The 57671-nt window shown below is 46.8% G+C and carries 61 protein-coding genes and 1 pseudogene (2 of these 62 cut by a window edge); 20 read left to right on the plus strand and 42 right to left on the minus strand.

Features of this window, described 5'->3' with window-relative positions:
* A protein-coding gene (gene uvrB, locus Y71_RS29435) for an excinuclease ABC subunit UvrB (protein WP_000103071.1) crosses the window boundary here: on the plus strand, window positions 1-1629 show its 3' portion. It extends 348 nt beyond the left edge of the window; the window shows 1629 of its 1977 coding nt (coding positions 349-1977); the start codon falls outside the window, past its left edge; the stop codon is at window positions 1627-1629.
* Window positions 1630-1930: 301 nt separating this feature from the next.
* Here uvrB and Y71_RS29440 read toward each other — a convergent pair whose 3' ends face one another.
* From Y71_RS29440 to vapB, 4 genes and pseudogenes are all read right to left on the minus strand, one after another.
* Complete coding sequence (locus Y71_RS29440) at window positions 1931-2197, minus strand: flagellar transcriptional regulator FlhD (protein WP_000699996.1); 267 nt, start codon at window positions 2195-2197, stop codon at window positions 1931-1933.
* Window positions 2198-2245: 48 nt separating this feature from the next.
* Window positions 2246-2959: a GNAT family N-acetyltransferase gene (locus Y71_RS29445; RefSeq protein WP_000139428.1), complete on the minus strand. Its 714-nt coding sequence runs from the start codon at window positions 2957-2959 to the stop codon at window positions 2246-2248.
* 686 nt (window positions 2960-3645) lie between these two features.
* Window positions 3646-4043: pseudogene (locus Y71_RS29450) on the minus strand (type II toxin-antitoxin system VapC family toxin).
* Window positions 4040-4273 (minus strand): type II toxin-antitoxin system VapB family antitoxin, encoded by a 234-nt coding sequence (gene vapB, locus Y71_RS29455; RefSeq protein WP_032140383.1) that lies wholly within the window; start codon window positions 4271-4273, stop codon window positions 4040-4042. Before vapB ends, Y71_RS29450 begins: the two are co-directional and overlap by 4 nt.
* Before the next feature lie 70 nt (window positions 4274-4343).
* On the opposite strand from vapB, the gene Y71_RS29460 reads away from it, so the two are divergent.
* Together Y71_RS29460 and ppl are read left to right on the plus strand one after the other, a co-directional pair.
* Complete coding sequence (locus tag Y71_RS29460) at window positions 4344-5174, plus strand: hypothetical protein (protein WP_001270901.1); 831 nt, start codon at window positions 4344-4346, stop codon at window positions 5172-5174.
* Window positions 5175-5325: 151 nt separating this feature from the next.
* Window positions 5326-8013 carry an anti-phage protein Ppl gene (gene ppl / locus Y71_RS29465; RefSeq protein ID WP_000215804.1) on the plus strand — a complete coding sequence of 896 codons (2688 nt, stop codon included), beginning with the start codon at window positions 5326-5328 and terminating at the stop codon, window positions 8011-8013.
* Between the two features lie 169 nt (window positions 8014-8182).
* On the opposite strand, the gene Y71_RS29470 is transcribed toward ppl, so the two are convergent.
* Window positions 8183-10012, minus strand: coding sequence for a hypothetical protein (locus Y71_RS29470; protein WP_001217270.1), 1830 nt, complete (start codon window positions 10010-10012; stop codon window positions 8183-8185).
* 521 nt (window positions 10013-10533) lie between these two features.
* Window positions 10534-11013, minus strand: a complete 480-nt coding sequence (locus Y71_RS29475) for a hypothetical protein (RefSeq protein WP_126498302.1) — start codon at window positions 11011-11013, stop codon at window positions 10534-10536.
* Between the two features lie 381 nt (window positions 11014-11394).
* On the opposite strand from Y71_RS29475, the gene Y71_RS30935 reads away from it, so the two are divergent.
* On the plus strand, window positions 11395-11526 hold the full coding sequence (locus Y71_RS30935) for a hypothetical protein (RefSeq protein ID WP_001116618.1): 132 nt from the start codon (window positions 11395-11397) through the stop codon (window positions 11524-11526).
* A 231-nt stretch (window positions 11527-11757) separates the two neighbouring features.
* Here Y71_RS30935 and Y71_RS29480 read toward each other — a convergent pair whose 3' ends face one another.
* Window positions 11758-12693, minus strand: coding sequence for a hypothetical protein (locus tag Y71_RS29480; protein ID WP_000151478.1), 936 nt, complete (start codon window positions 12691-12693; stop codon window positions 11758-11760).
* 178 nt (window positions 12694-12871) lie between these two features.
* On the opposite strand from Y71_RS29480, the gene Y71_RS29485 reads away from it, so the two are divergent.
* Together Y71_RS29485 and Y71_RS29490 are read left to right on the plus strand one after the other, a co-directional pair.
* On the plus strand, window positions 12872-13699 hold the full coding sequence (locus tag Y71_RS29485) for a ParA family protein (RefSeq protein ID WP_000981293.1): 828 nt from the start codon (window positions 12872-12874) through the stop codon (window positions 13697-13699).
* Entirely contained in the window at window positions 13699-13983 is a 285-nt protein-coding gene (locus Y71_RS29490; RefSeq protein ID WP_000032260.1) for a hypothetical protein, read from the plus strand. The genes Y71_RS29485 and Y71_RS29490 overlap by 1 nt, the downstream gene beginning before the upstream one ends.
* 175 nt (window positions 13984-14158) lie before the next feature.
* Here the strand turns inward: Y71_RS29490 and Y71_RS29495 are convergent, their stop codons facing one another.
* Entirely contained in the window at window positions 14159-14854 is a 696-nt protein-coding gene (locus Y71_RS29495) for a hypothetical protein (protein ID WP_000778342.1), read from the minus strand.
* 530 nt (window positions 14855-15384) lie between these two features.
* Between Y71_RS29495 and Y71_RS29500 the strand changes: the two genes are divergently transcribed.
* Entirely contained in the window at window positions 15385-16008 is a 624-nt protein-coding gene (locus Y71_RS29500) for an RES family NAD+ phosphorylase (protein WP_001071437.1), read from the plus strand.
* Window positions 16009-16038: 30 nt separating this feature from the next.
* Here Y71_RS29500 and Y71_RS29505 read toward each other — a convergent pair whose 3' ends face one another.
* Window positions 16039-16716, minus strand: coding sequence for a hypothetical protein (locus Y71_RS29505; RefSeq protein WP_000182008.1), 678 nt, complete (start codon window positions 16714-16716; stop codon window positions 16039-16041).
* A 464-nt stretch (window positions 16717-17180) separates the two neighbouring features.
* Here Y71_RS29505 and Y71_RS29515 point away from each other — a divergent pair, with 464 nt between their 5' ends.
* The 3 genes from Y71_RS29515 to Y71_RS30505 all read left to right on the plus strand — a co-directional run bounded on the left by Y71_RS29515 (window position 17181) and on the right by Y71_RS30505 (window position 20092).
* Window positions 17181-17945, plus strand: a complete 765-nt coding sequence (locus Y71_RS29515; protein ID WP_000174662.1) for a tyrosine-type recombinase/integrase — start codon at window positions 17181-17183, stop codon at window positions 17943-17945.
* A 19-nt stretch (window positions 17946-17964) separates the two neighbouring features.
* Complete coding sequence (locus Y71_RS29520) at window positions 17965-19059, plus strand: hypothetical protein (protein WP_007372351.1); 1095 nt, start codon at window positions 17965-17967, stop codon at window positions 19057-19059.
* Between the two features lie 133 nt (window positions 19060-19192).
* The gene (locus Y71_RS30505) at window positions 19193-20092 is read left to right on the plus strand and encodes a HEPN/Toprim-associated domain-containing protein (RefSeq protein ID WP_071532009.1); all 900 of its coding nucleotides are present in this window, start codon (window positions 19193-19195) and stop codon (window positions 20090-20092) included.
* Here Y71_RS30505 and Y71_RS29530 read toward each other — a convergent pair.
* The gene (locus tag Y71_RS29530) at window positions 19983-20687 is read right to left on the minus strand and encodes an IS6-like element IS26 family transposase (RefSeq protein ID WP_001067855.1); all 705 of its coding nucleotides are present in this window, start codon (window positions 20685-20687) and stop codon (window positions 19983-19985) included. The two genes, Y71_RS30505 and Y71_RS29530, sit on opposite strands and share 110 nt — an antisense overlap.
* 24 nt (window positions 20688-20711) lie before the next feature.
* Here Y71_RS29530 and Y71_RS29535 point away from each other — a divergent pair, with 24 nt between their 5' ends.
* From Y71_RS29535 to Y71_RS29550, 4 genes are all read left to right on the plus strand, one after another.
* Window positions 20712-21308 carry a recombinase family protein gene (locus Y71_RS29535; RefSeq protein ID WP_050998928.1) on the plus strand — a complete coding sequence of 199 codons (597 nt, stop codon included), beginning with the start codon at window positions 20712-20714 and terminating at the stop codon, window positions 21306-21308.
* 7 nt (window positions 21309-21315) lie between these two features.
* Window positions 21316-22707: an SIR2 family protein gene (locus Y71_RS29540; RefSeq protein ID WP_004098990.1), complete on the plus strand. Its 1392-nt coding sequence runs from the start codon at window positions 21316-21318 to the stop codon at window positions 22705-22707.
* A complete protein-coding gene (locus Y71_RS29545; RefSeq protein ID WP_004098991.1) occupies window positions 22704-24770 on the plus strand; it encodes an ATP-binding protein in 2067 nt (688 codons plus the stop codon). Before Y71_RS29540 ends, Y71_RS29545 begins: the two co-directional genes overlap by 4 nt.
* A 504-nt stretch (window positions 24771-25274) precedes the next feature.
* The gene (locus Y71_RS29550) at window positions 25275-25772 is read left to right on the plus strand and encodes a hypothetical protein (protein WP_016241538.1); all 498 of its coding nucleotides are present in this window, start codon (window positions 25275-25277) and stop codon (window positions 25770-25772) included.
* A 36-nt stretch (window positions 25773-25808) separates the two neighbouring features.
* Here Y71_RS29550 and Y71_RS29555 read toward each other — a convergent pair whose 3' ends face one another.
* Both Y71_RS29555 and Y71_RS29560 read right to left on the minus strand, forming a co-directional pair.
* Window positions 25809-26060, minus strand: a complete 252-nt coding sequence (locus tag Y71_RS29555) for a hypothetical protein (RefSeq protein ID WP_007372348.1) — start codon at window positions 26058-26060, stop codon at window positions 25809-25811.
* A gap of 100 nt (window positions 26061-26160) precedes the next feature.
* Complete coding sequence (locus Y71_RS29560; protein ID WP_032951190.1) at window positions 26161-26367, minus strand: hypothetical protein; 207 nt, start codon at window positions 26365-26367, stop codon at window positions 26161-26163.
* Between the two features lie 414 nt (window positions 26368-26781).
* On the opposite strand from Y71_RS29560, the gene Y71_RS29565 reads away from it, so the two are divergent.
* Window positions 26782-27081, plus strand: coding sequence for a hypothetical protein (locus Y71_RS29565; RefSeq protein ID WP_024196077.1), 300 nt, complete (start codon window positions 26782-26784; stop codon window positions 27079-27081).
* 115 nt (window positions 27082-27196) lie between these two features.
* On the opposite strand, the gene Y71_RS29570 is transcribed toward Y71_RS29565, so the two are convergent.
* Window positions 27197-28810, minus strand: a complete 1614-nt coding sequence (locus Y71_RS29570) for an HNH endonuclease signature motif containing protein (RefSeq protein ID WP_007372347.1) — start codon at window positions 28808-28810, stop codon at window positions 27197-27199.
* 579 nt (window positions 28811-29389) lie between these two features.
* On the opposite strand from Y71_RS29570, the gene Y71_RS30890 reads away from it, so the two are divergent.
* Complete coding sequence (locus Y71_RS30890) at window positions 29390-29656, plus strand: hypothetical protein (RefSeq protein WP_016241542.1); 267 nt, start codon at window positions 29390-29392, stop codon at window positions 29654-29656.
* A 211-nt stretch (window positions 29657-29867) separates the two neighbouring features.
* Here the strand turns inward: Y71_RS30890 and Y71_RS29580 are convergent, their stop codons facing one another.
* Entirely contained in the window at window positions 29868-30086 is a 219-nt protein-coding gene (locus tag Y71_RS29580; RefSeq protein ID WP_007372345.1) for a hypothetical protein, read from the minus strand.
* Window positions 30087-30368: 282 nt separating this feature from the next.
* Between Y71_RS29580 and Y71_RS29585 the strand changes: the two genes are divergently transcribed.
* Window positions 30369-30692: a hypothetical protein gene (locus Y71_RS29585; RefSeq protein ID WP_007372343.1), complete on the plus strand. Its 324-nt coding sequence runs from the start codon at window positions 30369-30371 to the stop codon at window positions 30690-30692.
* Window positions 30693-30727: 35 nt separating this feature from the next.
* Here the strand turns inward: Y71_RS29585 and Y71_RS29590 are convergent, their stop codons facing one another.
* The 7 genes from Y71_RS29590 to Y71_RS29620 all read right to left on the minus strand — a co-directional run bounded on the left by Y71_RS29590 (window position 30728) and on the right by Y71_RS29620 (window position 35786).
* On the minus strand, window positions 30728-31591 hold the full coding sequence (locus Y71_RS29590) for a hypothetical protein (protein ID WP_016241543.1): 864 nt from the start codon (window positions 31589-31591) through the stop codon (window positions 30728-30730).
* A 240-nt stretch (window positions 31592-31831) separates the two neighbouring features.
* A complete protein-coding gene (locus tag Y71_RS30895) occupies window positions 31832-32206 on the minus strand; it encodes a hypothetical protein (RefSeq protein ID WP_223226822.1) in 375 nt (124 codons plus the stop codon).
* A gap of 171 nt (window positions 32207-32377) precedes the next feature.
* Complete coding sequence (locus Y71_RS29600) at window positions 32378-32776, minus strand: hypothetical protein (protein ID WP_016241545.1); 399 nt, start codon at window positions 32774-32776, stop codon at window positions 32378-32380.
* Window positions 32777-32797: 21 nt separating this feature from the next.
* Window positions 32798-33115: a hypothetical protein gene (locus Y71_RS29605; RefSeq protein WP_009651680.1), complete on the minus strand. Its 318-nt coding sequence runs from the start codon at window positions 33113-33115 to the stop codon at window positions 32798-32800.
* An 87-nt stretch (window positions 33116-33202) separates the two neighbouring features.
* Window positions 33203-33688, minus strand: a complete 486-nt coding sequence (locus Y71_RS29610) for a hypothetical protein (protein ID WP_007372340.1) — start codon at window positions 33686-33688, stop codon at window positions 33203-33205.
* 410 nt (window positions 33689-34098) lie between these two features.
* Entirely contained in the window at window positions 34099-34965 is an 867-nt protein-coding gene (locus Y71_RS29615; protein WP_008786567.1) for a RepB family plasmid replication initiator protein, read from the minus strand.
* Between the two features lie 572 nt (window positions 34966-35537).
* Window positions 35538-35786 carry a hypothetical protein gene (locus Y71_RS29620; RefSeq protein WP_016241546.1) on the minus strand — a complete coding sequence of 83 codons (249 nt, stop codon included), beginning with the start codon at window positions 35784-35786 and terminating at the stop codon, window positions 35538-35540.
* 925 nt (window positions 35787-36711) lie between these two features.
* Here Y71_RS29620 and Y71_RS29625 point away from each other — a divergent pair.
* The gene (locus tag Y71_RS29625; RefSeq protein ID WP_016241547.1) at window positions 36712-37830 is read left to right on the plus strand and encodes a replication initiation protein; all 1119 of its coding nucleotides are present in this window, start codon (window positions 36712-36714) and stop codon (window positions 37828-37830) included.
* A gap of 1528 nt (window positions 37831-39358) precedes the next feature.
* On the opposite strand, the gene Y71_RS29635 is transcribed toward Y71_RS29625, so the two are convergent.
* The 5 genes from Y71_RS29635 to Y71_RS29655 form a co-directional block, all read right to left on the minus strand.
* On the minus strand, window positions 39359-40078 hold the full coding sequence (locus Y71_RS29635) for an HNH endonuclease signature motif containing protein (protein ID WP_007372337.1): 720 nt from the start codon (window positions 40076-40078) through the stop codon (window positions 39359-39361).
* Window positions 40079-40231: 153 nt separating this feature from the next.
* On the minus strand, window positions 40232-40657 hold the full coding sequence (locus Y71_RS29640; protein ID WP_016241550.1) for a hypothetical protein: 426 nt from the start codon (window positions 40655-40657) through the stop codon (window positions 40232-40234).
* Window positions 40658-40768: 111 nt separating this feature from the next.
* Entirely contained in the window at window positions 40769-41071 is a 303-nt protein-coding gene (locus Y71_RS29645) for a hypothetical protein (RefSeq protein ID WP_007372336.1), read from the minus strand.
* Window positions 41072-41207: 136 nt separating this feature from the next.
* Window positions 41208-41753, minus strand: a complete 546-nt coding sequence (locus Y71_RS29650; protein WP_007372335.1) for a hypothetical protein — start codon at window positions 41751-41753, stop codon at window positions 41208-41210.
* Between the two features lie 71 nt (window positions 41754-41824).
* Entirely contained in the window at window positions 41825-42349 is a 525-nt protein-coding gene (locus tag Y71_RS29655) for a hypothetical protein (protein ID WP_016241551.1), read from the minus strand.
* Between the two features lie 143 nt (window positions 42350-42492).
* On the opposite strand from Y71_RS29655, the gene Y71_RS29660 reads away from it, so the two are divergent.
* Entirely contained in the window at window positions 42493-42684 is a 192-nt protein-coding gene (locus Y71_RS29660) for a hypothetical protein (protein WP_007372333.1), read from the plus strand.
* A 91-nt stretch (window positions 42685-42775) separates the two neighbouring features.
* Complete coding sequence (locus Y71_RS29665; protein ID WP_007372332.1) at window positions 42776-43099, plus strand: hypothetical protein; 324 nt, start codon at window positions 42776-42778, stop codon at window positions 43097-43099.
* 221 nt (window positions 43100-43320) lie between these two features.
* Here Y71_RS29665 and Y71_RS29675 read toward each other — a convergent pair whose 3' ends face one another.
* The 16 genes from Y71_RS29675 to Y71_RS29750 form a co-directional block, all read right to left on the minus strand.
* Window positions 43321-46698 (minus strand): hypothetical protein, encoded by a 3378-nt coding sequence (locus tag Y71_RS29675; protein WP_007372331.1) that lies wholly within the window; start codon window positions 46696-46698, stop codon window positions 43321-43323.
* 203 nt (window positions 46699-46901) lie between these two features.
* Entirely contained in the window at window positions 46902-47147 is a 246-nt protein-coding gene (locus tag Y71_RS29680) for a hypothetical protein (protein WP_007372330.1), read from the minus strand.
* 48 nt (window positions 47148-47195) lie between these two features.
* On the minus strand, window positions 47196-47855 hold the full coding sequence (locus Y71_RS29685) for a hypothetical protein (protein ID WP_008786574.1): 660 nt from the start codon (window positions 47853-47855) through the stop codon (window positions 47196-47198).
* Between the two features lie 61 nt (window positions 47856-47916).
* Window positions 47917-48741, minus strand: coding sequence for a hypothetical protein (locus Y71_RS29690; RefSeq protein ID WP_007372328.1), 825 nt, complete (start codon window positions 48739-48741; stop codon window positions 47917-47919).
* Window positions 48741-49040: a hypothetical protein gene (locus tag Y71_RS29695; protein WP_016241553.1), complete on the minus strand. Its 300-nt coding sequence runs from the start codon at window positions 49038-49040 to the stop codon at window positions 48741-48743. The genes Y71_RS29690 and Y71_RS29695 overlap by 1 nt, the downstream gene beginning before the upstream one ends.
* A 32-nt stretch (window positions 49041-49072) precedes the next feature.
* A complete protein-coding gene (locus Y71_RS29700) occupies window positions 49073-49423 on the minus strand; it encodes a hypothetical protein (RefSeq protein WP_007372327.1) in 351 nt (116 codons plus the stop codon).
* Between the two features lie 250 nt (window positions 49424-49673).
* Window positions 49674-50021: a hypothetical protein gene (locus tag Y71_RS29705; RefSeq protein ID WP_008786575.1), complete on the minus strand. Its 348-nt coding sequence runs from the start codon at window positions 50019-50021 to the stop codon at window positions 49674-49676.
* A 10-nt stretch (window positions 50022-50031) separates the two neighbouring features.
* Window positions 50032-50406 carry a hypothetical protein gene (locus tag Y71_RS29710; protein WP_008786576.1) on the minus strand — a complete coding sequence of 125 codons (375 nt, stop codon included), beginning with the start codon at window positions 50404-50406 and terminating at the stop codon, window positions 50032-50034.
* A 23-nt stretch (window positions 50407-50429) separates the two neighbouring features.
* A complete protein-coding gene (locus Y71_RS29715; RefSeq protein WP_007372324.1) occupies window positions 50430-52865 on the minus strand; it encodes a phosphoadenosine phosphosulfate reductase domain-containing protein in 2436 nt (811 codons plus the stop codon).
* Between the two features lie 89 nt (window positions 52866-52954).
* The gene (locus tag Y71_RS29720; RefSeq protein WP_008786579.1) at window positions 52955-53320 is read right to left on the minus strand and encodes a hypothetical protein; all 366 of its coding nucleotides are present in this window, start codon (window positions 53318-53320) and stop codon (window positions 52955-52957) included.
* 126 nt (window positions 53321-53446) lie between these two features.
* The gene (locus Y71_RS29725) at window positions 53447-53647 is read right to left on the minus strand and encodes a hypothetical protein (protein WP_007372322.1); all 201 of its coding nucleotides are present in this window, start codon (window positions 53645-53647) and stop codon (window positions 53447-53449) included.
* 122 nt (window positions 53648-53769) lie between these two features.
* Window positions 53770-55182: a replicative DNA helicase gene (dnaB, locus tag Y71_RS29730; RefSeq protein WP_007372321.1), complete on the minus strand. Its 1413-nt coding sequence runs from the start codon at window positions 55180-55182 to the stop codon at window positions 53770-53772.
* A gap of 14 nt (window positions 55183-55196) precedes the next feature.
* Window positions 55197-55565, minus strand: coding sequence for a hypothetical protein (locus Y71_RS29735; RefSeq protein ID WP_007372320.1), 369 nt, complete (start codon window positions 55563-55565; stop codon window positions 55197-55199).
* On the minus strand, window positions 55562-56071 hold the full coding sequence (locus tag Y71_RS29740; RefSeq protein ID WP_223307977.1) for a hypothetical protein: 510 nt from the start codon (window positions 56069-56071) through the stop codon (window positions 55562-55564). Before Y71_RS29740 ends, Y71_RS29735 begins: the two co-directional genes overlap by 4 nt.
* Window positions 56072-56256: 185 nt before the next feature.
* Window positions 56257-57432: a ParB/RepB/Spo0J family partition protein gene (locus tag Y71_RS29745; RefSeq protein ID WP_007372318.1), complete on the minus strand. Its 1176-nt coding sequence runs from the start codon at window positions 57430-57432 to the stop codon at window positions 56257-56259.
* A 158-nt stretch (window positions 57433-57590) separates the two neighbouring features.
* A protein-coding gene (locus Y71_RS29750) for a hypothetical protein (protein ID WP_016241554.1) crosses the window boundary here: on the minus strand, window positions 57591-57671 show its final stretch. The gene runs 606 nt beyond the window's last position; 81 of the gene's 687 nt are visible here — the last part of the coding sequence; the start codon falls outside the window, past its right edge — the gene reads right to left on this strand; its stop codon occupies window positions 57591-57593.

The following is a 57671-nucleotide window of genomic DNA, read 5'->3' on the forward strand; positions in this document are numbered from 1 at the left end:
AACGATCATCTTGAAAGGTTACGGTTATCTACGACCAAGGCATTGATTGAACGTCAGGATGTGATAGTCGTCGCTTCCGTCTCTTCGATATACGGATTAGGTGATCCGGACGCATACAGAGAGATCCAGATCCCGGTATACCCGGGACGACAACTCGCCCAGCGGGAGTTAATTCATCAACTGGCACGTCTGCAGTATGCCCGTACAGACAAAACTCTGGGACGGGCGATGTTCCGGGTTCGCGGTGACGTTATTGATATATTCCCTGCCGATTCCGAACATCAGGCCATCAGGGTCGAACTTTTTGATGATGTTATAGAATCCGCAAAATGGATTGATCCTGTCAGTGGGAAAATTGCGGGCGACATTGAACATTATTTAATATCACCCAAAACACTCTTTGTTACACCGACCGCAAAAATACCCTCAGCCACCAAAAGCATTCTTACTGACATGGAGAAACGGGTTGCTGAACTTAACAAAGCAAATCGTCTGATAGAGGCTGAGCGCTTATACGAACGCGTCAACAATGATGTTGAAATGATCCGTGAACTGGGTTACTGCTCAGGTATGGAAAACTATTCCTGCTATTTCAGCGACAGAAATCCGGAACTCCCACCGACAACGCTGCTGGATTACCTGCCAAAAAATGGCCTGCTCTTTGTTGATGAATCGCACGTAATGGTCCCGCAAATCTCAGCCATGTACAGTGGCGATCAGAGTCGCAAGGATACTCTTATCGATTTCGGCTTCCGTCTGCCCTCCTCAAAAAACAATCGACCCCTGAGTTTTGCTGAGTTTGAGAAGATTAAGCCCCAGACTGTCTTTGTTTCCGCAACCCCAGGTAAATATGAATTGCAGAAATCAAAGAAAAATGTTGTTCAGCAAATTATCCGCCCCACCGGTTTACTGGATCCCGAAATTGAGGTCCGAAGCAAAGACCAGTGTGTGGAGAACTTACTTGAAGAAATCCGTCATTGCGTCAACAGAAACAATCGTGTCCTGGTGACAGTGCTGACCAAAAAGACCGCAGAAGAACTGAATGATTTTCTGACAGAAAATGGGATCCTGTCCCGATATCTGCATTCTGATATCAAAACAGATGAAAGACAGGAAATTATCAATGGATTACGGGCCGGGGAATTTGATGTCTTAATCGGCATCAGTCTGCTGCGTGAAGGACTCGACATCCCTGAAGCCTCACTGGTCGCGATACTTGATGCTGACCATGCAGGTTTTTTACGTTCATCACACGCACTTATTCAGATGATTGGACGTGTGGCACGTAATGTGGAGGGTAAAGCCGTACTCTATGCAAACAGGATCACTCCGGCCATGAAACAGGCGATGGATGAAACGCACAATCGCAGGGAACGTCAGATAGCCTATAACCTGGAACATCATATTAAACCAGTGACTTCAGTTCGTAAGCGGAGTACTGAACAGGATGAAAGCGTCTATCCTGCCACTCATACAGAGGCATTCTGTTCAACGCTATCAGAGTTGTGTGAAAGAATTACTGTTAAAGAAAAGCAATTACTGGCGATCGAGAATTCAGGTGAGGAGAAGGATATAGAAAAATTAAGAACAGAACTGAGTGATTTGTATCGTCAATTTATATTCATGTAACAGCATCATAAAAATCATCCTGTATTAATCAGGATGATTTTTATACACACAATACTTTCCCTCTTGAAATCCGTATTCACAGGAATTACTTTCCGTGCTTCCAGTAAGGAGTAGTTCCGATTTCATCGATAATAAAATCAATAAAATCAATAAAATCAATAAAACCCCTTACTTTATATGACATGTTTTTTTGCGGATAAATAATCCAGATCGCTGATTCATTGGGGTACATACTGAATTCCCAGTCCGGAATAAAAAAGAAGAAAATGGTCCGTAAGATGTTAAGTAAATCCTGCTGAGCTCATCCCATTCCAGTGGACTGACTGAGTAATACATCTATCTGGTGGTGATCCCTGAGTCTGAGTACGGTAATCAGCTCCGGACGTTCAGCAAGACGAACCAGTTCGGGCAACGACAACTGCAGGAGTTTATCTCCGGTACACTTGTCGATACCTAGCCGAAACAGGGCTGTGTCTTCGTAATGATTCAGAACCCGCTGGGCAAGCAATAAATAGGAAAGATTGTGATGCCAGATTTGCCTCTCAATCTCTGCATTCATTATTTTCATTCAGATTCTCCCTTTTTCCAGTAACGTCTGGGGGCAATAACAAAAGAGTCAGGGCTCTGTTGTCGCCAGGTAATGCCGTAAAGGATGTATTTGATGTCCCCGGTCATCGAAGTTGACAGTTCTAAGCCAGATAGTTATCGCACTGGATATTCTTTCCCATTCATCCTGAATGATTGAATACATTACAACGTCCACGCTCCTTGATTTAAGTATTTGTTTATTACGCAGTACACCCTCTTTCTGGAACCCTAATCTCTCGGCAGATCTCATACCCTGAGAGTTGAGCCTGTCGGTTTGCCATTCACAGCGACGATATTTAAGCACATCAAAAACATATGATAGTATCAGGAAAATTGCTTCTGTACTGACTGAAGTTCGTTTGATAACTGGAGTAAGATGTACGCCTCCTATTTCTGCTACGTCATTTTTATTGTCGAGGTTATACAGAGAAAGAGTTCCCACAGCATTTTCTGAATTATTTTCTATAATGGCGTAATGATATACTCCCTTCTGTTGAATGAGTTGCTGAATATAACTGTGGGTTGCCTGTTTTGTCGGCGGTCTTTCATCCGGAAGATAGGTCCAGTCACGTGAATCCTCTATACTGTGCCATCCCTGGAAGAGGTCATTCCCGTGACGGGTGGACAGCAACTGCAGAGTGCAATAACGCCCTGGTAATTGGCGCAAATCAGGTAATGAAAGAGTGACGTCATCGTCAAGGTGACTGCCTATATATTGACCGAAATTATTTTGCTCTGTCATATTCTTCTCCTTAAGAAACGTAAGGATAACAATGAGAAGTTTCGGCGTTTATTTTAGATATAAGCAACTGAAATCTTAACGGTATGTACCATATCAGATGTATCCTGAGAAACATCATATATTAACAATAGCATATATTGCGTTTGTATCAACGCTTATATTCATTTTGAGAACATGTTCGCAATTAGTTAATTATCTCGAAGTAACGGAAATATGTCAGATATTATATTGTGATTATTATTGTGTGGGTATTAATGATGTTGTTCATTATTTAAACAAAAAAAGACTGAGGGACCGTTATCCGGAAAATGTTGTATCGCCAGGAGGATAAAACAGGACAAGTTTAGCAACATACGAGAAAACCGCAAACCAAATGAAAAACCGTTTTGGCAATTTCTGAATGAATCAAGAATTGCTCCCTGACTCACCGATCGTCAGCGTTTCCCGAAGGAATCTGATTCCGTCTGATATTTCTTAAGGATAAGACCAAAATATGAAAAAAGGGAAGTCAGGATGACCTCCCACTAATTGCCTGAAAACCTGTATTTTATACATTACTGGATGTTGAAAACACTGAGCGAACGCAAGGCATGATGTACGCGTGCTGTTCTGTTTCCAGTGCTGGATTCATTGATGGCGCAACCACCTCTGCCAGTCAGTCTCACATAACTACATACCAGGAACCGCTAGTTAACCCAGTCCTCAGGTACCAAGGTCGATATCCTCTCAAACTCCAGCGCATTATTCGTCACCAGCACGGCACCGGCGACAATTGCGTGCCCGGCGATAGCTATGTCGATCGGGGTGCCAGCGAGGCGCAGCACCAGTTTAATCTCCGTGGTCGCATCTACCGCTGCGCAGTCCCAGGTCAGAACGGCACACAGAACGCGTCAACCAACTGCTCGCGGGGTGGGGAGGCCTTCGGACCTGTGGCGCCAAAGCGCATCTCGGAGTAAGTGATAACCGAGACCACGATACGCTGGTCACGCAGCACCGCCGGCTCCAGGCGCTTCAGCACCACTTCCGACTGCTCGCGCATGATGAACGAGCAGATGTTGGTGTCGAGCATGTAGATCTTGTTCACAGGTCAAATCGACCTTCATCGCTGACAACGTCCCCACGTTCCACCATAAAGTCCGGTTCGGCTTTTTCAAGCTGCGCGAACGAGCACCAGGTCGGCCGGACGGGACGCAGGATGATACAGTCCCCCTCCCGAACAATCTTCAGCTCGCTGACGCCCTCAAAATCCAGATCGCGAGGCAGACGGATGGTTTTGAGAAAAACATCGGGTAATGTACGCCAACTGGAATTTATCTCGCTACGTTACCGACAGTTCTGGCTCTGGTATGGATAATGAGTCAACTGAGATTTCGGAGAAAAAAAGATGCGTTATACCCGAACCAGCACTGCAACTGATGTCACTGATACACTCAGACAATACCAGGCTGACTTGCTGACAGGTCCTTGCTGGATGTCGGTATGGCCACTGATAGAGCGGCTACTGAGTCGTGAGAATGAAATGCAGTCGGTCTGGCAGAATATTGCCCGTCAGGCGCTAACCTGGCAGCAATGCTATTGTCTTCTGGAGCAAATCATACTGGCGGGCCGTTTCAGTAGACCTGATATCGTTTCCCGATTGAAAGAGGATTATCGCCAGCTTGAAGAACTGAACCGGACTATCAGTAAGGAGGCCGGTGAACTGGCACAGAAGATATTGGTCCGAGATGCGATCCTGAACCGGAACGCATTCACACTTGAGAGAACCACGCACATCGTGGAACTGATGGAGATGGCTGAAGATAATGATGGGCTTTACCGTTATTATCTTCATGAAACACTCGATGGCCTGACCTGTCGTTATGACGGAAAATACTGGCCGGGACTCCCTGGCGTCCTGCAGGTTATAGCAAGGGAGCACCCGGAAATTGGATGTCTATCAGAAAGCGATCGGGCCATCATTAACGGGCGCGGCAAAATGCTCCCCGATTATCTCCGCGAATTATTCAGTAGCATCGAGAACGTCAGGCAGGGTCCATGGGGTCTGCCGAAAGAATTTACGTTGACGGACAGTAGCCTGGCTACGCTGGCCACTGTAACACTGGATCATACTGAAGTGTTCTCCGCTGATACGGTAAAAGTACGCCGGAGTGAATTCAGCAAAAGAGGAGAGCGGGGAGCATGGCCATTTAAGCCACTGAAGGCAGTCGATATGTAGACCCCCGATGTGGACGAAGGTCTTATTTGCCTTCTGACTTTTCCGCCAGACCGACTGAAGTTCATGCCAACAGCAATCATAACGGTTACTGAATTACCAGGTGAATGCTTCTATAGTGGGATTACCTTAGGCACCACATGGAAAAGAAACAATGACGGTAGGATCACGCTGGTTTAAATTTGATTTTCATAACCATACCCCGGCCTCAGATGACTACAAAGTCCCAGATCTCCAGCCCCGGGAATGGCTGCTGGCTTACATGCGGCAACAGGTCGACTGTGTTGTCATCAGTGACCATAACAGTGGGGCATGGATTGACGTGTTGAAAGCGGAACTGGCGAACATGTCCCGGGACGCCAGTTCCGGTGAACTGGCAGACTTCCGGCCGCTGACTTTGTTTCCCGGTGTGGAGCTCACGGCCACCGGCAACGTTCATATCCTCGCCGTGTTGCACACCCAGAGCACCAGTGCCGAGGTGGAACGGCTACTGGCACAGTGCAACAACAACTGTCCTATTTCGCGTGAAACCCCCAACCATCATCTTGTGCTTCAGCTGGGACCCGCGGGCATTATCAGTAATATCCGTCGTAACCCGGAAGCTATTTGTATCCTCGCACACATTGATGCGGCGAAAGGCGTTCTGACAAGCCTTACTAATCAGGGGGAACTGACGGCCGCTTTTCAGTCAAATCCTCATGCAGTGGAGATCAGACACCGGGAGGAGGAGATTACGAACGGGACTCACCGGCGTTTAATTGCGGATTTGCCATGGCTTCGGGGATCAGATGCGCACCACCCTGAACAAGCGGGAGTGCGCACCTGCTGGCTGAAGATGTCCGAGCCTGATTTTGACGGTCTCAGGCACGCATTACTCGATCCGGAAAACTGCGTGCTGTTTGATGATAATCCACCGGAGGCACCAGCTTCACATTTGCGCAGCCTGACATTCAGGACCCGTCTTTGCCAGCCGGCAGATCAGTATGGAGCCTCCGTTGAGTTTAGCCCGTTTTACAATGCGGTGATTGGCTCCCGGGGCAGTGGTAAATCCACGCTTATCGAAAGTATTCGTCTGGCCATGCGAAAAACCGAAGGGCTGACTGTGTCTCAACGCAACAAGTTGAACCAGTTTAGTCAGATGGGGATGGGCATGGATGCGGATTCTTTCATCGAATGTGTGTTCCGCAAAGAAGGCACAGATTTTAGGCTCAGCTGGCGACCCGATGGTCGTAATGAATTGCATATTTTCAGCGAAGGTCAGTGGGTGCAGGACAATCACTGGTCACCAGATCGTTTTCCCCTCTCAATATACAGCCAGAAAATGCTCTACGAACTGGCGTCAGACACAGGGGCATTCCTGCGCGTCTGTGACGAGAGTCAGGTAGTCAACAAACGCGCCTGGAAAGAGCGCTGGGATCAACTGGAAAGGGAATACCTGAATGAGCAAATAACGCTGCGTGGTCACCTGGCCAGCCAGACGATCGCAGATAAACTGCAGGGGGAGTTGTCTGATGCTGAACGGGCCGTCAGTCAGTTGCGGTCGAGCGCTTACTATCCGGTTTGCACCCGCCTGGCCACGGCTCGGGCTGAACTGTCTGCAGCAACGCTTCCTCTGGAGCATCATGAACAGCATGTCGCTGGTCTGAGGGCGCAGGAGAAAGAGCCAGTACAAGTCCCGGAGCTCCAGGTGGAGCCGTCTGCGACACTGACAGCATTTATGACGCGTCTTTCTGACGTACAGCAAAAGTATGACCAGCGTCTTGACACACTGTTGTCGGACTATGCCGCGGAACTCAGTACCATTAGGCAGGACCCCCCTCTTCTCGCACTGGAAGAGGCGGTGCGTAACCAGGAGGAAACTGTACAACGTGAGGCCATGGTGCTACGAGAACAGGGACTCAATCCGAATGTCCTCGATGAGCTGATGACGCGCTGTGAGTCGCTGAAGTCGGAACTGAGAAATTACGCCGATCTTGACGGGACGATCGCGGCCTCAGCAGCGAGATCCACAGGATTACTGGCTGAAATGCGTAACCACCGGATGGTATTGACGGAAAAGCGGAAGGCGTTTCTGTCCTCTCTGTCTCTCAGCGCGCTGGATATTAAAATTCTGCCGCTCTGTGCCCCACACGAAGACACCGTATCTGGTTATCAGGCGGTAACCGGGATCGGCAACTTTGCCGATCGTATCTATGATGATGGTGACGGGAGCGGGCTGCTTCATAGCTTCATCAGCTTGCGCCCGTACAGTCCGCTACCGTCGGCAACGGAAAACAAATATCTTGCGCTGGATACGCTTAAAGCTCTGCATCTTGCCATCCATCGCGAGGAGCCGGGAGCAGGGTCAGAGCTCCACGGAGCTTTCAGAAATCGCCTTAAAGGTCTGAATGATGCGCAACTGGATGCCCTGCAATGCTGGTATCCGGATGATGGGATCCACATTCGGTACCAGACGCCCGGAGGAGGGATGGAAGATATTTCCTCTGCCTCACCGGGACAAAAAGGGGCGAGCATGTTGCAGTTCCTGCTGTCATATGGCACCGATCCCCTCCTGCTGGATCAACCAGAAGACGACCTGGACTGCCTGATGCTGAGCATGAGCGTGATCCCTGCCATCATGGCAAACAAGAAACGCCGACAGCTGATTATCGTGTCGCATTCTGCCCCAATAGTGGTCAATGGTGATGCGGAATACGTTATCAGTATGCAACACGACCGCTCTGGCCTGCACCCGGGGCTTTGTGGAGCGCTTCAGGAGACGCCGGTGAAGGAACTGATTTGCCGACAAATGGAGGGAGGGGAAAAAGCATTTCGTTCCCGCTATGAGCGGATACTCAGCTGATAAACGGCACCATCCCTGGGACAGAGAGACATGTCAGAAGAGTGGCACCTGCGTGCCGCTGAGTATCTGAAAACCCGAACATAGACCCCGATCAGGCTGCCCCAAGAGTTTGATCGGGGCCTATGAGGCCGATGAGTTACCCTTTCTTCTGACAGTCTTCTCCTGAGTGTCAGTGGTGGGCATTGAGCCATGCTATCAAACGAGCATCGCTACGGGAAAGCGTCCCGTTTTTCAACTGATTATCAATGGCTGTGTATACTTTCTTTTCCGTGATCCCGTGAAGGGGGTTCAGTTCCCTGAAAACTGACTCACTGGTAAACTGGCACCGGGTAAATGCCTCCTCAGCGGTGCTGACGGTTGGGTGGATCACCACAATATTAAACAACGCGCTGATTGTTGCCCGCAGATAGTGTTCAAGGTTCACCGTCAGCAGGTCAATGTGCGGGCTGGTACCTGCATTGTGCACGATGGTATTTCTCAGCAGATACAGGCGGTGAAGATGTCGGGTGACTTTCTCGGCATGTTGCCCCAGTTTATCCGCCATTTTCTCGGGTGACGCACAGATCCCGGCAAGCTTACGCACCCGATACATGACATAGGGAAAGTGCTGTAAATCTGTCTGAAGTTCACGGACCCGGTCCGCATCTTTAAGAAGGGCATAGAGTTGCCCCAGCGGAAGTGAAGCGATCTCCGGTGTGCGCAAGGGGTGCCCTGGCTCTCGCAGAATGAAGCGCAGAACTTTTCTTAGAGAAAACAGTTGCTTAACAACATAGTCCAGCACCATACAGGGAGCCACAACACCGATGACATGCTGTTCATGTGATGGTGTGCCAGGGGCAACTCCTAGCGTTAATGATTCAAGCGCCGACCAGTAAGCGGTGAAACGACTCTCCTGAACTTGGCTTTCAATGCCGTTACGGAAAAACCGAAATGCGGAGCTGATTTTTTTACGGGACACATCCGGTGTATCCGTGAACAGTCGGTTCATCGCCACCATAAAGCGCGCAAACTCCTCGTCCGTTAACCGGTCCGCGTTTGCCTCGATTTCATTATCGAAGCGCGGCACTTCTGTTTCGTCTTCATCCCTGATTATCATGAACTGTTTCTGGACGGTGATATCTCCCTTACCTACCATGTAGGCAATGACATCCAGGGATTCACGAAGCATCTGACCGGCCATGTTACGGGCAGATGTGTCAGACATTGAGCAAACCGGTATATCGACTGAGAGGGAGAAGCGTTGTCGGGCTTCATCAAGTGGCATGAACACACATCCGTTGAACTGCAGTGTGGGTCCTTGCGTGTTAAGTAGGGTGTGCAGTTTCTCACTGGTAATAAACATCCGAACAGTCACGTCCCGAGTAGGCGTTACCAGTTTCTGCCGGAACGAGTGAAAGGCGGCCCGGAAAGCGTTCGGTTCAGTACTCACATTCCTGAAAATATTGATGTACAGCAGGTAACATTCCGTCAGTGTCATACCCCGGGTGAGGAGTACACTCATCACTCCGTTTGTCAGTGAGTAAATATCCCGTGCATGGTGTTCATCCAGAGGGGGCCATGCAAACAGTTCCTGTTCAAGCATCTCAAGAGCCTCAGTGATATAACTGGCCTCGGTGATATCCGCCAGTTGTACACATAGGCTACAGATAAGACGAGGACGCTTTTCCACCGGGCTGCGAGTGGGGTCAACCAGCAAATCTCTGTCCAGAAGAGTCACCAGTTGAGCGGGGATGTCCTCAAATGCTTCTCTCCTGAGAACTTGATCGGTCTCGAGTAACTCGAGCAGTTCAGTGGCCACCCGGAGTCTTTTTTTATCGGCACTGAAACGATCTTCCATTTCGTAAAGAAATAGCAGTTCGCGGATGGTGCTGAGTGGATTGCTGTATCCGACCCGGTCAGTATCCGGGCTGTTTTTATGGCAGAAGTTGGACCAGCATTCAATAAAATAAAGCTGACGCTCGGTGAGTACATCCCTGCTCAGACGTCGGTCGATACGCATAGGTCTGGAAATCTCTTGTACAGTGAGTTATTATTTATTCATACCATATTTAAACCATCTGCCGCCATGCGGGGGATGTCACCGAAAAAAACGGCTCTCCCTTCCGTCAGTGGCTCAGTCCCGGGAAGGCTCAGGGCCTCATATCCAGAAAGCCACCCTTGCGGGTGGCTTTTTTTTCAGAAGTCCGGATGGTCCAGTGCAGGCAACTACCTGGCGACCCGGATGATGTCCGCCTCCCGCCAGAACAGTGCTTCATTCATGTACCAGAACAGGTGGCGACGGAAGACATTTTGCTGAGGACGTTCCCGACCAGCCTGCTGCACACGCAGTGAAAGCCAGGGCACACCCATCCATCATGATGGGTTGGAGATTGAACATTCAGTCATCTCAGGCAGAGTAAACCCGGTCTCTGACAGAACGCCTGTGGGACGTTTATTGATGAAATTCATTCTCTTCCCCATTTATATTCCCTGCTGACCCTACAGAAAACTGAAAGGAAGTCATGAGACAATCATGAAGGTTTAAGGCTGGCTGTCCGTCAGCATGACTGAATAGTGAATACCTTGTGGCAGATTGATTGAGAATGGTTTATTCAGTGTAAGCGGGATGGTCTTTGGTGCAATCGGTATTGTCCTGATACTGTCTCCTACCAGGCGAGCATTCACGTATCGCTCGTGATCATAGTAATTTATCTCACCACTGATCTCGGCCGTTCTGCTTTTTTCACCCGGAGACAAATCAATATACATCGTCGCTGCGGCAAATTTTCTGTCCAGCTCAGAGGTGAATGCTTTTCCAGGCATCGGTCGAAGTGCATACAGTATAGCGTTATGTGTATTGTCTTGTTTCATAAGGCTGTCCGCAGTTACGGTAATTATGGTTGCCCCTGATACTGGCGACTGCATTTCCGTTCTGAGGTACTGCGCACTGTTTTCTGATGGCACGGCACTGCATCCCATCAGCGAGAGGCATAAAACAGCGAGTCCTGTCATTCTGTTCAATTTAAATGTCCTTTATCCATTATCAATAATTGGTGGTCGCTCTGTCAGTATCGGCATGATTCATAAAATGTTGATACTGTTATGCCTGGACCCGAAAGATACGAAAGGCGAAAACTATCTTGCTCATAAGATAAATAGTGCTAGTTACCACTGCTTTGGCTGGAATGACCCCACGACAGAAGACAATTTATGTCCTCACGAAGAGGCCTGTTCGAAGATCTTCGAACTGAGGGCGCGGAGAAGGCTGCGACGATTCAACATTATCTGTAGCAATTCAGTTTCAGAGCAGATGTGCAAAACATTTTTCAATAGACAGCAAAACCGGAAATGTAACTTTCCATAAAATCAGAACACTGATTAACCCAATCTCCGGAGATTCACATGCCTTTCTCTGATTTTCTGAAAATCATTCAGAAGTTTCAGTGTGCAACTGTGCTGGAAAAAGTACTGATGCTGCTGTTTGTAATTCTGATCATTGTGCAACAGGTGATCGATACGTTCTGCAGTCGATAAGACCCGGCCGGTAAGAAAGCGGGGTTGGATTAGACGGGTTTCTTACACGCCGGTCACAGCCAAGTGTCCTGCCGGAACGACAGGACACAGCCTGAACACAACGGGATTTCTGGCAGAATAACCGTAACACCCACCTCTTTCTGCGGAGCGCCATCTATAGACATTCTTACGGAAAAAAACGACACCTGATGGACAGGTACCGAAGGGTTAAACCAGCCAGGCTGATTAGAGTTATGGGAGTATTAGCTTCGTTTCGTTTGTTTCAAGCAGCTGTACTTGTTCGTCAATCCACTGCCCTGCAACAGCAGCTTCACTGAAATCTACTACCGGGTTATCTATCAGTTTCTGAAGGAGCTGTTCAATACGATCTATCCGGTAATGGAGATCACGCATTTCGGCTAAAAAATCAAATTGCTCCTGGTGAAAGTGAGTGTACTCGAATTTCAACCGGTACCGGCCGTTATGATAATTAACCTGTTCCTCTGTGTGTTGCCTTGCCTTACGAACTTCGTCAGCCAGGAATGTGTCAACATCACGTGTTTCTAACTCTCCGCTAAGGCGCTGCAGGGCAGGAAAGTGGTCAGGATAACAAAGGGCGAAAGTAATCATCATTCCCTCTAAAAAATGATCCCCTAACGTTTTATTAATCCAGTCCTTCAGCCACTTGCAATGCCTTTGCAGCGTAGGATCTGCACCTACAGAGACTGGCTCATAGGCCGCTCGAGCGATAATATGGAACAGAAGCGCTACGCAGTACATTTTGCCTTTCGTGCTAACCTGAACGCGATCATCGTATTTGAGATTATATGGGTTGATGTTGGGCATAACATCATGACTGTAAACCAAAAACTCAAGCGACTCATCCATGACCTTCTCAAAACGCTGGCTGCGATTGTTTCTGTCACTGATAGAGCCGGCCTGATACCACCGGTCCGAAAGCTGTCGGTATCGACGGTAATAGTCATCCTCTTTTTGCTGAATAAACTGATTCCGGATCTGGGCGTCAATCCGACGTGCCAGACCGGAGAAATCGGGTAGGACAAATTTCTCTGGTTCATTTTTCGGAGATATAAGTGCTATGAATTCAGAAACCTGCATGTCTTTACTCTGAGGTCCATAACGTTTTCCTGACATGCGAGTGCCGATGAAAAAGCTTTCAATCGTCATAACTTACCTTTCAGTGTCTATTCAGAAATTTTAAGTGTGCACTAACTATTCCATAAAACTGCATATCAAGACAAAATATCAATCAGTATAAAAATACTTTTGTATTACATTTGTATTGCCAATGTGTGCGTAATGGATTACAACTACTCCTGACTGATAAACATAATCTGGAGCCGTTATGATGAACAAGCTACAGGAACGATATGCTCGCATAATTGCGATAATGAACAATAAAGGTGGTCCTGGTAAGACCAGTTCGGCTACCAATCTGGCTGTTCACTATGCCAGATCAGGGAAGCGGACGCTGTTGATTGACTCGGACCAGCAGGCCAATACGACAGAAGTCACCGCAAATGGTAAAAAGTACTATTCCATGTATGGTCCAACTATTTGCGATCTCTACAGCAATTCTCGATTTGATATCCGCGATGTCATCATCCCCGCGATGGCCGGTGATGCTCCTATCCCTAACCTGGATCTGATTCCGTCTGACCCGACGTTCGAAAAAATTATTGAACAGACCCTTACCCGCAGTCACCGCGAAAAAATCCTGGGCCGTCATCTCGAGAAAGTTCGCACTGAATATGATTACATCATTATTGACTGTGCACCTGGGCTCAATATCGCAACCGGCAATGCAATTTTTATCGCCGATCATGTTCTGGTACCTGTCGATGGCGGGAGTTTTTCTCTGAGTGGTCTTGAAATCATGCTGGACTATATGGATGAGATCTCTGAGGAAGATTATGCACGCTTCAGTGTATTCCGGAACAATTACAATGGTGCAAATAAGAAAATAAACACTTATATCGAAACCGCCCTGGGCTCGCACGAGAGAATTTCTCCGAGACTATTGAAAAGCCGGATTCGTACTGATCAGGCCATAGTACAGTCTCAGGTGGCTTGTCTTCCTCTGTACTACTACCAGAAAAGTGCAATGGCTTTAGTGGATTACGGCAAACTTGCCCGTGAGCTAGAAGAAATTATCAGCAGTGAGGCAGCATAATGTCTAAAGAACTTGTTCGACCTATAATGGAAAAACCTGAACGGGCCAGAAAAGAAAGTAGCCTGACTAACATTGCGGCTAAAAAGAAAAATACGACAGGCGAAACACCAAAAACTATACGCATGACACCTGCGGAAAAGATGCTGGCGCAGGAACTGGTTGAGCAGATCCAGGCACTTACGCACAAGAACATTACGGTTTCCACATTACTTCGTGCAGGGCTGTACCTTGCTCAGTCAGCAGGACCAGAAAAAGTTCTGAAGGCGATTAAAGAGAACATTTAGCAATACAAATGAAATACATTTGTATTTCATCTTCAGACATCTTTCCTGCTCAGTCTGGCCTGCGGGATCAGCAGGCCATCTTGTCCAGTTGCTTAATTATCTCAAGTTCTTCTTTAAGCAAAACAGGGTACTGATGGGTACAGGATTTTAACATTAAGAACTGGCGATTCTGTCTTCATTTTTCGTGTATTTTTGAAGGGAGCCCTTTAAAAGCGTCTTCCCAGTAGAGTTCCCTTTCCTCATCATTAACAACTTTACTCATCCATGATTCCGAACGGTTCCAGCGAGCAGCAACTTCCTTCATGGTCCAGTTTTTTTCTTTTAATAATTTTTTAATCGTCTGAGTTGATAATCGGGCATTACTCCAGTTTTCAAGAGACTTTCTGGAAACATGAAAATCAAATTCAGGATATGTCTCTTCAAGTTTTTCTTTAGAAATAAAAGACCAGTTAGGTTCCTGGTACTGGTTGAAGTGAACCAGACTATATCGGTCATCCTGGGTTATGCTGATTTGAGATTCGTAATGTTCTACCCATACAGAATTCTCACGAACATACTCAAACAGAATTGATATCACTTCTTTACTTTTACGTTCCTGTGATTTAAATAAATCAAAAATCCCTTGCTGATTCTGTATTTTAATTGCACCGTCATTAATGAGTGCATTCACAGCTGATGCCCGTACACTCTCAACAGCATTGGTAATTGAAGTGTTATAATAATTTAACAACTGAGCACAGAAAAAAATTATCTTCCCGTTAACGATCTGAACTTTTAAATAGCAAAATCCCTCATCATCCCAGAAGGCTCTGAACTGCAGAGGAAGATATGTTTTTTTAAACCCTTCAATCAATCTGACACTGAGCTTCATCTTAGACTCCAACTGATTTTATAATGATAAATTGAACTATAGTTCAATATTTGTCAAATCAACGTGCAAACTGATGTCGAAAGAAGGCTGATACCTGTGGGAGATATTTTGATGCGGTAACAACCAGGACGGTCAGGATTTCTCACTCAATAGAATGAGTAACAACGCCAGCCAGAACCGGTAAAGACTGTAAGTGCATATCATCGGCACCGAATACAAATGAATTACAAAAGTAGTTCATTTGTATTCGGCGTAATTTCACTTAAAAGCTAATTAAATGTTCAATTCTTCAGCCGGTATTACACGGAAACCTACCAAAATTAGTTGGTTATATCATTTAGTTCATCCTTTACCGATCGTTCTAATACATCCAGCGCCAGGTGATGTATTATCAACTCAGTTGTCAGCTTAACGGGCAACTACCTCACGTTACGTCTGGATAACAGGCGCAACACACACGTAAATCTGAGAGGAATTCCACATGGAAACTCAAAGAATTCGATATATAAACTTTACAGAAGGAATCATCCATGAACCAATTTACAGAGGACCTACATAATGTAGTAGCTCAAATCTTAGCCGGCGCAGAAATCTCTGATAGTGAAATTTTCAAAGAATTAACTATTGAACCTGATTTTTACAAGGTGCAGGACCAGTATTACGGTGGAAATGGTATCTATTTCAACTCTGAATCAGAAACCCGCTTTTCACTGCGTAGCAAATCCAAAGGTGTATTGTATCTGGCCACCACGGCATTTACAGGGCTGAAAGAGTTTTATCAGGATGCTCCGCTTGTTGAAACTGAGGATCTTGAGAAAAACTGTATGGCGGTAATTCAGGCAGCACGCACAATCAAGATTATTGATTTAGCTGCCCTGGCGCCCCATCTGAAAACTCCGTTAGGTTATTTGATGGGCTCTAAAGCTGTCTATGAGGATACTCAGTGGCTGGCAGAAGTGCTTTCTCATTATGCTGATGGTATTGAATATTTGTCTCAACACACCGGCAAAACCTGTATCGCGTTGTGGTCTGACACCGTTGATGGAAACGGAATGCTGAAGAACATCTCAGTCACTCCGTTAATCCAGTTCAGTCTCAACGGACAAAGTACGCAGGCGATCTTAAAATCAAAGCTGGGTATTCTTACTCTCTGAGATTAAAAATGGGCCAAAAGGCCCATTTTTTTACATGGTATGGTTGGTACCAAAGTTTTCTGCCAGGATTCTGAAGTGGGTCATCTCTTCAGGCGTAGCGCCACGGCGCAGCGCGTCAACAATAGAGACATGTGTTTCAGTTCCCGGAATATCAACTTTACGGGTAAAGAAGTGACATTTCCGCACAGCACTGACCTTGTGTTTAATCAGGGATAATAATTCCGGGATGCCGGCCAGCATACCGCCTTCTGAATTATTCTCACGTGTGCAAAACTGAAATACCGGGTAAAGGTTTTCAGAACCCCATTTAATCTGAATAACTTCACCACGGTTTCCTCTTTTATGCAGGGTTGGCGGCGTGGTTGCCAGTATTTTTATAACGGCCGTTGATTTATGCACTCCGCCTGAATTCTCCAGCGACTTAAGAAATACTTCTCTCGCTTCAGCAAGATCTTCCTGGGCCTGTTTTTCAGGTGTCATGGTATTAATTAATGTCTGCAGCTGAGCCTGATTCTTTAATTCAGCCCAGAATGTTTCATCCTGCAGCGTGAGCAGTTCCAGTAACTTCTCGTGGGGCAGTTCATGCAGTGCTTCAACGAACTTGCTTCCCACATTCTGAATGCGGGTCTGCAGCAGCTGGATTTCAGTTTGCTCACGGTTTTTGAGGTGAGCACGGGCTTTATTAGGTGCATAACTGATGTTTGTCATAGTCGCCTCGTCTCGGGTGTTTAAGATTTCCATGACTTAAGAATACACAAAATCTTAAAGAAGTGCAATTTTTGTACTTCCTGCATTCCCTGCAAAATCTGCATTCCGATTTCCGCTATTTGAGGAAAGGTCGCCCAACTGAGGGCAGTTTGTCACAGAACACAACATACAGCCCTTCCCTCCCCTTCAGACCCCATCATCCAGGCAAAAAGGATCCTTTTTCGATCCTTTTGCGATCCCATACTCTCCTCACGCTAAAATATTTGTTTCTGATTTATGGTATATATCCAGAAAGCGGAAATTCAGTGCACACCGCTCTGCGGGTTTTTTCCGTGGCAGTCGCGGTCGCGAGCAACGAAAATGACAGCAGAATTTCATCAGATTGCGCTACGTGAAAAATGGCAGGGTTGCAGGGGTGTAACCCGACAGAATTTACGTAGCGTGAGCGGACCAACGGGGACACCATGACTCTGCCCTCTTTTATTAACGCCTCCCCTGCCCTGCCGGCGACAGGCCAGTCGGCTGGCCTGGACTACGGCCGCGCGCTTTCGCTACGCGAAATGGCCCGGCACTACACCGAGCTGCCAAAATATCTGCTGGCTCCGGAAGTGGCCGGACTGCTGCACTTTGTTCAGGACTGGGGTCAGCACGCTTTTTTTAATACGTTATGGAATACCGGGGCACGCCTGAACGAAGGCCTTGCCCTGAGACGGCGTGACTTTCACCTTAACGAGAGCATTCCGCATGTCGTTCTTCGCACCGCCAAACAGCGGCGTGCCGGCGGCGGCCGTCCGCGTAAGGGAAAAAGTGCCAACCGGGTGGTGCCGTTATCGGACCCGGCCTATGTCGATGAGATGCGCCGGCTGTTCGCCAGCACGAAGGAGCAGTTTGAAGATGATCCGATTACAGGCGAACGTCGCGCGCAACCGGTGTGGAATGTTTCCGACCGGACGGTGCGTAACTGGCTGGTCCGGGCTACTGATGCCGCGGATCGTGACGGCGTCAGACTGAGCATCGACGTCAGCCCCCATACCTTCCGGCACAGTTTTGCAATGCACCTTTTATATGGCCACGTTCACCCTAAGGTACTCCAGGGTCTGCTGGGGCATGAGAAGTTTGAGAGTACTGAGGTCTATACGAAAATATTTGCGCTCGACGTGGCTGCCAGTCAGCAGCTGCGCTTCACCCTCGATACACAGGATGCGCTGCAGCTACTGCGTATAAAATAGATAACCAAGTTGAGTTCCCATGAAAAAAACCAAATACAGATTTGAGAGTGATGACGATCCCTTTGTATCTAAAGATGTTTTGACTCTGATCGACAACGGACTTGTGTTTCTGGATAAGGCGCGTGAAGAATTGCAGGACTCCATGCCCAAATTTTCGATTGTCAGTTTCTGGACAGCGGTCGAGATCCTGCTGAAGGTACCTTTGTTACATGAGCACTGGAGTCTGGTGTGCTCCGGCAGGAAAATAGAGCGAGCAAGGTACCTTGCAGGTGATTTCCAGTCGGTGACATACGATGAAACATGTCAGCGATTAGCTGATGTTCTGGAACACCCTCTTCCTAAAGAAACCATCGACGTATTCAAAAAAGTCAAAGACCATCGCAACCGGGTGGTTCATTTTTATCATTCCGATTTCACAGACGAGCAATCAAAGAAAATTCTTCATGAACAGGCCGATGCCTGGTTTGCGCTAAATCGTTTTATGCGTGATCAGTGGTTTTCGATTTTTGGAGAGCCTCTGAACTCTAAGCTCGCATTAGACGAAGATGGAATGCTCCGGAGCTCGTTTTTTTATGCTGATGCTAAATTTCGTTATCTCAAGCCGGAACTTGATGGACTCGAAAAACAGGGATGTTCAGTCTCAGTTTGCCGCTCCTGTAGTAAAAAAGCTGCGGTTGATATGTGTATACATGAGGAAAGCGGAAATACCCTGCATGAATCTGACTGTCTGGTCTGCGGTACCAGGTCAGATCAGTATCTCGAAGTTACCTGCCCTGACTGCGGGATAAAGCAGAATTTATACGCTACCGGTGAAACAGAATTCACCTGCGTACAATGTAACCACTCTTCATCACGATACGATTTGCTTGATGAATGGGAGGGTAAACCAGAAGATTTTAGTCATTCTGGTCTTCCTGCAAGTTGTTCTGATTGTGACGGCTATGAGACGGTATGTGAGTACGGTGGTGGATACCTGTGCACCACCTGTCTCGTATTACATGACTCACTGGAAACCTGCGGATACTGTGGCGGGCATTCAACCTCAGTTCCTGAAATGAGCGGTCTTATAGGGTGTAACTTCTGTGATGGTAACGTGCGGTTGCTGGAGGAATAAGTATATAAATGAATTACATTTGAAATTCCTTTGAATTACAAATGTATGTCTTATGTAGTTATTATCTGGTACCTCTTAGAAACACAATAACAAATACAAATGAATTTCAAATGTATTACATTGAGGGTGTTCGATGTCAACGTGGACAGATATCTCTATCGGTAACTTCACTCTGTACGATACGCAGAATGACTATCATCAATGGTATTTTCAGAAGGCCGATCGTGTCAGGGAGATTGTCAAAGACGAGGACGGGAGCTGGTCAGAAGGAACGTTTATCGGCTATCGGACGACCGTGGCACAGATGCGCCGACGGTTACAGCTGAACGGATATGACCGGGCCGCTCTCGAACGGGATTTTTCGACTGCCATTGAGTCCTGGAAAACGGATTCTATTGCGGAGCTGGCCAAACTTGAAAGCGAAGAACATCCCCACGGAGAAAATTATCTTCAGTACAGAATCACCTGGCTGAAGCACGTCATCCCGGTTCTTGAAAATGCAACGCTGGATGACTGGCTTGACCGGTTAAATAAGGCGGCATGTTGGCCGAGTAACGAGAGAGATTTTGCCCAACTTTTGACGTGGATTGAAACCGGTGATCCTGTGCTTTCCCTGATGGTCAGCTCGGTTGACGGTGATTGCTCCTGGGTTCGTGATTCGAACTTTAATTTCCCGTGTACACAACGAGATTTTTACTCTTTAGCGATTCTGCTAATCACTGAGGATGGCGCTGTATGCGAACTGGACCTGAAATGGCTCATATCTGCCGAATTGACTGATGATTTTGACGATCTGGAAGAAAAACATGCGGGAGCCACTCAACCGCTTAGACATGCCAGACAGAGCCTCTCTGAGTTGAGTGCACTGGTAGGCACTGTTGCAAAGTTAGCGATGAGGCAGCCTTTTGTCTTATTCAAAGGCCTTACATTTCAAAAACTCTGCTTACCAGGCGCATTTCGCCCAGGGGATCACCATAATAAAATGCTGAGGCCTGGCCTTTGCGTAGTGCACGCATCACCTCAATACCTTTGATGGTGGCGTAAGCCGTCTTCATGGATTTAAATCCCAGCGTGGCGCCGATTATCCGTTTCAGTTTGCCATGATCGCATTCAATCACGTTGTTCCGGTACTTAATCTGTCGGTGTTCAACGTCAGACGGGCACCGGCCTTCGCGTTTGAGCAGAGCAAGCGCGCGACCATAGGCGGGCGCTTTATCCGTGTTGATGAATCGCGGGATCTGCCACTTCTTCACGTTGTTGAGGATTTTACCCAGAAACCGGTATGCAGCTTTGCTGTTACGACGGGAGGAGAGATAAAAATCGACAGTGCGGCCCCGGCTGTCGACGGCCCGGTACAGATACGCCCAGCGGCCATTGACCTTCACGTAGGTTTCATCCATGTGCCACGGGCAAAGATCGGAAGGGTTACGCCAGTACCAGCGCAGCCGTTTTTCCATTTCAGGCGCATAACGCTGAACCCAGCGGTAAATCGTGGAGTGATCGACATTCACTCCGCGTTCAGCCAGCATCTCCTGCAGCTCACGGTAACTGATGCCGTATTTGCAGTACCAGCGTACGGCCCACAGAATGATGTCACGCTGAAAATGCCGGCCTTTGAATGGGTTCATGTGCAGCTCCATCAGCAAAAGGGGATGATAAGTTTATCACCACCGACTATTTGCAACAGTGCCGGATATGCAAGAGTATCAACCAGCCATCAGAAACTGACGAGCCAGATTACTGAACTCAAAACAGCGGGAGTGAGGGATGATCGTGTATTTACTGACATGATGTCAGGAGCAACTGATGAGCGTGCAGGGCTACAGAGACTCCTTGCCAGAGCGGAGAAAGATGACATCATCCTCTGTACTAAAATGGATCGTCTAGGACGTAATACCGCTGATATGATTCGTATTGTGGATACTTGCTATAAAAAAGGCATCGCTATCCTATTTCTAGAGAATGGTCTTAGTACTGAAGGCACAATGGGAAAAATGGTTATCCAGATACTAGCAGCTGTTGCCGAGGCGGAACGAGAAAGGATCTTGGAGCGAACTAACGATGGGCGGAAGACCGCTATGATTAAGGGGGTCAAATTCGGAAGAAAGCCTCACAAGAAGGCTGAATTAGCTAATGAATTGATTAATAAGGACGTACAAGTTAAGGAAGTAATGGAAAAAACGGGTATATCAAGGGCGACCTATTTTAGGCTGAAAAGAAAAACAGCTATTAACTCTAACGAAGGATGAATTCAAAGTGAGTCAATACTTAAAGCTTGGAGATGACCAGTCTCCGGTTCAGTTGGATCCACACAGCGAAGTTGGTGCATTTAAAGTTGTTGGACACTGCTCATGGGCAAAACCAGGAGATAAAATCACTCCTGATTTTTTGCGTTTAAGAATAGAACCTTGGTTAACTGCTCTTTTTCAGTCTGAACACCTAAATATACTTATTGGCGCGGGACTTAGTTCAGCAATCCAAGAGTCAGCGACAGGCACGAAACCTCAAGGCATGGGATGGATTAATGATCTCAAAGTTTGCAAGGCTGAAATAGATAGTTATGTAGCTAAAACAGCTGAAGCCTCAGGAAGAGGAAGAGGTAATATTGAAGACCAAATCCGTTCAATTAATGAGTTAATTAAAGGATTAGAGATTTTAACTGCGCAAAATCTCCCACTTCCAGAACCGCCTCCTGGTGCTCTCCCATATCGAAATTTAAAAAGTGAGTTAGTTGAGTTAAATAATGAGCTAACAAGATGTTTGAAATTATTCTCAGATTCAGTTAGTAATGGGGAAAAGTTAATTCGCGATGCAAAAAACGATTTAAAAACACAAACGTTTAATTATTTAGTAAGTTTTTTGATGAGTTTTTCAAGTCGAACAGCGACAAGGGATCGATTACATATTTTCACGACGAATTACGACAGGATAATTGAAGCAGGAGCTGAAATAGCAGGTATTCGACTAATTGACAGATTTGTTGGTACTATAGCGCCTATTTTCAGATCTTCGCGACTAGAAGTCGACTATCATTATAATCCACCGGGTATTCGTGGTGAACCAAGATATTTGGAAGGTGTGGCGCGCTTTACTAAATTACATGGCTCATTGGACTGGTATACTACCGAAGGAGCCATAAGGCGATTTGGATTACCTTTTGGTGCGAGTTCGGTGGAACCCTTTTTACAAGTGGAGGCTGCTGGAGCAGCGAACTATCATCAATTAATGATTTATCCAAACTCGGTTAAAGACCGAGAAACATCAGAATACCCTTATGTTGAACTATTCAGAGACTTAGCATCTGCAACATGTCGTCCTAATAGTACTTTGGTAACATATGGTTATAGTTTTGGAGATGAACATATAAACCGTGTTATTATTGACATGCTGACAATACCCTCAACGCATATAGTAATAATTGCCTACGGCGATCCACTCGGTAGAATTATGCGCTTTGTAAACGAAAGTGGAAGAAAAGCTCAAATATCTTTATTACTTGGTGACCACTTTGGAGATATCAAGAATTTAGTGGATTTTTATCTTCCTAAAGCAGCGATAGACAGATCATCAATTCGTATGGCAGAACTATTGAAATCAAGGGGTTTATATCGTACAACAATTTCAAATAATAGCGAGGATGCTGAATGAACTCATTTCCGATTGAACAAGGTGAGCAACTCAGGGTCGGCACTGTAGATTTTGTTTCACCTAATGAAATTAGAGCAATATTAGAGATTGACTCACCTGATACTGTTGCTTTGAATGCAGGAACGCCTAGAAACTTTCCAAGAGTAAACAGTTATGTATTAATATCATGTGATAATGGTTACTTAGTTGGGCAAATAGAGTGGCTTGCTGTAGAACATTCGCCTTATCCAAAACAAAGAGATGTTCAAGAATTTGGTTTAGTAAATCTACCATTCCCCCGAAAAAAAATAAGTTTGAATCCGGTGGGAATGCTTAAACGTTTGTCCAAAGATGGTACTGATTATTTCAGATTTCAACGAGGTTCTGAATCGTTTCCTTCTATTGGGGCTGCTATTTTACTACCGACAGATTTACAACTTAGATCAATAGTCGAATCTGGAAATAATAGGCGAGTGATCATTGGACAAAGTCCACTTGCGAACAATGCAAATGTAGCTGTAGATCCTGATAGATTATTTGGTCGTCATATAGCAGTGCTCGGAAATACTGGTAGCGGTAAGTCTTGCTCTGTATCTGGATTAATCCAGTGGTCACTCGAATCTGCATTGGAATCACAAATAAAACCAAATGCCAGATTTATCATCCTAGACCCCAACGGCGAGTATGCACGTGCTTTGGGGCCAACGACGAAATTTAAAGGTAGAGTATTTAAGGTTGAGGCTGAAGGCAGTGAAAACCAATTACAAGTACCCTCATGGTTTTGGAATAGTTCGGAGTGGGCATCATTCACGCAAGCAAGTCCTAAAGCACAACTTCCATTACTAAAACGCTCCTTGAGAGCAATGAGAAATGAAGAATTTGATTTACAAAAGAATATAGATATAGAAGTTAAAAAATACCTAGGTACAATTTTGGTTTCTTTAAAAGCGGATAAATCTAAAGGAGCAGCGGCACTTAATGATTTCCCTGGAGCCAAAAATCTTTTGGCTAAAATTAATATTTGGCGTCAGAGTCTGGAAGAATACAAAGCGAGATTAACTACACCATGCCCTGAGCTAGATAAATTAATCATCTCTATTCAAGATTTTTGTGGGCAAAGAGAAGGCAGATATCCAGATTACAATGCTAAAGTTAGCGCAGTTGATAACATCATAAATGGAGTGTTATCTTCATTTCAGAGCCTTGGAGGCGATGAGTGTGAACTCCTTCCTAAAAACGAGGATATCCCCGTCCCTTTTGACGGAAATAATTTAGTCTCCTATTTAGAGGCGTTAGCACAAGAAAATGGTAGCGAGCAATATGTTGAATATCTAGTAGCTAGAATACGCACAATGCTTGCGGATACAAGAATGAAACCCATAACCAATGACTCAGAGCATAGAGTTGACTTGGCTAATTGGTTAGAAACATATATTGGGAAAGATGGTGATGGTGATAGCTGCGTTTCAATTATTGATCTTTCTTTAGTACCAACTGAAATTACTCATCTTGTGACAGCTGTCATTTCAAGAATTATTTTTGAATCATTGCAACGTTATAGACGACTATATAACAAATCTTTACCTACGGTACTTGTTGCTGAAGAAGCACATACATTTATTAAACGGTATCGTGAGGACAGTGAAAATCAGGATGTCGCAGCTGTTTGCTGTCAAGTATTTGAGAAAATTGCACGAGAAGGCAGGAAATTTGGTCTCGGTATGGTTATTTCTTCGCAACGACCATCAGAATTATCACCTACAGTTTTATCTCAATGTAATACTTTTCTTCTGCATCGAATTAGCAATGACAAAGATCAGGAGCAAGTTCATAAAATGGTACCCGACAATTTGCGAGGATTACTCCGTGAATTGCCTTCATTGCCATCTCAACATGCAATACTGATGGGCTGGGCATCTGAACTTCCTGTCTTAGTTAAAATGAAAAATTTGACGAAAGAGCAGCAACCCCATTCTGATGACCCTGATTTCTGGGATGTTTGGACAAGAAAGGATGCTGATGGGAAATTGGTCGAGAGAACGGCCAATTGGGAAGCTGTTGTAAAGGAATGGCAACAAAATTGAACTGAAGTAGGATGTGAAAACGGGAGGGCAGATCGGAATTGAAGGAACTTTATGCAATCAATCTACTTGGTATTGCGTTCCATCGACCATCAGCCCCATGATCATTGGAGTAGCTGTAAATGCAGCACCTAATAATTAAAATAAAACAATAGGTTAACCTATTAACGTGGTTTTTTACATCGTTGGCCCTCAAACCCCTAAAATCAGAAAAGTATCTTTCCAGACCTGTCAAATGGAAGCATTAACAAATCAGTTAACAAAACGGACAATATAGTAAAAAGTGGCTGGTAAGCATACTAACCACCTGATAGGCAGGTAGCAGCATAAAAGGGGAACCGAGTAATGAAAGGCTGTATCACCCGAAAAAGGTGTTTTCAGAGATGCACTATATGATGGAATAACAAGTTTTTGCAGATACTACCGGCGTAGAGGATGTCCCGAACACCTATAGCTGGAGTATCGATATTCACGGCATAATACGAATAAACCGAATGGGATATAAATATGGCAATTATTTTGGGTGTTTTATTTGTGATAACATTAACACTTAGCATCTATCAGTTGCGGAAGATAAGAAGACTATCATCCCGAATTAACACATTGGAATCCGTTATCCTGGGTGAACGGACGGGAAAGACAATTCCTTATGAATCGTTGCACCTTCTCAATATTTTGAGATTACAGGCACGACAATGGACTAGTTCGGAGGAAAATCCCGCTTTATTAACTATCCGGCCAGTTTGTATTGAACTGCTGGATGATTATATGTCTAAACTTTTAGCTTCTATTCCAGAATTGAATTTGATGATAGAACCTCGTCCTTCATATGCATCGCTATACAGTATCAATTCTGTAATGTTCTACATCGATAGTGAGAAACATGAAAAGTTGCCTATTCGCTTTCATTGCGCCAATCAAGACCTGGCAGAGCGCATTGCAAACTTGTTGCTATCGAAGGGCATTGAAGCTCGCGCAGCGATTGAAATGTCACACGTAGATTAGCCTGATATAAATAGATGGGCATTCTGTCCGGGTTGTTTATGCAGCCCTGTTTACAATGCACTGAATAAAACGGACAGCAATAACATAAGCCGTTAGCAAAAATCCCTCAATCAGAACCGTGGAAACAGCGACAGTCGTAAAATCCGTTGTTAGCTTGATCGCTGCTACTATCACCAGTCCGCCAAAAAGAATGCAGCGGGTAGCGATAGTTTCACGTTGAAACCAGCTAAAGAAAGCGCCCGCGATAATGACCAGGGAACAGTAAATCGAAAAAAGAAGTGTCATCATATTCTGTTATCCTATCTAACACAGAAAAAACTGGCCCGAAGCTTTTGAAACATATATGGAAATCAATCAGAGCACGTCTAACGAGCACGGTCTTATATATTCAATAACTATACATGTTGCTTATCATCATAAATGGATTTGGTATAGAGTGGCCAAAGAAAAAGGTAACAACAGTGGCAAGGACAACACAGGCTAACAATATCCACTCAAACTTTTCTGGAATGAATAATACCCGGATGGAACCTGCTGCGATAGTGCCACCAACTAAACCACCAATCAACGCTTCAGAAATTGTTGATAGTTCCATAAATTAAGTCTCCTGGTGTTTGGAGGGCTTCGGGAAGTTGCACCAGCTTATTCGCCAGACGCGTCCACTCACGTTAATAATAAAATCTGTCAGAAAACAACTCTACCAGAACCGTTGAAACTTCGATAAAAAAAGGACGCTGTTTTGAGGGCGTTTTCTATGCAAGTTATTTACAATGTTTCAGGCAATTACTTCACTACCGTAAGTTTTCGTTCGACAAACATTCAGATCCCATAGTTTGCGCTGGAACTGACCTATGTGGACGAGATCTGCTGTAGGTCTGTAGGGATTGGGGGCCATAGAGTAAATCTGGCATTTTTAGCTATAAAGTAATGATTGGGCTACACGTATGTAGGTTTTAAGGTTATGTTATCTCTGCCTCGTAATTCTGCGAGCACCTCATTAGGGAATAATATGAGTAACTTAAACCACATGGATAGAACCGTAACACAATACGTAAACACTAAAGTATTAGTGGCGCGTTTAGTACATCTTAGCGCCACTATCAGAAAGCTTGAATCCTACCAATCGTCATCTTGGGCAGATAGAGCTCTCCATGATTTATATGCAGAACTTCAGCGAATTTGGCCACAGGTGGAAGAGTATTATACTCAGATGCCAACATACCAAATGGAACGTGAGTTTTACGCTGAACTCGTGCAAATAAAGATAAAGGCTGAAGAGTACCTACGTAGAACTAAGCAGGAACAATAAAACAATTCGTTTTTGGGGAGCCCGGTGGGCTCCTTTTTTGTGATGGTTCAATCCGGTGACGTGGGGTTACCGAGCTGGCGCATTCCCACGATTCGCACCTGATGGATTACCGGTTTTACTTGGTCAGTTCTAACCGGCGCTGATAACGCTCCCAGCGCATGACGAGATTCGCCGGGTCTATCGGACGGCAAAGCCCGGTAATCACATGGCCATCGTATTGCTGCAAATCGGGATCTTCGGCCTGCGCGACAGGGTCAACGTGGACGGTCAACGTCTCCGGGCAAATGGCAAGGACGTTGTCGTCAAACAGCCGGTGCAGATCGATACGAAGCAGCAAGCCATTACTCCAGTGATCCAGACCACCAGCACTATGCTCTACCAGGTGTGCGGCCTCTGTCCTGCGGCGTAAGCTTGCTCCTGTAATCACGCAGCGGTCGTTACAGTTTCGACGGACGGTAGCAGCGAAATCAGCCTGATCCGGCCTGGTCACCACGCAGGTTGTAGAGCCTTCACGTTTAGGGTGCGCCAGGGGCGCAACAGACGGTTCCTGCATGGAGACGCGGGATTGTTCAACTTCGACGGAGATCAGGGCTGGCTGGGGTGCTGGCTGCGATTCTCGCACTACATCGTGCGTAATGCCGTTGGTTTCCGCTTCTTTAAGCTTTCCGACCTGGCTTGCTGCGGCCAGCGCACGGTCACGCGCTTCCTGCTTTTCTTCCTTCGTCCATTTACGTTTGGCAGGTTCGTGTGTGGGAGCCGGGAGATTATCTGGTTCATTGACCGGCACAGGGTCAACCATCTTTTTGCCTTGCATTGACTCAGCCATAAACCGGCGAGCCAGCACATCAGCGCGTAGTCCCGTATCGCGATGCTCATAAAGATAGGTGCGAAATTCCGTCACACGTCCGCCCACCAGCTTAATGGCCTCACTCATTCCGGCCTTGTTGATGGAAGCGCTACTGGTTTTCAGGTTGGGCAAACCGTACTGACGTGGGTTTTCTTTCTGGGTGCTTTCAGCGCCGGTCAGACGGCTCTCTCTGATTTTTCCATTATGCCGGGTCGGTGAATCGCCATTCGGATGTTCAGGAGATCGCCAGGTGTCTGCGGGAGGCGTATACGTTGTACCGTTCTTCTGGGCCATGTAGGCGAGCACTTCCCGCATATCAACACGGGTCTTTTTGCGCTCGGCAATACCTTCATCAATCTGACGTTCAAGATCCGCTCGCTTCTCTTTGTGCAGGCGGCGCGATTCCAGTACGGTTTCGTTATCATTCAGGCGTTCTACTATCTCACCGGTATTTAAATTCTGGTTTGCCAGTTCGCGCACCATGCTCAGCACTAAATCGCCCATTGGATGCCGGGTTGTGATACCCAGGCGCTCAAACGCCCGGTTGGTGATCTCGTTTCTGCGGGTTTGATTGGCCAGTTCCGTGATCTTCTTCAGGCGCTCGATTTCGGCAAGCTGTGCCCGCTTCATCAATTCGCTGCCGGTTAGCATGGCAACAATCTGAACCTGACTCTCACCCTTCAGTAAGTGCTCGGTGATGAATGTAGAAAGAGCTGCCCGCCCACCGTGATTTTTAGGGATACCCAGCGTGGCCAGAATGTCTCTCTTTAGAATATTACGCAGGTTAGCGGCCTTTTTTTCCGCTTCATGTTTGGCCTGCATGTCCCGGCTATGCTGCTTACGTTCGGCCCGGGTTTTCTTCACCTTCACTTTCGTCGTCACTACTCTTTACCTGGCAGGGCATCATCATCATTGATACCGGTCGCGGAGGCCTGCGGTCGTTACCTATCCCCCGCCGCTGGCCGCACATTTGATGGCGAGAGTATACCTGCTCTGTCGGCAGCGCGTCTTTTCTTGTCTTCATATATGCAAAATTAGTCCAACATACAAATGCGATCAGGGTCAACACCCCCGCGTCCACCCTGCAAAGCGCCCTTGACCTTTATACCCACTGAAACCCTCGCGCCCCCGGCCCCTCTTTTTTTTCTCTTTTTTTCTCTCTTTTTCTCATATTTTCTCGCATGGCTCATCCAGCGACCGGAGTCCCTATGTGGGGTTTGCAGGAACCGGACGGAAAGACCGGCACGGCCCGGTTGCCGCAGGCGGGGGAAATGGCCAGACCGGGCACGGCGGTTTCTTTTTAAAATGGTGGGCCCGGGCAGAATGGTTACCCCGGGCACGGGCCCGATCCTGAAAACGACACGGAGGTTTCAGGTACGGCTCCCCTTTCTGCCCCAAGCGAAGCGCAGGGGCAGAAAGGGGAAGTTTATTTGTATGTTGGACTAATAGAGGGTGATTTACGTGAATTCTGCCCGGGTTTTCCCGGCGATTATCCCGGAATCCATCACCGATATTCTTCCCTTTATCCTAATACCGGTGATGGCCACCGGCACAAAATGCAGGGTGTTCCGGCCCGGCGAAGATGCGGCCGCAAACCAGCACGAAAGTGTCGGTCGGAAAAAGGTGAAGCCAATGCTGGTGGCCGCACGGAATTCAGGCGGGCACTCGACGTTACTCACCCACGACTCCGGGTTAACGGTTCGACTCCGGGTAGCCTGGCCCGGGTGAAGCCCGGGGCAGGCTACCCTGTTTTTGTATGTTGGACTATTTTGACGGGTACTGGAGCAAACCACTCTGCCACACGATATGGCATTTAGTTACCGCTCTTGCGGTTCATGGATGAAATAGTCGGTTCTGTCAGGAGGGAGTCAGGGAAATGTGAAGAACCGAAATGGCCACGCTGAAAGATCATGTAGCCAGTTCAGATAAGCAAATTGAGTTAACGCCCTCGCTCATACCGCACCAGCTCTTCAGGTTTAGACAACCACTCTGTAATCTGGTGATCATGCATTGACGTATCGTATTCAAAGTCTGGCGGATAATACATATCGCCAACAAACCACTCTTCCTGCTTTAATTCATCCTCATCTATATCACAACCGCTATCAAGCCAGTCCCATCGGCCTCTTTTGTTAAAAATCACTCTCCCATTCGGCATAAAAGCTCCTTATTCAGTCAGATGGTTACGGTCTCGATATCTCGATGCCAGGTTAACATCGTTCACCAGTTTTACCACGGCTGGACGTTCGGCTTCAGTCCAGGAATCAGGCTGATAGTACACCCGCAGCGATTATCATCAAACTACTTCGCCTCTCAATCCCGCGCTCTCAAATTTCTGTTATGCATCATGCCAGAGTACAATATGAGGACACTATCGCCGGAATATTACCGACCGCCCCGACGATTAACGTTACCGGCCTAAGCTGAGGAAAATGGTTCTATGAAGTCATTTCTGATCAAAATGTCAAACGCGCATAACGAACACATCCGGGAAGTCGCTTCCGTGGATGAAGCTATTCGTATCGCATCCGAAAGAGCAAATGAAGGTTTCTGGCTTCCACCCAGCCGGGTCTGCGAAATGAGCAAGGAACATGAAGGCCGGTATACAGTCGGTGATGATGGCTGGTTCCGCCCCATCGAGCTGGCGGTTCCAGTCGAAATAGAAGAAGTGAAGTCGTCCTACGGGAACGGTGGTTACGACATGATTTCCGTAGGCAAATGGATCCAGACTCAATCAGGCTGGCAACCGTCACCGGCTGTCTGACTCTCCTTTTGTTTCGGTGGGGCTAGAGTGCCCCACTATTCTTCCGCTTTACGCTCGCGTTTTTCTTTGTCGCACTTCACTTTTTCATAAGCCTTGCCAAACCACTTAGGCTCTTTTCCCATCCCCGAATAAGATAGTCCTTCCGGCAGACTCTTCCAGAACACCGTTATCGCCTCGGCAAATTCTCTAAACTGTTCCTCGGAAACTTCAAGTTCTTCGTGGCGAGCTGGTCTCTCTTGCGGATAACCTTCGCATTGCCATACTGAGTAGTACTCCGGGTGAGCATTAACCAGTTTCTGGTGGGCATCACCATCTCCATGTTTATAAACGTTGACAACCTGATGACATGCACTGATTAACGGGAAACATGGCATGTTTCGTACTTCAATACCCAGCCATTCCATCAAATCCATAAGCCTCGGAAAACTGAGGTTCCAGATCAAATCTGATATCACAACCATGTCGAGCCACCGCCAGCTTCTGGCCTCCCGGATAAGCAGATCTCGTAATGCCTTGTCAAACTGGTGGTACATCCCAGCGGTCAGGGAAAGCGTGACCGTGACCTTCATTTCCCGCAACGCAACCCAGTGGCAAGCTTCAATCTGTTCAATATTCTCGTATACGTCACTTTCGTCGTGGTAATCAGGATTGAACCAGTCTCCAGCTGACTCTATAAATGACTCGCCTTTCTTTGTCGCTTCACTCCTGATCTCCACATCACTGAACTGCGACAGCAAACGTTCCTGCGCTTGTTCAGCGTAAAAAAGATGCGGGTTAAGCACCCACGGTCGGTCAATTGCCGCAAAGAAAAAGATGTTCCATCTCGGGTCGATAATTTCTTTTTCAGCATCAACAGCTGGCGCTGATACACTGCGGTTTGATTGTTTTTTTCTACCCATACCACTATCCAAATTAAAAACAGACGAAAAAAAACCGTCCAGCTGGACGGTTAATATCAAAATATCCTTCAGAAGTCTGACACGGGTCAGGCGCTAACCCGGGCAGTCGCTACTCACTAATTAAACCCCGCATAGGGGAAAACAATATTTTGATACTCCGACAACGCACCCCGCGATGGGGGAAGGTATGTCAGGCCAGTCTAACAAACCCAAAGCTCGTTGCAACCGCCAATCAGTGACTTAATCCTGGCAATCCTGATCATCAGTTTCAGTTCCGCAACTTAAGTAATCCATATTTAAAAACATTTTGTTCCCCGAGCCTGCCAATGCAGACAGACCTGAGATTTTACAGATCACGACAATCGACGGTACGCGTTTATAAATCTCGATTTCGCTTTCCCAACTTGACGCAAGATACCTTTCAAGCTGAAGTTCAGGGGTTACATCAACAGGTTGAATTCTGACCACAAAACCGTCTTTTCGCCCCTCATTGCGAAGAGATGTTAGCTGTTTTATCTCTGCATCGTTGAGTGTGGAAAATTTACGGCCATTAAGAATATGAGAGCAAAAATTGAAGCCAGTGATATGAGATGAGCCACCAGTTATCGATTCCAAAATGCTTGCATATTAGCTATCTGGGGGTTAGGCTCGCCTGTTTGCGGAGTGGATTCACATAATTCAAGGAGTCTTTCCAATTCCGATTTGGAATCACCCATACCCAATTCATTGCAAGGAAAAACATTGTGATTATTATTCATGAAAACTCCGTAGCATTAGATTTGAAGGCTAGTTTTCAACACTATGGGATCCCGAAATAAGTTCTCCCCCCCGCTCCCGGTAAGCTTTCGTTAATACCGCATAACTTTCTGAATTAACATGCTCATCAACCCCCGAACAAATCAGCCGGTTCGTCGGTGCTTCAAAAGCGTGGCGTTCGTATTTTTCGACCACGCGACAATCTTCCGACCATCTCTTGCCGAGCAACAAATCATTTGTGGTAATTGATGGAAACATCATCAATGCAAAAATTCCCCCAAGACAGCCTATTGGCACGAGCCACATGCAAACGATCTTGTTTTCGGAGCGTACAAATTTCAACCCGATGGTAGCGCCTATGATAGTCACGACAAATACCACCAGCAGAATTTTTAAGGGTAAAATCAGATCTGCGGCATAAATTAGCATTAATCATATCTCCTTAACTTTTCAATATTTGGTTCCTTCAAAAAGCCATCCATACTTTCCTTCATCTGGATGATCTGTCTTGTAGTTTATCTGGCAAGTGGTGAACTGACGCATCCATTCTCGTGACCTAAAAAATTTCCCACGAGGAAGTTTATCGCCAGGTAAGCATTGTTCAGCCCATTCGACAAAAGCAGGACAAACCCCCTTAAAGTGAGGAATAACAACTTGCGTGGCTTCTTTACGCATTACTGCTGACTGAATGGTTTTGGGATCAATCGTCATGGCTTCACAGGCTAACCCGACTTCACAAACATTTCTATTCTGCTGATGTTCTGTCATAGCGCCTTCCAGTTGAAGTTAAGTAGGGTCAGTTTGGATTTGAAAATTGTTGTACGGTAAGCCTGTTCTTGAACCTGCTTCGTGATCTTATGCCCGTTTGATGGCCACGGACTGACGCAAAAGTGCAAGAACGTCACTGACACTCATATCCCACGCATCCGCCTGCCGTTTCAGAATAAATGCCCCTACTTCCATTCTTTGGGCATGGTTCAACATATGCGTCAGCATATCCCCACCATGAGAAAAGTTTATCCCGCAGCCGGATGCACCATTGTTGATGAGCGTAAAACCTTTGTTTTTATCGGTTCCGTGAAAGTTTGCCCTCATCTCCTTTTCCAGCCCGAACAATACCGCGCAACATTGAGTTAATTCATAGCGATTCAGCTGGATGACGCGCTTAAGCTCCCATTGGGCTTCTTTTGCGCCATCAGCAATCGGAGCCATAGTGATGTTCACCGTGGGAAACGCATCCTTACCAGGCGAAACCACATATTGAAAATCAAGAGCAGTACGTTTTGCGCCCGTTTGCCGGTCTGCATAAAGCTTCAGCTGCTTACCAAATGTCGAAGTCATAACTATCCTCCAGAACTTAATTTACCCTGGTCATTCCAGCCGACAAAAGATTGTCGGGTTGTTTTCTACAGGCCTTCCCTCTCAATCCCACCGGGTATATTTTCCCCTTCCCTCTCGTTCCCACCGGCGATAAAAACTGTGCAGATTAAAAAAGTATCTTTTTGGGATTAGGCGAACAGCAGTAATTATAAAGAGGAGTGTTATTTTCTTTATTTTTCATGGTAATACAAGTTGTATTCAATAGAGGCCTGACGCGCCCCATCAGCTTTTCAGATGTAAATGGGACTATTTATCCTTTAGCGACTACAAAATCACGGGTGGGTTTGAGAGGGAAACGTCAACTTAGTGTTTTTGACCGGTGGGAATGAGACAGCACATTCCCGGAACCGGGCAAAAAGACGTTTCAAACATCAGGAACCTGTTAGTTTGGGATTCCGATCCGTGATCTGAATGGTGGGTACGCTGGTGTCCACCAGGTAGTAAAATTTCAGGTAACCGATGCTGGCAAGCACATCGAGAGCAGTTCGCATTTTCCGGTTCTGTTCGGCAATGCGCCCATTGAGCAGTAAACGCTGTCGAAGTCTGTCAAAGGTGATCGGGGCTGGATGTTGAGGTAGCGCTTCAAAAAATGTATAGAGCGCCTGAGCCGTTTCATTCCTGGTAAGTAGCTCCAGGGGTTTCTTCCGCAACAGAGTAAGATGATCTGAACGGTACAAATCCCAGAGTCGTTCGTCGGCTTCCAGGATGATGTAATCACTTTCACCATCAAATTCCGCCTCTTTCAGCAACCCGGCTACTTTGAACTTGGTGATCCCCGGGTTCTTCTCAAACCGAATGCTTTTTGAGCGAATCTTCGTCAACGAATCGGCTATCTCATTGCGCAGTTTCGTGCTGTAGCGTTTTGATGGGTAGCCGCAGAGTTTGGCAAATTCACTAAAGGGCATTTTAATCCGGTTACCTTTCAGCGCATCAGGCGATACGCTGAAGGAATGGACGATTGCTGTCCAGCACCGGAAGTCCTGGAAATAATTCAGCATCGGGCCGGTGATCTTTATGTCCGTGTACCCTTCCTGTTTTGCAATTTCCAGACTGGATAGCGCTTCCGTCACGTTTAGCGTGACCGTTGCCTCTGTTCGGCAACTGGGAGTAAAAACGCCCAGGCGGAGCAGTGATACAGGTTGTACTGATGAATTTTTTGTCACCGTCAGCTTTCCAGTCGACGGCTGATTGAAGTCGGGAATAGCGTCCTTGAAAAGAAGAACTTCATTCGAGTTCATCGTGTGGATCCCCCAGTTTTATTGTTATTTTCCGGGTATCTTGGAATGCCCAGTCCGGGCGAATGTATCACGGTGATTTTTATTGATCATGAGAAATAGGGGTCATTTAGTCCCCATTTATCGGGTATTGGTTTTTATTTGTACTAAATCAATACGTTATTTCAGAGATGAATCGGATAAATGTCGTTGACATCAAATTTTTGATCTGCTGCCAGTGTGGACAAAAAATGAATACCGATCACCTATTTTTGAGATTTGTTACGTATGATTATGTTTTTATTTGATGTTTTCATTAGCACAGCAGATGTTGATAATTAAGTTCCTTTCCCCTTCCAATCCCACCGTTATTCCCTTTGAACACCACCAGCTACCAGGCTAACCCCACCGACAGCCCTTCAGAGCTCACTTTTTTCCCTCTCAACCCCACCGGGGCAGGTCTTCAGAGCTTACCAGCTGCGGGTTTGCGGGAGCGGGGATCTTTTTGGTTCTATTTGGTCTTAATCTGGATCGATCTGTTGATCTACCCGGTGGATATGTGGATTAGTTGAGTCACGTCCTTGTTACTCGGTTGCTTAAATTTGGCCACTACGAACTGTCTCAATACCACTCTGAACAACATCCCAGTTGATACCGATATCACCATCGTGAGTTCGGTCTATCAACGCTAAGGTCGACTCAGCTTCGCTAGCTGAAACCTGCGGCATGTTTCGGTCTATTGCTAACTCCTGAACATCAGACTTGTACCAGACACGGACTAGCACCTTTTCGTCAGGGTTCATTTTTTGCAGCTTTGCGATAATTTCTTTTGCAGTTGCGTACATGTGAGTGCCTCTTATCGTTTTGTTTACACAATCAGTAAAGCACCGAGTCAGTAGCTGACGAAGGCAAAAAAGATACTTTTCCACAGGACAGTTCCAATAAAGAGATCCCAAAGGTGCAACGGAGTACAAAAGAGATCCCTGTACGCTGCAAGCCGCATGGTTACTGGGCTCAAGGGCATTTTATGACAATGGTAATGACTTTTTTGACATTGGTAATGATTAAAATGACATTGGTAGTGACTATTTCGACGTTAGTAGTGAGTATTTGTGACAATGGTAGTGAGTTTTATTGTGTGATCTGAAGGTATAACTCTTAAAGAGTTTTGAGTATATTTCTATTATAATTCATATAGATACCATCTATCACCTGTATGATGAAACAAAATTATTAAAATCTTATCCACTGTTTTCTATACGCATTTTCCTTTCATGCCCGTACATATTTTCGACAATTTAGCTATTCGATGTTGATTTAACTCGAAGAGAGAATTTATCCCCATTTTCCACAAGGTAGTTCCAATAATTAGTACCTTACGAGTTCCCATAGATCACAAGAGATCCCCGCAGCTCGGAAGCCAGACGGCACAAGGCCTGGAAGCCAATCGGTGACAACGGTAGTGATTATTTTGACATTGGTAGTGAGTTTTTTAACGGTAGTAGTGAGTTTTTTGACAACGGTAGTGATTGCGGCGACAATGGTAGTGATTTTTTAAAGGATCTTTTTCACCGGAATTGATCCTTTGTTGATAAACTACGTATGTATTTGTTTTTATGTGAATTTCAGAGTTTTATATTTAGTCGTGGCGTTTTTTTAGCCTGGACTTATGCACAATCTGAGATCGTCGCAGAGATCCCTTAAGTGACACTGAGGGCTTTGGGCGATAGTATTCAATAATCTGTTGATTAATACAGTCGATAAACCACTATGACCAATGAGAAAGATTCTGAGCAGCAAGGCCAGATGGTTACCAGGGCTTTCTCTGTAACAGAGAGAGAGACAGGTAAAGAAATTATTTTACGTCCTAATAGCAGCAGGACGGTTCAGTCTATCGCGCTCATGCGCCTTGGGTTGTTTGTGCCATCACCAAAAAGCGTTGGCCGTCAGAGTCGTGAATACAAAACTGTTGGCTTTGATGCCACGAAAGAACTACAGACACTTTCTTTGATGGAGAGCGAGGGTTTCACCAATATCTCGATCGTGGGTCAGCGCCTCGATATGTCTGTTGACTTCAAAACGTGGATGGGAATCATCCGAACGCTAGCTAACCATCCGATTGATAACGATAAGATCAGCCTCAAATTTACTGAGTTTCTGAAGCTCTGTAACCCTGAAAATTATCGTTCCTCTACCGCATCCCGTAAGCGTATCGACGCGTCGTTACGCAGGCTGGCATCCGTGATGTTGTCCTTCACCAGCACCCACTCGTCAAAGGTGTATACGACGCACCTGGTGCAGTCTGCCTTGCTTGACCCGGACTCTGATCAGGTAGAGCTACAGATAGACCCTAAGATATTCGAGTTGTATCAGTACGACCACAAGGTTTTGATGCAGCTGAAGGCTATCAAGGAACTGGCGAAAAAAGAGAGCGCACAGGCGCTTTACACGTTCATTGAGTCACTTCCACCAAATCCAATCCCGATCTCCTTAACGAGACTTAAGAACCGATTAAATCTTAAGACCCGTGCCAACAGCCAGAACGCCACAGTACGTAAGGCATTGGAGGAGCTGGCATCCATTGGTTACCTTCAGTACACCGAAGTAAAAAAAGATGGGAAGGTTTATTTCCAGATCCACAAACGCGATCCTGATTTGAATCTGAACAATATCCAACCACCACCTGATGGTGATGGCGAGGGTGATGCTGATGAGGAGAACAATGGCACGTCGGGTAAAAATAATGGTGAGCCACTGGAAGGTGAATTGTGCCCACCAGATGAGCCCATTGATGGGGATGAAACGTTAACCATCCATGACTTAACAGCTGAAGAACTTCACTACATTCGCAGCCTTAGAAGCCAGAAAAAGAACAATCCCGCCAGCTAGCATTCCCTCCGGGCTGTCAGATGACGGCCTGGAACCCTCCCTCCCTGCACATCGTCAGAGAATCCTGTTTAGCTTAATGACAACGGTATTGAGTGACGCGGTCACTACTGTTGTCATTGCGGGGTGACCACTCATGACAATGGTAATGAGACTAGATAGCTCACTACTGTTGTCATCATCGACATCTCTCCAGACCAGCTTCTCAGGGAAGGTCTTACACCGCTCACTACCATTGTCGGAATCGCCGGTACAGACAAATCGCTGATACCCATGACACCATGACATCGGCAATGAGTCTTGGCAGCTCACTGCTGTTGTCATCATCGACAACTCTCCAGAGCAGCTTCTCGGAGAAGACCTCATACCGCTCACTACCATTGTCGGCATCGTCAGTACGGATTTATCGCTGATTCCCATGACACAATGACAACGGTAATGAGTGATTTGACTCACTACCGCTGTCATTTGCTCCCGGCGCATTTGAATGACCACTGTATTGACTAAGAATACTCACTACCGTTGTCATTCATGATTCAGACCAAGTTCTTACTGCTCCACCAGCACAATGACAACGGAAATGAGTTCTGTTGGTCATTACCGTTGTCATATGCATTCCAGGTTAATCAGGCCTTTCAGGTAGCTATGGTAAGGATTCACTCGCCGTACTGTCTGCTCGTACTTGAGGGGCGGGATGAATGACCGTGGTAGTGACCGCGTCACTCCCTGTCGTTGTCGTTGTATGAATACATGGCCTGTCGGTGACAATGGAAATGAGTCCAACCGCTGTCGTAGCTAACCTGATTGGTCAATGACAATGGATGTGATTTTTTCAAGTCTCTACCATTGTCATCGTTTCCAAGTACATTTCAGTGGGGTCGTTCCGGCGATGACGAATCAAGTGAGTGCGGGATCACAACCATTGTCGAGGCACAACTTGCCGGTTGTAGCCATACCGAACGCTGCGACAACGATAGTGATCTCGATCACTCATTACCGTTGTCACCAGGCGGATGGTGAAGCACCAGAATCACTACTGTTGTCATCTAACATTCTGCTACCCATGCAACCAATGACGATGGTAGTGAGCAACGCCGTCTACTTGCTGTATATAGGGATAGTATGATGAGCCATAACAATGGTAATGACTCACTACCATTGTCATAGTTCCTGTACTTGATTGCCGGTAACCAGACAAGGGTTAACCATTAAGTCACTACCGTTGTCATTACAGAAAGGTACTTTCCTTAATTGTCATTACCGTTGTCGACCATGCACCCTCTTACCAGTAGTAACGGTTCGTTAATTATGTGAAGGTGATCATTACCATTGTCACTGGTTACACTCCCGGCAGATTCAAAAATCGAGTGACAATGGATGTGAGTTCGATGCGCAGGACGGCATCTCAGTGCCGATGGCAATAGTTATGAGCTGACCAGACTGGTGACAACGATAATGAGCCAAGCATTGAAGCCCGTTTGCTACGACAACGGTAATGATTAGGCCTCACTACCGTTGTCAGACACGATGCTTACTTCGGCCAGGTAAGTTCATCCCACCGGGATTTTAACCAGGCAGGGTTTACAGGTTTTCTTGTCGGTAATATTGGCCGAGCTTCATACGCGATGAGATCGTCATCCTTAGCCAGGATAGTGGGGTGGAAATGGATTGTCAGGGTGCTGGGATTAATCACACACAGGCCGTTGTCGTATAACCGATGTATGTCTGCCCGAAGCCACAGGCCATTACTCCAGTGGTCAGAGCCCGCTTTATGATGCTCAATCAGATGTGCTGCTTCTCCCCTGCATTTTGTCTTCACACCGGTGACGACACACCGCTCCATGCAGTTGAAGTATACCCTGTCGCTGAATTTCTTCTGATCAGGACGGGACATCGCACCGTACCGGCGATATCCAAAGCGTTTTGGTGAGACTTTCTCATCCAGGTCATCGTCAAATGAATCCTGACTCTCAGGCCGGAAGGTCTTCAGACGAACTTCCCAGCGAATGCCGTCACGTGCAAATTGCTGCCCTACGCGTGGGTCATCATCAGGCCAGATAGCTATTCCCTTAGCTTTAACAGCCAGCCGGAACTGGCGGGCATCAGCAGGGGTTCCCGTGCGGGTTAGTGTCATAAATTCATGGACACTCCGGTACTCCACTGGTTCTCCTGATGAGCCAGCAGGCCTGGCGAGAACCTTGTCTTTAATATCGCGGGCGAGTTTATCGGTTTGATTTTTATCTGAAGCCATGTGAGCTATGCCATACCGGAAGAGGGAGGCATGAATAATGGGCTGTTTTCCGAGGATAAGCCATAGATACTCACTACTGTTGTCATTCTTGTCGATGACAACAGTAGTGAGTCTGGTTGGTATGCATCATGTCGAAATCGGAGCACCGGTGACTTATCGAATAGTCTGAACTGACTTGTAATGCGCTTGTGCAGGGTGGCCATAAGCCGTATTCGAGCGTGGAACTTCGAGGTGACCCGGCATCCATCCGGTCGTTTTTGCAACCCAGAAACAGCGTTCCTCACCGTCATCGGTAGTGACTCTAACACGACAACCTTCAAGCCCAATTAGTTGGGGGGAAAGATTACCGGGGCAGCATTTCCGGGAAGCGTTAGCATATACCTGCCCGCGCCGCATGAGTTCTGCACATTGTTCAAAATGTTCTTCTGTACCCAGTGCAGCTACTGGTGCTTCAACGTCCATCCAGTCAGCTACGGCGGTTGCTTTTGTATGCAGGAGATCAAATCCGTAGCTTGATAGAATAGAGCCACATTTAAGAACATAGAGCTGCTGCTCTTTGTTAATGTTTTCGAGTTTCATAGCCGCTCCTGTTAGATTATCGTTGCCTGTTATTTAAAACATGGCTTTTCAGTAAATAAATAACCACACCTGCATGACGATTGGGACGCGATAATAAATAACGAGTATCTATTAGCTTTGAGTGCCGAAAAAACCACAATCCATAAGTTGCTCACCAACGGTATTGTCGAATAACATATCGTCTACTGAAACTTCATAGCTATTCTCTGATGAAAAATATCCAGCGTTATCATAGTCGACTTCTAAAGCGTCACCATCAATAACCACAACCTCAGTATTAACGAAAAGATCATCAAGGTCTGAAATAACCTCAATATCTTCACTCTGTTCATCGGTAATGACAATGACAACCATATCATCTTCAAACTCGGAAGCTGATACTTCATCATATCTTGCTGCAATTAAATCTGACATATTAGCCTCCAGTTGAATGTGATTGCCTATATGTCTATATTACCACCCACATGCTTGTGACGAAGTGATTTGGCTTATTTTTAATCGTTTAAAACAAAAAAGCCACCCCGGTTATTTCCTTGGTGGCTAATTGATATTATCCCTCGGCTAGTTCCAGCGCTTCCTTCTGGGAAGTGGCTTCACCGAACCAGACCAGATCATAATGCGTGAAGTCAGTAGATAACATGCTCCTGACCCGTTGTTCCTCTGTTGCCACAGTGCGGCTATAGACAGCTACACAGCGCTCTCTCTTCCCGCCCCGCAATGATGAAGGGCTGTTGAAAATCGCAAAACACATCGTTTCCGGCTTAACGTTAACCCCGCCCATTTTTTCAATGACGTAATCATAGGCAATTTTTTCAATGTCATAAAATGAGCCGTCAGATGACACCATTGAATATTTCAGAACAGTACCCCCCAGAGCTCGCTTAATCTGGTGCTCCCTTTGCTGCTCGTTGTTCCAGCGAAAGGTTTGACGGCTGCTGGGGTGTCCTACTTTCTGTTCCGCTTTTGCACGTGGGCTATAGCCGTCAGCAATGAGTGAATCCATAAATTCACGCATTGATAAAATCTTACCGTTATGACGAATTTGTTTGGCTAGGAAGTTTTCAATACGTTTTTCGTTGGCTTTTTGAAGTGTCATTTTTTCTGGCCTATGGTTCGTTGTCGTTATATTCAGTAAACCATAGGTCGTTCATGTGACGAAACGTGTATTTATTCAACCCTATCTTCAATTATTTCGGTCATTAGAAAACGCAAATGATGATTATCGCCATCAGGATTGATTTTGTTTTTGTGATAATCCATTACGCTTACATTTCTTGCTTGTTTGAAGTGGTAATTATCCATCGCGTTTACAGTTTTCTCATAGTAAGCTTCAGCTGAATAATCCAATAAACTTCGATAATAGGCAGCGACAACATCCCATCGACGATTTTCCGATGCTTTACATAACTCTTCGTCGTCACCTATTGCCGCTATGATATAACCATATATATAGCCAAGACATATGTCATGATTAATGGCTTTTCTGAATAATTCGGGAGAATATACCATAAGTATAAAGCCTAAAGACCTATGTATAAATACCCTGCTGTCATGGACTATTTTTCTGTCATGTTCGATAGCTGATGGCGCGTTATCACCCTCAAGAGTAACAGGTTCAGGTATAGAGACTGACGGTTCCGCCCTCTCCTGTTTTGTTGCGCCAGCGAAAAACCTGCTTATACGTTCAAACATAATGTGTCCTCCGCATTTTTGACTCAGTATAGCCAGGAGCACTGGCCCGTGTGCGGGAACGGAAGATGACCGTCGATATCCCGTTGTTACTTAACCAGCCTTACCGTACTATCAGGTGAATTATAGTTCACGTGGATTAACCTATGTACAAACCCACCAGCGATGAATTTAAAGCAGAGATGAAACGCAAAGGCTGGACGCGGCAGGCGCTGGCACAGCGCTGGGGCAAGTCCGAAAGATGGATAAGTAATATTTCAGGTAATGAGGAACGCGAGCAGCATTGGAACGATGCGCTTGCAGGACTACCAGTATTAAAAAAAACCAAGAATAAGTGAAGTATAGTTCCCTTTTTTATTGATTAAATGTGAACTATAGTTCATGCTTTCTCGTGTGTTCGACTTCACTTCCCATCGAGGAGCAGCAGGCATGAACGTAGATCAGCGGCAACGTATTGAGCAGGAAATTGCCCGGGCAGCAGCAACCGGGTTGATTGAAGCAGGATATAGCATCTCGGTATTCGACTCAGAAGAGATTGTGCTGAAGCGCTCTACGAACGTAGAACGTATTGTTGAAGCCATGTTCTCTACTGATGAAGACTACTTCTATGCTTATCGCCCTGAAGAAACTGAACGTGCAGGTTACGTCCATTTTGTTTACGGCAATGAGGGATGGAATGTTATCAGCGATAACAGCCTGTCGCTTGAACCGGCGCTTGAAGCCGCTACTGCTCTGTCTGAGTCTTATGCCTGACCCTCAATGGCCCACTTAGTACTCGCAAGTGGGCTGTTTCTTATTCATACCCCATATGAATAGCAACATTATCACCACCTCGTGCCTATCCCTTTCTCCGTTCTTCGCCCCGGCACCAAGCCGTTCCGTTTTGTAATTGATGCCACAGCTGTAACGCGAAGAAATAAAAAGCCCGCTTGCAACGACTAAAGCGGGCTTTTTTTTATTCATACTGCATATGATTAACGGTCTATCCACCGTTCAATAATCCCATCAGGTACATCGAAATCATTGTCGCGGAAGAAATCCTTTTCGTATTTTCTGGCCTGCGGCATCGTCTTGAGTACGAAGAGGATGGCATCCTCCTTGGAACTGAACGAAGTCCGCGTAATGACGTGATCCGGCGCGTGAATGTGGGAGAGTGCCAGGCTTTCTTCGGTTCCTGGCTTACACAAATCACACCAGTGCTTATGCCAGAATGTCTCACCATTCTTCTTCAGCTTCGCCCCTGGTTCACCGGTTGGCGCTGGGTTAATAACCACCTCAAGAATATCTACCGGCTCATCTGCATCTCGCGCCGCATCGCCGAGCAGTTGATCGATAAGCAACTCCCCGGCTGAACTGACCAGGTTGCTGGCTATCGTGAAGCGACGGTGTAAGCCGCGATCTGCCTCTTGCTGAATCAGCGCTATCTGCGATTTAAACGATACCATATGCGTAAGCACAGCATGGTTAACGCCGAAATCAGGCCCATATGTCTCTATGTTTCGGTCTGCGCTAAAAGGGGCCATGTCCGGGCGCTGTTTTGTGCAAAAGAGACCCAGACTTGTTTTCTTATTGGCAAGATTATCGAGCTTACCCTCTTTGACCTCGTAATTTGAAATCAGACGGTGGGCTACCCGGGCCTTGAGTGCCTTATCATTCAGATTCTGATAGATATACTCGACCGCAGAGCCGCGTGTACCAAGATATAAGTATGACCACTCCTCACGGTCGACAATAAGACCAATCGGGATCATCATTACTGGCTTTTGAACGATCCCGCCAGTCGGTCGGTAGAAGTTCATTTCTTCAAAAGCATTAATCCACAATTCTGCCAGCTCGCTCAGACCTTCCTGGTTGCTGGGATTCAGACGCTTGAGAGTCTCACGGCCCAGTTCAATGTCTGCCAGAGCTTTAAGTTTCCGGTCGTAGCTTTCAAATACAGACTTTAACCCTTTCCACTCATCCACCAGCGGCCATTCTTTGAGGGTGCATTCAGATACGCTCAGTTCGTTAACCAGAGCCCATGAGCGAGATACCTCTTTCACACCGGTACGCGTCAGACTCAATACCACACGTATAGCCCATTTGTGTTTCTCAGCTGCATCGTTTCGTTCTTCAGCTCGTGGGGCTACATACAGGCCCAGTTTGCCGTTTGGCATTACCACAAGCCGTAGAGGAGAGTTTCCAAGTTGCTCACAGTAGCATTCAATTTGCGGGATGCTTGCATGACCTCGCCATGCAATTAAATCCATCATGGCAAGGAGCGCTTTCCATTGCTTCTCATCTTCCAGACCACTTTGGAGGGATGCACCTCGGTTTGCGCAGCGCCACGTCTGAATCGTTTTATCTACAGCCGCAACCCGGTCATTTTCGTCACCGATGTTCCCGGCGTTTAAAGCCGCCAGCATTTTGCTTCGGTATTGTTCTTCATGCGTTTCTTCCAGCTTCAGCAGTGCCGCAAGTTCTTTGAAGAGCCGGATGTAATAAAGATGGTTAGCCCGGATACGCCGGTTGTGAATGTAATATTCGAGATCGGCGGATTTCACCGTGTCCAGGCAAAGATAGCCAAGGCTATCAGAGGTTCTGAATTTTGAGAGGCATACCTTGGCATTGAATTCTCGTTTGTCTGACTTCGCATTACGGCTGTAGGTGTGCTGAACGACTGGCACATCAACGTAGATCTCTTCATTCTTCTGGTATGCCACGCTGGTACTACGGCTTTTAACGAAATCAACCGTGAATGAATGTCCCCGGTAGCCGTTACCTGAATCATCCTTAGCTGCCCCGGGTGCGGTAACCGGATTAACGACCTGTCTCCACTCACAAAAGACGCGTGAACCAGAACGCAGGTGCTGGTTCGCCTGCTTAATGTAGGACTCCAGCGATGGTCTGGTATCGGCCTCCGGGTCACTCAACAGACCGGTTCCATCTGCGTCATGAATAAAGCGGCAATATTTCTCCTGGAAGTCCATCGAGATGAAATTAATGTTACTACTGCGATCATAGAATTCGCCAAACAGGCGCTCACGCTGGTCGAGCCCGCAGCAAAGGATCAGGAAACGTTTATAGTGCAGCGCCATCTTTTCATGCGCCCGCAGCCGGTCAGTGTAAGCTACATCGCGGAAGGTGATGCGAGAACCGTCAAAACCGCGAAAAAGCGCGTCCTGCTCGTCACGTTCAGGGAACAGCGTATGAGCGCCCAGATGAGATTCAACCGGGCTGCATACCTGGTAAATATTTTCGCCGTCTCGTACCAGCAGGAAGACACATCTGTTTTGAAAGTCTTTGGCCGCAGCCTCCCACGGATCCTGATAATTGACGTGCCGTCTGGTGACGGCCATAACCAGTACGCAACGTTGGGTCGGGAAAATCTGCTCGATTAGGCCCGGGTGTTTTTGCAGTGCCTGGTCGAATAAATCTGCTTTGGTGAAATCGAACCAGTCTCCCAGATCCAGATAGACAGCGAGCTCCTCATCCATCAGTAGCTTTTTCTGGACAAATGTCAGAGGAATGTCGCTCGGGGCTGAATTGCCTTTGATTATCGTGTTGACGACAACATCTTTGCCGATGAAAAGATCCAGAGACGCAATCCCTTTCATCAGCGATTCAACGTTCTCCCTGCTCTCTTCGAATGCGGCCAGCTGCGCCGCAGCCATTTCCTGGTAATAGGGTACGACGGCCTGAACGGCCCTGGTAATTTCGTTATTCTTACCTTGTAGCCATTCAGATTGTATGACGGCCAGTTTATGTCCATGCCGAGCCGCTTCCATCATTCCCTTAATGCTTTCCTCATTGACACCGGATGTCAGCGCATTTTCTAACGGGCCGGTGGCGAGGTTTGTGTACTGGTCAATCGTCGCGGGTAGAGTATTGAGTTTGTTCTCGCTTTTTTCTGTCTGCTCTTTTTCAAGGCGTTCCGCAATGATCTCTTTCATGCGTTCAGGGTTTGTCATCGCCTCGGAAAGTTCAACGGTCAGCTTCTGAGCCAACTGCTGGCAGGCCTGCACTTCACTTTCGCGGACTTCTTTCGAGTCAGCAGCAAAGGTGAATTTGTTAACGAAGTCATCAAACAAAAAGCGGTGCTGAGTGAAGCTACGGGTAGTGCCACAAGTGCGGCCAGATTCATCGGTATATTCAAACCGAATGTGTTGGCCATGTTTTGATGGGTGGGTGCGCAGAATGACCGTATGCAGTTTGTTGTCGACCCAACGCAGCGATTCAATCAGCAGTACTTCGGAAGCGGCAATGTTCTCTTCAGCAATGGCTTCATTTGCCCGCCAGTACTGACCGCCTTGAAGAGAATGGAAACGTTCAATTCGCTCTACCGGTTGTTCAATGCGCACGATACCCGTCATTATGATCTCCTTCCCCCGGCTTTAGCCATGTTGCCGCTATTGTACTAGGACATGGTGTTTCTAATGGCTTAAATGGGGGACATATTGTTTGTGATACTTTGATTTTATCGTTGGGGGGGCAGGTGACGAATAGCTCTGGGGGATGAAAGGCAACGAAGAGTTGCCTTTTACGAAAAGGAAGATGCAGTACGAATTGCGGGTGGTCAGGAAAGAGGGTTTACCCAGCCTTTTCCGGTCACGAACTGAATTTTGCCAGCCTTTCTTAGCGCCTGTAACCGCCGGTCAAGAATGCGGAATGGCATCGGCTTATTCCTCTCCTCATCAGCGAGTCGGGAACACTCACCAGCTACGTCTGGAAGCATAATCAGTGAAAATGGAACCGGCTCTTTGCCGAGTATTTTCATGATCGCACTGTCCAGAACGGCGTACTTGTTTTTAGCAACTTGCATGTTCACTGTCCCCTCTCTCTATAGCGTGGTGATCGGTTCGCCTGATACCTACGGAACACATTCCGGTGGGACGGCCTTATTTTTATCCTGCCAACGTAGAGCAGCCTTAATACACTGCTTACACGTTATTTCACATACGTAAGGCCCGTACTCACCATCACTATGGGTGGCTGGGTTAACCCAAAGCTTGCCGTTACTTCCACCTGCGGCGGTGCAAAGAAAATCCCCTTCATTTCTGACCAGGCGCCCATCACGTATGTCCTCAAGTAAAAGCACGTGAATCACAGTTCGCCGGTTTATACCGTTACCGCTACTGTTTTCCGTCAGCCCGGAAATCACCGATTTGAATCCGCTTGTCCATCGTACCGGAAGATACAAACGAGCGTTTCGCTCTTGCGCCTGTTGCATCAGCTTCATATCGAGAGCGGCCTTTTGCTGTCGTTCTTCTTCTTGCCGTGTCAGACGTTGTCTGGCCTGTTCCTCTCGTCGGGCCCGGCTATCAATCTCAGTTTCAGCTTTAATATCGAACCGGTCAGGTGTAAGAAACAAAGTCGCACCTACCGGAGGGAGTGTGCCCTCCACCAGCAGCAGGTTATCCTTTGTTGCTTCCACATAAACTGTTCCAACCTCGGTAACCACACCCGTTTTATCTTTTTCCCCCCGGAACCAGAAGGGCGATGGGTAAGGAGGGTATTTGAGAACGATCATAATTTTTCCTTTCTGAAATACCGCATCGAGTTAATTTACTGGTTGTCAGAACGCAGTAATGTTATTTCTGATTTTGTTCCCGGTACTTCATTACGATATCCATTTCCTGTTGAGTTAATCCATTCTGAACTGCGGCCCGGCCTTGCCATATGTGAAAGAGCACCTCAAGAAAGACCCTTTCTTCTTCCTCTGATACTGAACCACTTGAATCAGGTGAGTAATCATCTTTCATAAAGCTATCGAACAGAACTCTTTCGCTGAGCCCCGCTATAGCAGGTTGTTCGCTGTGGGTCAGCCAACCGTGATGCCACGAAAACATGCAGTAGGCTGCTACATCACGTGGATCACCTTTTGAAAGGTGTCGGTGGAGCTCTTTGAGGCATTCATCCTTCCAGTCAGATTTTGCCCATTCAGCCCCACGACCATACTTCTCCTGGGCCCGGTAAAGCTTACCCGCCATCTCAGAGGCGAAGTTAACTACAAGCTGAGCTGTTGCATCGTGTAAACCAGCAGGGATCTTTACGAGGTGATTTGTGAGGCCACACTCATTGATAACTACCCGCAGACCACGCTTTATCTCTTCAACATCATCGGAACCAATTGCACCCTCACCAGATGCCGCGTGGAACGCGTAGGCCATTGCGTCCGTTATTTCTACCGATGAATCAGCCTTTTCGCCTGACGTACACGTTTCTTGAACCAGCTCGCCCTTCTGTTTGTTGTCCAGCAGACTAATCATGGTGTTTTTAAGTAACGTTGCTTTTTTGACGGCTTCCATATTGCCGTTCTGCAAAGCGGTCGTAATCTCAGTATCTATCTCGTTAATGCCTAGCTGAAGCTCTTCAGCACTGGCATAGAATATATTTACGATTTTTGTCTGGCGCATTAATTTTCCTTTTCAATAATTTTATGTCCAAGAGAATCAAGTATTGCAATAACTTGGTCTCTGGAATATGCAGGATAACTATGATCTGCAAAGCAACATGCAGGGGGTGGCAGTATGATTTTTTGTGGGCTTTTATTTCTTAGTTCCTTTAACTCCAATAATATGCTGAGTAATTGAGACGCTTTCTTTTCCATCGCATCAGCTCGGCTTGGGCTGATAAGTGCCCTCTGCGCATATAGCAGTTCAGTTGTAGTCTCAGTAATCATCGAGTCGAGTTTTGCAGGTGTCAGTTGCTCCATTTTTCCACCGGTTATTAATGCAATAATTGAATTCAGACCGTCTCTTTTGAATAGACAACGTTTTTAGCGAGTTCGAATACAAAATCGCTTACGAAGGTAAAATCGCGCCATACCAGCACACCATCTACCTTATGCCGCAACTCAACCTGAGTGGATGTGTTGCTATACTTAGTGACCTTGATGTCCCAATCAATGAAACCACCAGCATTCTGAAGTTCAGTGACAGCGGCTAGGTTTTCCTGTTGCTTCAGGTTGTAGGCCTCGTCTGAGTCGTCGTTCTTCACAAGCTGGATTTTTTTGAATACCATGCGGAATCGGTCGGCCAGAACTTTGCCACGCATTTTTTCAACATCATTAAATACCTGCTCGACGTATGCACTCATGGTTTTCCTCGTGACTTTAATGATAGCAATTACAAAACCCGTATAGCCTGATTAGGCTCTGTATTTTTTAAAAATTAATCCGTGAGTAACATTATTAACTGCATTAAACCTACGACGAAATTTAAAAGAAGACAAAATGTGCTTGAATTTAAGAAATATTGAATTCGTTTAGTTTATCTGTTAAAAAAATACTGCTATTGAGCACCAAAAAAGGTGTCTTCTTACAGCGGAAACAAAAAACGCTAGAAAGTTACTTTTTCCTCATTGGAAGGCTTTTTAAAAGCGTTTCCATCGGGATGGCTTCGACGGATTGTTTCATTTTCTCTGGTTCTACTCCAAGAGATGCCAGCTGCCGGTACAGTACTTCCCGTTCTTGCAGGAGGCTTATCGCCAGCCGTGATATTGCAGCGGCGTTTTCCAGGGCGATTGCAAGGTTGTTTTCGGATGGAAAACTATCCCATGTATCCACTATGCCTTTTGCCAGGCACACGGTTCGCTTAAGCGGCTGAGGAACGTTTAATGGGTTAACGCCGGGTGGCATACCGGACAACTGCCTAATCAGTGCTCTTCCTTTCATTCCATCAGTTCTGTCTGCCATAGCAAGACCTCTATTCGTTGTACGTGGTCACTTCGGCTGAGTAGCAGTGCTGCTGATAACAGGCCTCTGTCTGACCAGACAAAGCGGTACGCAGCATTACGGTAGTTCCGGGTACGGGCGCGGATTTTGACCCGGGCGGAAAATCACTTAGCTCTACACTGATTCCGGCATGACCCGAAAACAGCACTGGGTTTTCACGCATTTTCATGCCGATATTCTGGTTACCATTTGCAATGCGATACATCACTTGTTCGATAGTAATCTGAACAGGTTCGTTGATCCGTAAAGGCCTGTTCCCGTTGCTGCCATTAGCCTGGCTGCACAGCAACAACATAGATGCTACTGTCGTAATAGCAACAGAGCCTAGTGAAAGCATGATTTTCATTATTTTCCCTTTATTCCAGGCAGTTAAGCCGCCTCACAAAATTCACTCTGACCAATGCTTGTTAAACCTGACAATTGCCACAGCCTGATTAACCGCATCATTATTTTGATATGGATCCGTAACGCGTCCGCGTTCTGAGTTGCCAGTTCCTGTATGTGTATCAGGCCAAGGCTCAACTCTTTATGGCTATTGAGTTCATAAAGCGCACGTCGATAAATATTGAACATCTCACGAGCCACCAGCGATTTAAGGACTTCCGGTACTGAAGCACAGTGCGCGAAAGCTCGGGCCCGCTCCTGTCTCCAGTAGCGGCGCAGCGCATTTGATGTATCAGGTTTGTTGCCCACGTCACTCATCACAAGACACCAGGCATTGGTCTGGTTGATCAGGACAGTTTCCAGGCTGTTTTTGCACAGCGTTTTCTCGTCCATAAGCTCGTTATGGCTTTCCTGGCGTAAGACGCGATGCAGCCAGAACCCAAATTCTGTCATGCGGGTCATGTGGTACTGGATGGTGAAAGCGAGGTTAGCCCACCATTTAAAACGAATGATCCGGGCCTCCAGCGTTCTTTTCAGAACATGCTGGTATTTCTCGGTCGAGAGGATGCGAAGGTCTTTTCGAGCTGTGATCCCTTCCATCGACTGGAATCCGGTCAGGCCGAGTCGATGGTAGGTTTGACCACGCTGCATCATTTTGTGATACAAGGCTGACTTACCTTTGCACAGAGATACCGTGCCGAAACGCAGGTAGAACTGCGCCGCGCTCCCAGCGGTGTACGCCCCGCTCTCAATAGCAGATTTAAGGCGTGGGTATTCCACCCATAACACAAAGCTTGCAGACTCTTCATCTACGGTAACTTCGTTATCTTCGCTGAAACTGACAACACGACGGTGGCCGTCTCTTGTCTTGATGACACGTGCGGCGCGTTCGTCATCTCCGCCGTCGAAATAGGTCATTTCCGCAACAGGATCAGCCAGCCCATCAAATAGTGAGTCATCGCCAAATTTCCCCACCTTCAGCCAGACTGCTTTAGGGATTGGGGACTGAGGGACTACAGGCATCGTCGGTTCATCAGTCAACAGATCCAGCTCGCCGTGGGCCCAGACGCGGTGGTAGATCTCCAGTGCCCTAAAAGGCTTGTCATTGAAATGATGGAAAGCCCACATGAAATCGACATGCACAACGGCTTCTTCGCTGACGATGCGGAACTGAGGCCGGGACATGCGACGGTTATGCGCATTGTCTTCCAGCAAGCCGTAAGCGAGTTTCTCGGCAACGTCATCGGCGCGTTGCTGCTCTACGTAGTCGGCGCTACAGCAGATGTGTAACAGACGTTCCAGGAATTTCGGCGAGTATACATCTGGCTGGATCTTAATATACCCACCTTCGTATACCGTGCGGCCCACTGGATGGCGGTCTTCCCAGGCATAACGGCGTTTGGCAATGAAACGCTGAAGCCGGTTCAGGATAGCCATATAGCCATATTTCTCCGGGTCGGCATTCAGCAGGTTTTCCATAGAGCGGTCGAGCCCTACAGCCTGGCAAAGGTAACAGCCAAATCGTGAACCACAGGCGCTTTTTGCTTTTTCAGAACCCGTCCAGACACATTCGCCCGTAGCCTCTTTGTAGAGCTCAGCAGTTTCATTATTGTTAGGCAGGTAACTGGGTAACGCAAAACGAGCCTCATCCCCGGACGATAGCAGGAATTCCCATACGTTCCCCTGATGCCAGTGACGGATCGGATAGAGCTCACCGCCCTCTTTTGTCTGTTTAACGTCTTCAGCGCTCCCGCCTTTTTTTTCGATGTTCATGGCACGGGTTGTGCTCTCTGCATCACGGGAACCCAGCAGCAGACAAACGCGCTGACGAACGGCTTTAGGCAGTCCTCGCATGTACTCGGCACGGGCCCGACGTGCAGGATCGACCTTCAAGTCGATCGAGCACTGTCTGGCGGAACTATTTGAAAATGTTGGCAATCCTCGCCCTGAAAGGATGCGGCCAGTCCACCCAGATGTCAGTCCAGGCTTACCAATTACAATGCTCAGCGGTAACTGGTGCTTTTCAACGAATGCCTCAAGTTCGGCGAGTTTTGTGTCTGCCAGCCAGCGGACGGCTGGATTCTCGATGCCCGTGTCGGTGTGGATCACATAGTGATGCTGGCTGATGTTTGTGCCATTGCGGGTAGCCCTTACCAGCGCCATCAGGAAGAGGTGCAGAACGCACTCAGAGTCCTTTCCTGATGAATACGCCAGGCTCATAGTCCAGCCGTCAGTAAGCGCTTTATAAATGGCGTTTGTGCCGGTGGTGATAAGATTGGCCATGCTCGTGCCAGTGCTGGCATCGACATAATTCAGGTCTTCGTCATTAGCCAGTGTTTGCCAAACCGTATCCCATTTATCCCCGGTAAGGATTGGGGCAAGGGTCGGTTCTGATGTGCCAAAGTCGATTACCTGTTGCATGGTTCACCTGTTTATTTATTCGTTTTGTATATTTATTTAAACACGGGCGTACCAGCTGACGAATAAGGCCAGCGGTATTATTTAATGATTTATTTAGTAATCGGGGATGGAAATAATTGATCAAGACAACTCATTGGTTTGCCAATGGCATTTGTGAGCTTTAGAATTTCTCCCGGCGTAACTGCCTTAAGCATTTCAGAGCGCCCTTCACGGATATATTCATCTACAGACATATTCCGCCATCCTGCTTTTGGTCGATTACTGCAACCTTGCCAGTTTGAATCAGCATTATCCCGACGAAGAACATATACATCGATAGAGCGAGTTAACCCTGCACCGAACGCAGCCTGAGCAGTAATTTTCACTTCAGATCCATCCTTGCGTTTAATGACCTGCGATATACGCGTGATTAACTCTTCAGGTGCGGATGCGTTGTTCTGAGTTTCATTTGTCATAAAACACCTCGTGAATATTGTCCGGTTTGTTTACTTATTAAATCACGAGGCATTCGGGTGACGAAGTGATGTTCAGAAAGATACTTTTCTTTGCTGGAGCAGGCTTAACCGTTGGTTGTCTGGATGCTACCATTCATAAGAAATGACGGTTAGCGTATCACTCACCTGTTCTTTGGTGATCTTTGGTTTTACCGGTTCGGGTAAAATTGTAATCGAAATTTGAATAGTTGCCGTTGCCTGTTGCTTTTTATCACCACTATTTCCCTCATCCTGTGCCAGTGCATTCCATGAAACAACGAATAATAAAGCTGAGAGTATCGTTTTCATTTTACACCTATATAAAAGATTGCTGTCCGTAGAACCATTATCTATCGGGCCAATCAGCTGGCGAAATTAAACAGTCGAAAACCTTTAATTAAATATCAGGATAAGGTCAGTAGCTTTTATGGTCAGTCGTCATCATGATACTCAGGGCCACCATAATTATCAAATCGAGACCATTGACCATTAAATGTGAGACGTACTGTCCCTATAGGCCCGTTGCGCTGTTTACCTATGATAATTTCGGCTATACCTTTCATATCGCTATTTTCGTGATAGACCTCATCACGGTAAATAAACATGATCAGGTCAGCATCCTGCTCAATGGAGCCTGACTCTCGCAAATCTGAGTTTACCGGACGTTTATCGGCACGTTGTTCAAGCGAGCGGTTTAGTTGCGATAAAGCGATTACCGGTACATTCAGCTCTTTTGCCAGTGCTTTCAGAGATCGGGAGATTTCAGCAATTTCCAGAGTTCTGTTGTCAGATAACGACGGTACACGCATCAACTGAAGGTAGTCGATCATAATGAGGCTAAGCCCACCGTGTTCGCGGGACAATCGACGCGCCCGGGAGCGAACGTCCATAGGTGTTAGGCCAGAGCTGTCATCAATGTAAATGTTCTTTTTTTCCAGCAGCAGTCCCATTGTGCCGGATAACCGGGCCCAGTCCTCGTCATCGAGCTGTCCGGTTCGGATGCTGGTCTGGTTGACGCGTGATAGCGATGCCAGTGAGCGCATCATGAGCTGTTCCGTAGGCATTTCCAGGCTGAAAATCATGACGGGCTTATCGTTTGTCAGCGATACATTCTCGCAGATGTTCATTGCAAACGTAGTTTTCCCCATTGAGGGTCTGGCAGCGATAATAATCAAATCCGAGGGCTGTAGACCGGCTGTCTTCTTGTTCACGTCCACGTAGCCGGTATCAACTCCAGTGACCCCGTCATGGGGACGCTGGAACAAGGCTTCAATCTTGGTAACGGTTCTGTCCAGAATGCTGCTGATATTTTCCGGCCCACCGCTTTTATTTCCCCTTTGCTCTGCAATCTGGAAAATCCGGCTTTCTGCAAGATCAAGCAATTCGTCACTTGTCCTACCTTCCGGGTTGTAACCGGCCTCGGTTATTTCGTTGGCAACTTTTATCATTTCCCTGATTACGGCACGTTCCCTGACGATCTGCGCGTAGGCAATTATATTTGCCGCACTGGGCGTATTTTTTGACAGTTCTGCCAGATAGGCGAAACCGCCGAGACTATCCAGCTTACCTTCTCCCTCGTTTTCGATGTGCTCAGCGAGGGTTATCAAATCAATCGGGAATTGATTCGCAACGAGCGATCTCATTGCAGAGAAAATTGAGCGATGCGGTCGAGAACTAAAATCCTGCTCACTAACGATTTCTGCCACATCATCCCATCTCTGGTTTTCAAGCATTAACCCGCCCAGCACGGACTGTTCCGCTTCTATCGATTGCGGAGGGGTTTTTAAGCTGTATTCAGCTGTTTGCTTTGTCTCACCTGTTTCGGTAAACGAGATGTCCGCCATAGTCATAAGTGGCCTCAGAGGTTCTGGAATAGCTTTTGTTTTTGTAATTGTCGTGCGCATTCCGATACCAACTCCGGGTAACTGGATGCTATTGCCTTTAGAATTGCTTCAGAGAGCTCATTCGCTTCATCAGAGCGGCCCACCAGCCTCAGCTCGGCTACTGTACCGGGGTCGCAGTTTGTCAGGTTGGCGCGGGCGTAATTGACTTTCAGCCGCGCCAGAAATTCCACCCCGGGCTTGCGCTTCACCGCGTGGACAGAAAGTGTTTTTCGGCAAAATCGACCAGCTGTACGGCGTTCGTGATGCTCCAGAGCTTTTGCTTCCAGCTCCTGCCCGGCGATAACGGTCACATAGAGGCTACTAATCAACGCCGATACATTCATGCAGCAATCCCCCGCTTATTAGCCAGCGCAACGGTATCCAGAAGTACGAAGTCATCAAGCAGGTTCAGTCCTGCGGGCGTCTTCTGATCACGCCATAGCGCATCCAGTACATCGGTGTCTGGCATTCCCGTTGGGATTAGGCTTAGAAGTTCGGATAACGTATCTACCTGTAGCATGTGGCAGATAGAAGCCAGCATTATTCCCTCTGACGCTTTATCCATAAGACCACCGATCAGAATCTGAATTTCCGGGGTCATAACAAAATGCTCATAATTGGATTTATTGAATCGGCACTGAATGAGTTTATAACCCTTGAACTCAGTAATTAACTCCTGAAGGAATACATGCAGCATATCTGGTTTTGTTTTTCTAATAGCCGCTACCTGCATTGCAATTTTTAAAATGCCATCATCAACTCTTTCGTGCGGGCATCCTGCGGAGGAATAAATACTTTTTGCCTTTTCGAGCCAATTTTGCAGCTCGATATAATTAGTCTGAATATTCAACGCGACCCCCATTGCTATCCAAAAAAGTCTATAACCCTGATATTTTAATGCGCTCCTGTCTATCATCGAAAAATTTAAGGCAGCAAAATGCGGCCATTTATATGTGCAAAAATATGAGCCGGTTTATCCGGCCCATCAGAATGAAAAGGAATTTTATGCAGGTCTGTTAAAGACCTGCTGGGAGGTTAGTACACCGGGTGCAGCTGAGTCTCTTCAGTTTCACCATTCTGCTGGTTAGCGCCATCGGTATCGGCATCAGTCGCATCGTCAGCACCGCCGTTGTTTTCAGCACTATCACCGTCGTTGTCACCATTAGCTTCAGCATCTTCTGCCTGTTTTGCTGATTCCAGTTCAGCCAGGGTAGCCATCAGAGTACGGGCCATTTCAGGAGTCAGGCGTAAGACGACTTCTTCCGGCACGGTTTCCGTAATTTCGATCTGATTTTCATGCTCACCTTCCGGCTGCGGCGGGATCTGGTCGCGCAGCTGGCTCAGGGTTGGCAACAGGCTGTCGAAGGTTTTACGGATAACTTTCGGTTTCAGGCCAGTCTTTTTCTTGGAACTCACGAATTTGGCAGTGACGCGGGTTTTCCCAGCTCCTTCTGCCTTTTTCAGGGATTCCATCAGGACTTCATACGGGTCGCGGTCAGTACCCTGACATTCGTTAATAACGTCAACGGCAACGTCACCAGATACCTTATCTTCTTTCACCAGCATCTTGATGCTGAAGTCAGCGTTTGCCAGCACGATACTGCGGCGAACGGTGACCAGAGAGACACCCAGACGCTGAGCAATCGACTCAATGGTGTGACCCCAGCCAATCAGGCGCTTGAAGCCTTCAGCGCGTTCCACCATCTTCAACTGAAGGGAGTTGGCGCTCTCGATCATGTTGTAGACTTCTTCGTCCTTGCCGCCTTCAAATTCCTCGACGGTGATTTTCTGGAAGCTCGCGCCCTCAGCAATCGCCATCATCAGGCCAGCAAAACGGTGGTGGCCATCAATGATTTTCAGGCGGGTTACGCCTTCCACTACTACTGGTTTAACGCGGATGACAGGCACTGACTGAGGACGTTCCAGATAAGCGTGTTTGAACATTACCGCACGGTCATAATTTACGTCGCGGAGGTTCAGTCCCTCTTCCACAAACAACCAGTACGGGCTCACCGCAAAGACGTTGTTACGCCCGATATCGGCTTCTTCGAACTGTTCCGTATTGCCGCTTTTACGCGCTTTGGTTACGAAATCGCTCAGTGCTCGGAGTGATGATGGCGCTTTGTCTAAGCTGCGCATCAGTACCGCAGCGCCTTCCAGATTTTCCAGGGTACGGCTTTGTTCGAAGATAGCTTTAACGTCGGTGTTCATGGTGTTTCTCCGCTTTAGTTATTGTGTCGCGAGGTTCGTTGCTTGCTGTAAATCCAGTTAAACACACACCAAACAGGTGACGAAGCGTATTTGGGGACAAAATGTCTCTTTTTTTTCGGGTACATAAAAAAGCCCTGTAATCCAGTGATTACAAGGCCTTAGCTCGTAATGATGACATCAAGATGGCGACGTTTTTCGATTTTGACCGCATTTTTCATCAAAATTGTCATCACTTCATT

It is taken from the genome of Kosakonia radicincitans DSM 16656, assembly GCF_000280495.2.
GTDB lineage: Bacteria > Pseudomonadota > Gammaproteobacteria > Enterobacterales > Enterobacteriaceae > Kosakonia > Kosakonia radicincitans.

Coding starts and splice junctions, on each gene's coding strand:
- Y71_RS29440 (WP_000699996.1), bottom strand. CDS start 2,197: ATGAAAATAATGAATGCAGAGATTGAGAGGCAAATCTGGCATCACAAT.
- Y71_RS29445 (WP_000139428.1), bottom strand. CDS start 2,959: ATGACAGAGCAAAATAATTTCGGTCAATATATAGGCAGTCACCTTGAC.
- Y71_RS29460 (WP_001270901.1), top strand. CDS start 4,344: ATGCGTTATACCCGAACCAGCACTGCAACTGATGTCACTGATACACTC.
- ppl (WP_000215804.1), top strand. CDS start 5,326: ATGACGGTAGGATCACGCTGGTTTAAATTTGATTTTCATAACCATACC.
- Y71_RS29470 (WP_001217270.1), bottom strand. CDS start 10,012: ATGCGTATCGACCGACGTCTGAGCAGGGATGTACTCACCGAGCGTCAG.
- Y71_RS30935 (WP_001116618.1), top strand. CDS start 11,395: ATGCCTTTCTCTGATTTTCTGAAAATCATTCAGAAGTTTCAGTGTGCA.
- Y71_RS29480 (WP_000151478.1), bottom strand. CDS start 12,693: ATGACGATTGAAAGCTTTTTCATCGGCACTCGCATGTCAGGAAAACGT.
- Y71_RS29485 (WP_000981293.1), top strand. CDS start 12,872: ATGATGAACAAGCTACAGGAACGATATGCTCGCATAATTGCGATAATG.
- Y71_RS29490 (WP_000032260.1), top strand. CDS start 13,699: ATGTCTAAAGAACTTGTTCGACCTATAATGGAAAAACCTGAACGGGCC.
- Y71_RS29495 (WP_000778342.1), bottom strand. CDS start 14,854: ATGAAGCTCAGTGTCAGATTGATTGAAGGGTTTAAAAAAACATATCTT.
- Y71_RS29500 (WP_001071437.1), top strand. CDS start 15,385: ATGAACCAATTTACAGAGGACCTACATAATGTAGTAGCTCAAATCTTA.
- Y71_RS29505 (WP_000182008.1), bottom strand. CDS start 16,716: ATGACAAACATCAGTTATGCACCTAATAAAGCCCGTGCTCACCTCAAA.
- Y71_RS29515 (WP_000174662.1), top strand. CDS start 17,181: ATGACTCTGCCCTCTTTTATTAACGCCTCCCCTGCCCTGCCGGCGACA.
- Y71_RS29520 (WP_007372351.1), top strand. CDS start 17,965: ATGAAAAAAACCAAATACAGATTTGAGAGTGATGACGATCCCTTTGTA.
- Y71_RS30505 (WP_071532009.1), top strand. CDS start 19,193: ATGTCAACGTGGACAGATATCTCTATCGGTAACTTCACTCTGTACGAT.
- Y71_RS29530 (WP_001067855.1), bottom strand. CDS start 20,687: ATGAACCCATTCAAAGGCCGGCATTTTCAGCGTGACATCATTCTGTGG.
- Y71_RS29535 (WP_050998928.1), top strand. CDS start 20,712: ATGATAAGTTTATCACCACCGACTATTTGCAACAGTGCCGGATATGCA.
- Y71_RS29545 (WP_004098991.1), top strand. CDS start 22,704: ATGAACTCATTTCCGATTGAACAAGGTGAGCAACTCAGGGTCGGCACT.
- Y71_RS29550 (WP_016241538.1), top strand. CDS start 25,275: ATGGCAATTATTTTGGGTGTTTTATTTGTGATAACATTAACACTTAGC.
- Y71_RS29555 (WP_007372348.1), bottom strand. CDS start 26,060: ATGATGACACTTCTTTTTTCGATTTACTGTTCCCTGGTCATTATCGCG.
- Y71_RS29560 (WP_032951190.1), bottom strand. CDS start 26,367: ATGGAACTATCAACAATTTCTGAAGCGTTGATTGGTGGTTTAGTTGGT.
- Y71_RS29565 (WP_024196077.1), top strand. CDS start 26,782: ATGAGTAACTTAAACCACATGGATAGAACCGTAACACAATACGTAAAC.
- Y71_RS29580 (WP_007372345.1), bottom strand. CDS start 30,086: ATGCCGAATGGGAGAGTGATTTTTAACAAAAGAGGCCGATGGGACTGG.
- Y71_RS29585 (WP_007372343.1), top strand. CDS start 30,369: ATGAAGTCATTTCTGATCAAAATGTCAAACGCGCATAACGAACACATC.
- Y71_RS29590 (WP_016241543.1), bottom strand. CDS start 31,591: ATGGGTAGAAAAAAACAATCAAACCGCAGTGTATCAGCGCCAGCTGTT.
- Y71_RS29600 (WP_016241545.1), bottom strand. CDS start 32,776: ATGCTAATTTATGCCGCAGATCTGATTTTACCCTTAAAAATTCTGCTG.
- Y71_RS29605 (WP_009651680.1), bottom strand. CDS start 33,115: ATGACAGAACATCAGCAGAATAGAAATGTTTGTGAAGTCGGGTTAGCC.
- Y71_RS29610 (WP_007372340.1), bottom strand. CDS start 33,688: ATGACTTCGACATTTGGTAAGCAGCTGAAGCTTTATGCAGACCGGCAA.
- Y71_RS29615 (WP_008786567.1), bottom strand. CDS start 34,965: ATGAACTCGAATGAAGTTCTTCTTTTCAAGGACGCTATTCCCGACTTC.
- Y71_RS29620 (WP_016241546.1), bottom strand. CDS start 35,786: ATGTACGCAACTGCAAAAGAAATTATCGCAAAGCTGCAAAAAATGAAC.
- Y71_RS29625 (WP_016241547.1), top strand. CDS start 36,712: ATGACCAATGAGAAAGATTCTGAGCAGCAAGGCCAGATGGTTACCAGG.
- Y71_RS29635 (WP_007372337.1), bottom strand. CDS start 40,078: ATGGCTTCAGATAAAAATCAAACCGATAAACTCGCCCGCGATATTAAA.
- Y71_RS29640 (WP_016241550.1), bottom strand. CDS start 40,657: ATGAAACTCGAAAACATTAACAAAGAGCAGCAGCTCTATGTTCTTAAA.
- Y71_RS29645 (WP_007372336.1), bottom strand. CDS start 41,071: ATGTCAGATTTAATTGCAGCAAGATATGATGAAGTATCAGCTTCCGAG.
- Y71_RS29650 (WP_007372335.1), bottom strand. CDS start 41,753: ATGACACTTCAAAAAGCCAACGAAAAACGTATTGAAAACTTCCTAGCC.
- Y71_RS29655 (WP_016241551.1), bottom strand. CDS start 42,349: ATGTTTGAACGTATAAGCAGGTTTTTCGCTGGCGCAACAAAACAGGAG.
- Y71_RS29660 (WP_007372333.1), top strand. CDS start 42,493: ATGTACAAACCCACCAGCGATGAATTTAAAGCAGAGATGAAACGCAAA.
- Y71_RS29665 (WP_007372332.1), top strand. CDS start 42,776: ATGAACGTAGATCAGCGGCAACGTATTGAGCAGGAAATTGCCCGGGCA.
- Y71_RS29675 (WP_007372331.1), bottom strand. CDS start 46,698: ATGACGGGTATCGTGCGCATTGAACAACCGGTAGAGCGAATTGAACGT.
- Y71_RS29680 (WP_007372330.1), bottom strand. CDS start 47,147: ATGCAAGTTGCTAAAAACAAGTACGCCGTTCTGGACAGTGCGATCATG.
- Y71_RS29685 (WP_008786574.1), bottom strand. CDS start 47,855: ATGATCGTTCTCAAATACCCTCCTTACCCATCGCCCTTCTGGTTCCGG.
- Y71_RS29690 (WP_007372328.1), bottom strand. CDS start 48,741: ATGCGCCAGACAAAAATCGTAAATATATTCTATGCCAGTGCTGAAGAG.
- Y71_RS29695 (WP_016241553.1), bottom strand. CDS start 49,040: ATGGAGCAACTGACACCTGCAAAACTCGACTCGATGATTACTGAGACT.
- Y71_RS29700 (WP_007372327.1), bottom strand. CDS start 49,423: ATGAGTGCATACGTCGAGCAGGTATTTAATGATGTTGAAAAAATGCGT.
- Y71_RS29705 (WP_008786575.1), bottom strand. CDS start 50,021: ATGGCAGACAGAACTGATGGAATGAAAGGAAGAGCACTGATTAGGCAG.
- Y71_RS29710 (WP_008786576.1), bottom strand. CDS start 50,406: ATGAAAATCATGCTTTCACTAGGCTCTGTTGCTATTACGACAGTAGCA.
- Y71_RS29715 (WP_007372324.1), bottom strand. CDS start 52,865: ATGCAACAGGTAATCGACTTTGGCACATCAGAACCGACCCTTGCCCCA.
- Y71_RS29720 (WP_008786579.1), bottom strand. CDS start 53,320: ATGACAAATGAAACTCAGAACAACGCATCCGCACCTGAAGAGTTAATC.
- Y71_RS29725 (WP_007372322.1), bottom strand. CDS start 53,647: ATGAAAACGATACTCTCAGCTTTATTATTCGTTGTTTCATGGAATGCA.
- dnaB (WP_007372321.1), bottom strand. CDS start 55,182: ATGGCGGACATCTCGTTTACCGAAACAGGTGAGACAAAGCAAACAGCT.
- Y71_RS29735 (WP_007372320.1), bottom strand. CDS start 55,565: ATGAATGTATCGGCGTTGATTAGTAGCCTCTATGTGACCGTTATCGCC.
- Y71_RS29745 (WP_007372318.1), bottom strand. CDS start 57,432: ATGAACACCGACGTTAAAGCTATCTTCGAACAAAGCCGTACCCTGGAA.